Source organism: Streptomyces sp. NBC_00989 (genome assembly GCF_045162655.1).
In the GTDB taxonomy this organism is placed as follows: Bacteria; Actinomycetota; Actinomycetes; order Streptomycetales; family Streptomycetaceae; genus Streptomyces.
On the sequence record NZ_CP108728.1, the window covers coordinates 10,851,802 to 10,908,270 of the forward strand.

Annotated in this window: 56 protein-coding genes and 1 pseudogene (2 of these 57 cut by a window edge); 36 read left to right on the top strand and 21 right to left on the bottom strand. The window is 70.4% G+C overall.

What is annotated here, in order from left to right:
- The 9 genes from hemC to OG714_RS48915 all read right to left on the bottom strand — a co-directional run.
- A protein-coding gene (gene hemC / locus OG714_RS48875; RefSeq protein ID WP_406130948.1) for a hydroxymethylbilane synthase crosses the window boundary here: on the bottom strand, positions 1-183 show its 5' portion. The gene continues 753 nt to the left of window position 1, outside the view; 183 of the gene's 936 nt are visible here — the first part of the coding sequence; it begins with the start codon at positions 181-183; its stop codon lies off the left edge, out of view.
- 61 nt (positions 184-244) lie between these two features.
- The gene (locus OG714_RS48880) at positions 245-1,264 is read right to left on the bottom strand and encodes a questin oxidase family protein (RefSeq protein WP_406130949.1); all 1,020 of its coding nucleotides are present in this window, start codon (positions 1,262-1,264) and stop codon (positions 245-247) included.
- 242 nt (positions 1,265-1,506) lie between these two features.
- A complete protein-coding gene (locus OG714_RS48885) occupies positions 1,507-3,069 on the bottom strand; it encodes an MGH1-like glycoside hydrolase domain-containing protein (protein WP_406130950.1) in 1,563 nt (520 codons plus the stop codon).
- Between the two features lie 77 nt (positions 3,070-3,146).
- Positions 3,147-3,923, bottom strand: a complete 777-nt coding sequence (locus OG714_RS48890; protein WP_406130951.1) for an NPP1 family protein — start codon at positions 3,921-3,923, stop codon at positions 3,147-3,149.
- 137 nt (positions 3,924-4,060) lie between these two features.
- Positions 4,061-5,008, bottom strand: a complete 948-nt coding sequence (locus tag OG714_RS48895; protein ID WP_406132201.1) for an ATP-dependent DNA ligase — start codon at positions 5,006-5,008, stop codon at positions 4,061-4,063.
- Positions 5,009-5,164: 156 nt separating this feature from the next.
- The gene (locus tag OG714_RS48900; RefSeq protein ID WP_406130952.1) at positions 5,165-5,854 is read right to left on the bottom strand and encodes a response regulator; all 690 of its coding nucleotides are present in this window, start codon (positions 5,852-5,854) and stop codon (positions 5,165-5,167) included.
- Positions 5,851-7,314, bottom strand: a complete 1,464-nt coding sequence (locus tag OG714_RS48905) for a sensor histidine kinase (RefSeq protein WP_406130953.1) — start codon at positions 7,312-7,314, stop codon at positions 5,851-5,853. Before OG714_RS48905 ends, OG714_RS48900 begins: the two co-directional genes overlap by 4 nt.
- A 262-nt stretch (positions 7,315-7,576) precedes the next feature.
- A complete protein-coding gene (locus OG714_RS48910) occupies positions 7,577-8,221 on the bottom strand; it encodes a response regulator (protein WP_406130954.1) in 645 nt (214 codons plus the stop codon).
- A gap of 22 nt (positions 8,222-8,243) precedes the next feature.
- On the bottom strand, positions 8,244-9,404 hold the full coding sequence (locus tag OG714_RS48915; RefSeq protein WP_406130955.1) for a histidine kinase: 1,161 nt from the start codon (positions 9,402-9,404) through the stop codon (positions 8,244-8,246).
- Between the two features lie 178 nt (positions 9,405-9,582).
- On the opposite strand from OG714_RS48915, the gene OG714_RS48920 reads away from it, so the two are divergent.
- From OG714_RS48920 to OG714_RS48935, 4 genes and pseudogenes are all read left to right on the top strand, one after another.
- On the top strand, positions 9,583-9,765 hold the full coding sequence (locus OG714_RS48920; protein WP_406130956.1) for a hypothetical protein: 183 nt from the start codon (positions 9,583-9,585) through the stop codon (positions 9,763-9,765).
- A gap of 642 nt (positions 9,766-10,407) precedes the next feature.
- Positions 10,408-11,130 (top strand): response regulator transcription factor, encoded by a 723-nt coding sequence (locus OG714_RS48925; RefSeq protein WP_406130957.1) that lies wholly within the window; start codon positions 10,408-10,410, stop codon positions 11,128-11,130.
- A gap of 290 nt (positions 11,131-11,420) precedes the next feature.
- Positions 11,421-11,603, top strand: a complete 183-nt coding sequence (locus tag OG714_RS48930) for an SDR family oxidoreductase (protein WP_406130958.1) — start codon at positions 11,421-11,423, stop codon at positions 11,601-11,603.
- Positions 11,604-11,765: 162 nt separating this feature from the next.
- A pseudogene (locus tag OG714_RS48935) lies at positions 11,766-13,249 on the top strand (flavin-containing monooxygenase).
- A 25-nt stretch (positions 13,250-13,274) separates the two neighbouring features.
- Here OG714_RS48935 and OG714_RS48940 read toward each other — a convergent pair.
- Positions 13,275-14,183, bottom strand: coding sequence for an EamA family transporter (locus tag OG714_RS48940; protein WP_406130959.1), 909 nt, complete (start codon positions 14,181-14,183; stop codon positions 13,275-13,277).
- A 68-nt stretch (positions 14,184-14,251) separates the two neighbouring features.
- Between OG714_RS48940 and OG714_RS48945 the strand changes: the two genes are divergently transcribed.
- From OG714_RS48945 to OG714_RS48980, 8 genes are all read left to right on the top strand, one after another.
- The gene (locus OG714_RS48945; RefSeq protein ID WP_406130960.1) at positions 14,252-15,106 is read left to right on the top strand and encodes a LysR family transcriptional regulator; all 855 of its coding nucleotides are present in this window, start codon (positions 14,252-14,254) and stop codon (positions 15,104-15,106) included.
- 58 nt (positions 15,107-15,164) lie between these two features.
- The gene (locus OG714_RS48950) at positions 15,165-17,063 is read left to right on the top strand and encodes a tannase/feruloyl esterase family alpha/beta hydrolase (RefSeq protein WP_406130961.1); all 1,899 of its coding nucleotides are present in this window, start codon (positions 15,165-15,167) and stop codon (positions 17,061-17,063) included.
- A 164-nt stretch (positions 17,064-17,227) separates the two neighbouring features.
- Positions 17,228-17,878, top strand: coding sequence for a GntR family transcriptional regulator (locus OG714_RS48955; protein ID WP_406130962.1), 651 nt, complete (start codon positions 17,228-17,230; stop codon positions 17,876-17,878).
- 61 nt (positions 17,879-17,939) lie between these two features.
- Complete coding sequence (locus tag OG714_RS48960) at positions 17,940-18,689, top strand: PIG-L deacetylase family protein (protein WP_019057005.1); 750 nt, start codon at positions 17,940-17,942, stop codon at positions 18,687-18,689.
- Between the two features lie 2 nt (positions 18,690-18,691).
- Complete coding sequence (locus OG714_RS48965; protein ID WP_406130963.1) at positions 18,692-19,396, top strand: 4-carboxy-4-hydroxy-2-oxoadipate aldolase/oxaloacetate decarboxylase; 705 nt, start codon at positions 18,692-18,694, stop codon at positions 19,394-19,396.
- Complete coding sequence (locus OG714_RS48970; protein WP_406130964.1) at positions 19,393-20,541, top strand: 4-oxalomesaconate tautomerase; 1,149 nt, start codon at positions 19,393-19,395, stop codon at positions 20,539-20,541. The genes OG714_RS48965 and OG714_RS48970 overlap by 4 nt, the downstream gene beginning before the upstream one ends.
- Complete coding sequence (locus OG714_RS48975; RefSeq protein WP_406130965.1) at positions 20,522-21,472, top strand: catechol 2,3-dioxygenase; 951 nt, start codon at positions 20,522-20,524, stop codon at positions 21,470-21,472. Before OG714_RS48970 ends, OG714_RS48975 begins: the two co-directional genes overlap by 20 nt.
- A gap of 125 nt (positions 21,473-21,597) precedes the next feature.
- Positions 21,598-22,941, top strand: coding sequence for an MFS transporter (locus OG714_RS48980; protein WP_406130966.1), 1,344 nt, complete (start codon positions 21,598-21,600; stop codon positions 22,939-22,941).
- 138 nt (positions 22,942-23,079) lie between these two features.
- Here OG714_RS48980 and OG714_RS48985 read toward each other — a convergent pair whose 3' ends face one another.
- Positions 23,080-23,490 carry a cupin domain-containing protein gene (locus OG714_RS48985; protein ID WP_406130967.1) on the bottom strand — a complete coding sequence of 137 codons (411 nt, stop codon included), beginning with the start codon at positions 23,488-23,490 and terminating at the stop codon, positions 23,080-23,082.
- Between the two features lie 234 nt (positions 23,491-23,724).
- Here OG714_RS48985 and OG714_RS48990 point away from each other — a divergent pair, with 234 nt between their 5' ends.
- The 12 genes from OG714_RS48990 (at position 23,725) to OG714_RS49045 (ending at position 34,868) form a co-directional block, all read left to right on the top strand.
- Complete coding sequence (locus OG714_RS48990; RefSeq protein ID WP_406132202.1) at positions 23,725-24,297, top strand: carboxymuconolactone decarboxylase family protein; 573 nt, start codon at positions 23,725-23,727, stop codon at positions 24,295-24,297.
- Positions 24,294-25,796 (top strand): sugar ABC transporter ATP-binding protein, encoded by a 1,503-nt coding sequence (locus OG714_RS48995; protein ID WP_406130968.1) that lies wholly within the window; start codon positions 24,294-24,296, stop codon positions 25,794-25,796. The genes OG714_RS48990 and OG714_RS48995 overlap by 4 nt, the downstream gene beginning before the upstream one ends.
- A complete protein-coding gene (locus OG714_RS49000) occupies positions 25,793-26,806 on the top strand; it encodes an ABC transporter permease (RefSeq protein ID WP_406130969.1) in 1,014 nt (337 codons plus the stop codon). The genes OG714_RS48995 and OG714_RS49000 overlap by 4 nt, the downstream gene beginning before the upstream one ends.
- 38 nt (positions 26,807-26,844) lie before the next feature.
- Positions 26,845-27,795: a sugar ABC transporter substrate-binding protein gene (locus OG714_RS49005; RefSeq protein ID WP_406130970.1), complete on the top strand. Its 951-nt coding sequence runs from the start codon at positions 26,845-26,847 to the stop codon at positions 27,793-27,795.
- 181 nt (positions 27,796-27,976) lie between these two features.
- Positions 27,977-28,888, top strand: coding sequence for a LysR family transcriptional regulator (locus tag OG714_RS49010; RefSeq protein ID WP_406132203.1), 912 nt, complete (start codon positions 27,977-27,979; stop codon positions 28,886-28,888).
- 98 nt (positions 28,889-28,986) lie between these two features.
- Positions 28,987-29,907 carry a VOC family protein gene (locus OG714_RS49015; RefSeq protein WP_406130971.1) on the top strand — a complete coding sequence of 307 codons (921 nt, stop codon included), beginning with the start codon at positions 28,987-28,989 and terminating at the stop codon, positions 29,905-29,907.
- 32 nt (positions 29,908-29,939) lie between these two features.
- The gene (locus OG714_RS49020; protein ID WP_406130972.1) at positions 29,940-31,388 is read left to right on the top strand and encodes an NAD-dependent succinate-semialdehyde dehydrogenase; all 1,449 of its coding nucleotides are present in this window, start codon (positions 29,940-29,942) and stop codon (positions 31,386-31,388) included.
- 6 nt (positions 31,389-31,394) lie between these two features.
- Positions 31,395-32,165, top strand: a complete 771-nt coding sequence (locus OG714_RS49025; RefSeq protein WP_406130973.1) for a fumarylacetoacetate hydrolase family protein — start codon at positions 31,395-31,397, stop codon at positions 32,163-32,165.
- Entirely contained in the window at positions 32,162-32,533 is a 372-nt protein-coding gene (locus OG714_RS49030) for a VOC family protein (protein ID WP_043663869.1), read from the top strand. Before OG714_RS49025 ends, OG714_RS49030 begins: the two co-directional genes overlap by 4 nt.
- A gap of 26 nt (positions 32,534-32,559) precedes the next feature.
- Positions 32,560-33,363, top strand: a complete 804-nt coding sequence (locus tag OG714_RS49035; RefSeq protein WP_406130974.1) for an alpha/beta fold hydrolase — start codon at positions 32,560-32,562, stop codon at positions 33,361-33,363.
- Entirely contained in the window at positions 33,360-33,836 is a 477-nt protein-coding gene (locus OG714_RS49040) for a heme-binding protein (protein WP_406130975.1), read from the top strand. Before OG714_RS49035 ends, OG714_RS49040 begins: the two co-directional genes overlap by 4 nt.
- 3 nt (positions 33,837-33,839) lie before the next feature.
- A complete protein-coding gene (locus OG714_RS49045; RefSeq protein ID WP_406130976.1) occupies positions 33,840-34,868 on the top strand; it encodes a methionine synthase II (cobalamin-independent)-like protein in 1,029 nt (342 codons plus the stop codon).
- 54 nt (positions 34,869-34,922) lie between these two features.
- Here OG714_RS49045 and OG714_RS49050 read toward each other — a convergent pair whose 3' ends face one another.
- Positions 34,923-35,210 carry a putative quinol monooxygenase gene (locus tag OG714_RS49050; RefSeq protein WP_406130977.1) on the bottom strand — a complete coding sequence of 96 codons (288 nt, stop codon included), beginning with the start codon at positions 35,208-35,210 and terminating at the stop codon, positions 34,923-34,925.
- Between the two features lie 234 nt (positions 35,211-35,444).
- Here OG714_RS49050 and OG714_RS49055 point away from each other — a divergent pair, with 234 nt between their 5' ends.
- The 5 genes from OG714_RS49055 to OG714_RS49075 all read left to right on the top strand — a co-directional run bounded on the left by OG714_RS49055 (position 35,445) and on the right by OG714_RS49075 (position 41,955).
- The gene (locus tag OG714_RS49055) at positions 35,445-36,893 is read left to right on the top strand and encodes an aldehyde dehydrogenase family protein (RefSeq protein WP_406130978.1); all 1,449 of its coding nucleotides are present in this window, start codon (positions 35,445-35,447) and stop codon (positions 36,891-36,893) included.
- Positions 36,894-36,940: 47 nt separating this feature from the next.
- Entirely contained in the window at positions 36,941-38,149 is a 1,209-nt protein-coding gene (lhgO, locus tag OG714_RS49060; RefSeq protein ID WP_406130979.1) for an L-2-hydroxyglutarate oxidase, read from the top strand.
- Positions 38,150-38,270: 121 nt separating this feature from the next.
- Positions 38,271-39,131, top strand: a complete 861-nt coding sequence (locus OG714_RS49065; RefSeq protein WP_406130980.1) for an amidohydrolase family protein — start codon at positions 38,271-38,273, stop codon at positions 39,129-39,131.
- Positions 39,132-39,144: 13 nt separating this feature from the next.
- A complete protein-coding gene (locus OG714_RS49070) occupies positions 39,145-40,854 on the top strand; it encodes a thiamine pyrophosphate-dependent enzyme (RefSeq protein WP_406130981.1) in 1,710 nt (569 codons plus the stop codon).
- Positions 40,855-40,875: 21 nt separating this feature from the next.
- Positions 40,876-41,955: an Ldh family oxidoreductase gene (locus OG714_RS49075; protein ID WP_406130982.1), complete on the top strand. Its 1,080-nt coding sequence runs from the start codon at positions 40,876-40,878 to the stop codon at positions 41,953-41,955.
- A 66-nt stretch (positions 41,956-42,021) separates the two neighbouring features.
- Here the strand turns inward: OG714_RS49075 and OG714_RS49080 are convergent, their stop codons facing one another.
- The 3 genes from OG714_RS49080 to OG714_RS49090 all read right to left on the bottom strand — a co-directional run bounded on the left by OG714_RS49080 (position 42,022) and on the right by OG714_RS49090 (position 44,615).
- Positions 42,022-42,957: an alpha/beta hydrolase fold domain-containing protein gene (locus OG714_RS49080; protein WP_406130983.1), complete on the bottom strand. Its 936-nt coding sequence runs from the start codon at positions 42,955-42,957 to the stop codon at positions 42,022-42,024.
- 223 nt (positions 42,958-43,180) lie between these two features.
- Entirely contained in the window at positions 43,181-44,185 is a 1,005-nt protein-coding gene (locus OG714_RS49085) for a M56 family metallopeptidase (RefSeq protein ID WP_406130984.1), read from the bottom strand.
- Positions 44,186-44,189: 4 nt separating this feature from the next.
- Positions 44,190-44,615 (bottom strand): BlaI/MecI/CopY family transcriptional regulator, encoded by a 426-nt coding sequence (locus OG714_RS49090; protein ID WP_406132204.1) that lies wholly within the window; start codon positions 44,613-44,615, stop codon positions 44,190-44,192.
- A 212-nt stretch (positions 44,616-44,827) separates the two neighbouring features.
- Between OG714_RS49090 and OG714_RS49095 the strand changes: the two genes are divergently transcribed.
- Positions 44,828-45,349 (top strand): MarR family winged helix-turn-helix transcriptional regulator, encoded by a 522-nt coding sequence (locus OG714_RS49095; protein WP_406130985.1) that lies wholly within the window; start codon positions 44,828-44,830, stop codon positions 45,347-45,349.
- A gap of 13 nt (positions 45,350-45,362) precedes the next feature.
- Here the strand turns inward: OG714_RS49095 and OG714_RS49100 are convergent, their stop codons facing one another.
- Together OG714_RS49100 and OG714_RS49105 are read right to left on the bottom strand one after the other, a co-directional pair.
- Positions 45,363-46,424 carry a dihydrodipicolinate reductase gene (locus OG714_RS49100; protein ID WP_406130986.1) on the bottom strand — a complete coding sequence of 354 codons (1,062 nt, stop codon included), beginning with the start codon at positions 46,422-46,424 and terminating at the stop codon, positions 45,363-45,365.
- 87 nt (positions 46,425-46,511) lie between these two features.
- Positions 46,512-47,177, bottom strand: coding sequence for a TetR/AcrR family transcriptional regulator (locus tag OG714_RS49105; RefSeq protein WP_406130987.1), 666 nt, complete (start codon positions 47,175-47,177; stop codon positions 46,512-46,514).
- 145 nt (positions 47,178-47,322) lie between these two features.
- Between OG714_RS49105 and OG714_RS49110 the strand changes: the two genes are divergently transcribed.
- The 6 genes from OG714_RS49110 to OG714_RS49135 are packed head-to-tail and all read left to right on the top strand — an operon-like array spanning position 47,323 to position 53,419.
- Positions 47,323-48,603: an acyl-CoA dehydrogenase family protein gene (locus OG714_RS49110; RefSeq protein WP_406130988.1), complete on the top strand. Its 1,281-nt coding sequence runs from the start codon at positions 47,323-47,325 to the stop codon at positions 48,601-48,603.
- Positions 48,600-49,622 carry a phosphotransferase family protein gene (locus OG714_RS49115; RefSeq protein ID WP_406130989.1) on the top strand — a complete coding sequence of 341 codons (1,023 nt, stop codon included), beginning with the start codon at positions 48,600-48,602 and terminating at the stop codon, positions 49,620-49,622. The genes OG714_RS49110 and OG714_RS49115 overlap by 4 nt, the downstream gene beginning before the upstream one ends.
- On the top strand, positions 49,619-50,590 hold the full coding sequence (locus OG714_RS49120; RefSeq protein ID WP_406130990.1) for an NADPH:quinone oxidoreductase family protein: 972 nt from the start codon (positions 49,619-49,621) through the stop codon (positions 50,588-50,590). The genes OG714_RS49115 and OG714_RS49120 overlap by 4 nt, the downstream gene beginning before the upstream one ends.
- Positions 50,580-51,431: an acyl-CoA dehydrogenase family protein gene (locus OG714_RS49125; RefSeq protein WP_406130991.1), complete on the top strand. Its 852-nt coding sequence runs from the start codon at positions 50,580-50,582 to the stop codon at positions 51,429-51,431. The genes OG714_RS49120 and OG714_RS49125 overlap by 11 nt, the downstream gene beginning before the upstream one ends.
- On the top strand, positions 51,428-52,576 hold the full coding sequence (locus OG714_RS49130; RefSeq protein ID WP_406130992.1) for an acyl-CoA dehydrogenase family protein: 1,149 nt from the start codon (positions 51,428-51,430) through the stop codon (positions 52,574-52,576). The genes OG714_RS49125 and OG714_RS49130 overlap by 4 nt, the downstream gene beginning before the upstream one ends.
- A gap of 51 nt (positions 52,577-52,627) precedes the next feature.
- Positions 52,628-53,419 carry an enoyl-CoA hydratase gene (locus OG714_RS49135; RefSeq protein ID WP_406130993.1) on the top strand — a complete coding sequence of 264 codons (792 nt, stop codon included), beginning with the start codon at positions 52,628-52,630 and terminating at the stop codon, positions 53,417-53,419.
- 36 nt (positions 53,420-53,455) lie between these two features.
- On the opposite strand, the gene OG714_RS49140 is transcribed toward OG714_RS49135, so the two are convergent.
- From OG714_RS49140 to OG714_RS49155, 4 genes are all read right to left on the bottom strand, one after another.
- Positions 53,456-54,259, bottom strand: coding sequence for an SDR family NAD(P)-dependent oxidoreductase (locus tag OG714_RS49140; protein WP_406130994.1), 804 nt, complete (start codon positions 54,257-54,259; stop codon positions 53,456-53,458).
- 90 nt (positions 54,260-54,349) lie between these two features.
- Positions 54,350-55,177 carry an NAD(P)-dependent oxidoreductase gene (locus OG714_RS49145; protein ID WP_406130995.1) on the bottom strand — a complete coding sequence of 276 codons (828 nt, stop codon included), beginning with the start codon at positions 55,175-55,177 and terminating at the stop codon, positions 54,350-54,352.
- Complete coding sequence (locus tag OG714_RS49150; RefSeq protein WP_406130996.1) at positions 55,174-55,701, bottom strand: nuclear transport factor 2 family protein; 528 nt, start codon at positions 55,699-55,701, stop codon at positions 55,174-55,176. Before OG714_RS49150 ends, OG714_RS49145 begins: the two co-directional genes overlap by 4 nt.
- A gap of 6 nt (positions 55,702-55,707) precedes the next feature.
- On the bottom strand, positions 55,708-56,469 hold the 3' portion of the coding sequence (locus OG714_RS49155) for a zinc-binding dehydrogenase (RefSeq protein WP_406130997.1). It continues 261 nt past the right edge of the window; 762 of the gene's 1,023 nt are visible here — the last part of the coding sequence; its start codon lies off the right edge, out of view — the gene reads right to left on this strand; its stop codon occupies positions 55,708-55,710.

The window sequence follows — 56,469 nt, forward strand, 5'->3', positions numbered from 1 at the left end:
CGCCCCCTTGCCCTCGACCAGGGCCAGATCGCCCATCCACTTGTCACCGGTCGTCTTGACCGGCACGACCTCGGTGCGCACCTGCGGATGAAGGACGGCCAACTCGGCGCGCACACGCTCCACTTGGGCCAGCGCCATGGGCGAGTCGCGGGAGACGATACGGATCAGTTCGGGCACGGACATGCGGACACGATAGACCGTCCGGCATGTCGGTGTTGACCGATGGGTACACCTGGCAACAGGTTCAGGCCCGGCCTCGCACAAGGGGCTCACTGATCTCCACGGCCCGCAGTGCCGCGGCGAGAGCCCGTTCGTCCCCGACATCCAGGGCCGTGTCCGTCAACTTGATCACGTGCTCGTCCCCATGCTCCAGGGCCCGCTCCATCACCTCTTCGGCCGTAAGCCGCACGTGCGGAACGAAGGCGACCGCCTCCTCCGGCGCGTACATCGCGGTGACCGCCGCAGACGCCGTCCACGCCGCGCGCAGGCTCGGCGCCCACAGCTCACGAGGGAGCGCGTCCAGGGCACGCAGCACGGCGTTGGGCGCCGTCGCCGCGTGCACCAGCATGGTCGGTTCGCCGTGACCGTGGGTCGCGTAACGATGCGTGGCCGCGCGCACCAACTCGGTGAGCCGCTCCCGCGCCACGTCCGGATCGCTCACCTCGCCCGCCCAGACGGGCAGTTGACGCACGGTGCCCAGCCGCGCCCGGAACCCGGCCACCCCTCCCGCGATCGGCGGCACGGCGTCGAGGGCACCGGCGGCGGTGGGACCGGCGGGCAACTCCGCGATGCCCGAGACGGGTTGGTGCCGCGCCGCCCAATAGCCGAGCCCGTGCGCGAGTTCGGTACGGCGGGGCTCGTTCTCGTCGAGGCCGAGGGCCCGTACGGCATGCCCGACGCGGATGACCGGGTGGGTGGCGCCCGCGGCGATCCCGGGCAGCAGCCGCGGCCACCACACGGCGAGCACGTCCTGCCAGGGCCGCTCGGCGAGAGTCCGGGAGAAGTAGCCGATCCAGTCGGCGGCCCGGCGTGAATCGCCCAGCGCGGCGGGCCAGTTGGCGTCCGTGACGGGAGCCACCGGATCGGGGAAGTCCTCCAGCTTGTCCCGGTAGAGATCGAGCCAGTGGTGGACGGCCCCCGCCTGTCCGTGCGCGGCGAGCGCCTCGGCGACCATCGGGGCGTGGTTGCTGAGCCAGCCCGCGCGCTCGGGCCCGGTGGAGTGCAGTCGTTCGAATGCTTCTTCCAGCGTTCCGCTCGTGTCCATGCCCAGCACGCTAGGCGCGGAGCCGCGTCCGCAGAACGGACCGGAGGAGGAAGAAGCGCCCACCTCCGGTCCTAGGCCTGAGGACCCAAGCGGTTCGGGCAGCGCCCCGAAGGGGCGCGGGGCTTTGTCGATCTGTGGCTCGGCCGCGTGGGCGCGATCAGCCACGACGGCGCGGCAGCCGAACGACGACCCATCGAGGTCCGGCGGCGGAGCCGCATTTCCCCGCCCGACCAGCGGAGCGCTCAGTCGGCCAGCACGATCGAGATCACCCGATGTCCCTGCCCGTCGGCGGCCACGACCGGTGAGCCGGACGCCCCGTCGACCGTGCACGACTGCACCCGGGTTCCGCCCCCGCTCAGCGTGACGTCGAGCGTCATGCCCCGGTACCGCAGTCCGCGCAGGCTCACCGTGCCCCAGTCCGAGGGCAGGCACGGGCTCAGCCGCAGGGAGCCGTCCGTGAACGTCAGGCCGAACAGGCCGTCGTGGATCAGGCGGAGGAACGCCGTCGCCGACCAGGTCTGGTCGGGCTGCGACACGAAGTGGTCGGCGTGCCCGCTCGCGCCGCCCTGCCAGCCGCCGTCGACCGCGCCGGTCACGGAGTCGTACAGCTCGTAGAAGCCGCCGCTCGTGGTGACCAGGTCGGCGAGGGTGCCGGTGGCGAGGGCGAACGGCTCCGGGCGGCCCGCGTCGGCGGCGGCCTGGCCGAACAGCCCGTGGACCATCGGCCAGACCATCACGTTGTGCCGTCCCGGATGCCCGTCGTCGAAGCGCGGGAAGTGCGGCCAGACGTTGACGACGCCGTACGGCTGCCAGTGCGTGGAGTCGAGGATCTGGACGGCGCGTCGGGAGTCGGCGACGCCGAGGAGGATCGCGAGGGCCAGGCCGGCGCCCTCCTGCGAGGTGTCGACGTGTCCTGCACGGGTGCCCTCGCCGTGCACGAGATAGGCGTAGGTGCCGGCGTCCGCGCGCCACAGATGCTGGTCGATCGCCGTGCGCAGGTGCTCCGCGTCCGAGCGGAACGAGGCGGCCTGTACGGGGTGGCCGAGGGCCTCGGACATGGCGGCGAGGGCGAGTTGGGCGCCGTAGTAGAGGCAGTTGGTCGACAGGCACATCAGCCTGTCGGCGTGCGGGTGGTCGAGGACGAAGGAGGAGTGGACGGACGTCGAGGCGGGCGGGCTGGGGTAGCCGGAGATGCCGTCGTTCATGAAGCCCGGGCCCTCGAAGAGACCGAAGGCGGGGTTGAAGTGCTGGGCGCGACGGGCCGCGAGGGTGTGCGCGGACGTCTCGTGGGCCCGGGTGAGGAAGTCGCGGTCGCCGGTGACCAGGTAGTGGTGGTGCGCGGCCAGGACCCACACGATCTGGTCCCACCACTGGTTGTCCTGCTGGACGACGAACCCGTCCCGCGTGCGGTCGACCACGGACCACAGGGTGTTGCGGCCGACGTCCGGCGCCAGCAGGCTGACCCCGCTCCACGCGTTGACGGCCGCGTCCCGGGTCCAGCGCTGCGGCGCGGGATAGCCGCCGCCGGCCCGGACGACGGTGCCGGGCGGGTAGCTGAGCAGGCCGGCCTTGTCGTACACCGAGCGGTCGGCGCCGATGGTGTTGGCGCCGGACACGGATCTGAGCGCGGACGCGTGGACGGTGCCGAGGCGGCGTTGGACGGCCTGGTCGTCGAAGGCGAGGGTGGGCATGGTGTATCCGTTCCCGGGAGCCGGGCCCTGCGCACCCGCCGGGACGGCCGTCGCTCCGGCGATGCCCAGCGCGATCAGGAGAGCCCGCCGCGAGATCCCGCGTTCAGCTGCCACGTTCCGTCCTCTCGGGCTCCCGGGGTCGAGGTGACTCCGGGAACCCTGAGAACGATGGTGCCCCCTGGACGGTTCGGTCAGGCGGCCGGGTCGAACGTGATTCCGGACGGCTTGGCCGACGTGAGGTGGGCCACGAAGTTCGCGTCCTTGAGACCGAAGTTGGCGCTGCCGAAGTCGTAGGCGCTCAACTTGTCGCGCAGGCCCGCCGGGTAGCCGTTCCAGCCGACGAGCGGCGGGTACTGCCAGGTGTGCTTGGCGTTCTCCGGCGGCTCGTCGTTCGCGTTCCCCAGCCGGAAGTCGTGCGTGCCGATGCCGTCCTTGTGGTAGACGATCTTGGCGTGCGTGCCGTCGAAGCGGACGTCGGACGCCGCGTGCACGGTGAACGAACCGTGGTTGGACGTCGACACGTACTGGATCGTGCCGTTCTGCACCCACACCACGACGTGCTCCCAGTCGTTGCGGTGCCCGCCGATGCTGGAGTTGGCGACGGCCTGGTCCTTCTCGAAGTACAGGCCGTACATGTAGGCGCACCAGCCGTTGTTGCACTTGTAGCGCGAGTAGCTGTTGGTGTTGTCGAGGTCCGAGGCGTCGTGGCACTCGCCGCTGAGCGAACCCGTCGGGTTCAGGCCGCCGTTGATCGTCCCGTCGGGGCCGATCGCGGGCGTCGGGTAGCAGCCGTCCGTGTCGTAGTCGAAGGCGGGCAGATACGTCTGCTCGGCGGCTTCGGCGTTCGCGGGCAGTGCCGTGGGCGGCGCGGCGAAGGCGACGCTGGGGAAGGCGATGACCAGGGCGGCGGCACCGCCGAGGCCGGCGAGCCACCTTCCACGGCGGATTCGGGACTTCTGGGACGACACTGCGTCCTCCTCTTGGGTGCAGCCCAACGGCTCTGGGGGGAAAGGGCTTTCATGGTGCCGACTTTCCATGTACGCGCCAAGGGGGTGGGATGTCACTTCGGTAACGGGCGGCCCAAGACTTGAGCTACGCAACTTCCTTAACGCTCGGGCAGATCCGCCGCCGACTCCTCCGGCGCGAGGTCCGGGCGCAGCCGCAGCCAGGACGGCTGGCGCAGCATCCCGGCCCGGGTACGGGTGCTGTAGCGGACCTCGCCGACCAGCCGGGGCACCACCCAGCGCGCGCCGGCCACCGGCGGTACGGGGTCGAAGGGGCACGTGTCGGTCCCGGCGGCCCGCAGCAGTACGGCGAGTTCGGCGCGCTCGGTCTCGCTCCAGCCGGTGCCGACATTGCCGACGTACCGCAGCCGGCCGGCGGTGCGCTGCCCGACGAGCACCGCACCCGGCAGACCCGTCAGGCGCCCCTTGCCGGGCACCCAGCCGCCGACGAGCACGTCCTCGCCGCGCAGGTTGCGGATCTTGACCCAGGCGCGGGAACGCACCCCGGGTTCGTACACCGAGTCCAGCCGCTTGCAGACCAGGCCCTCCAGTCCGTGCTCGCGGGTGGCCCGCAGTGCCTCGGCGCCATGTCCGGTGAGGGCGGCGGGAGTCGACCAGTACGGGCCGTCGAGACCGAGCCGCTCCAGGGCGGTGCGTCGGTCGGCGTAGGGGAGGGCGAGGAGCGGCCGGCCGAGGTGGGGGATGTCGAACAGCACGAGATGGACGGGTGTTTCGGCGGCTCGGCGCGCAGCCAGCGCCTGTGACCGGGCCAGGCCCATCCGCCCCTGGAGCAACTGGAAGTCGGCGCGGCCCTGTTCGTCCAGGGCGAGTACCTCGCCGTCGAGGATTGCCGGGGTGGTACCCAACTCGCCGCCGAGAGCGAGCAGTTCGGGGTAGGCGGCGGTGATGTCCTGGCCGGAGCGGGCTCGGAGAAGGACGCTGCCGTCGCCGGGGAGGTAGGCGAGTACGCGCTGGCCGTCCTGTTTGGTCTCGTAGGCCCACCGGGCGTCCTGGGCGGTGGGCGGGAGGGGGCCGGGGGTGGCGAGCATGGGCGGGATGTGGGGGAGGGGCGGTGGCGGGGTCACGGCACAGGTGTCGACGGGGTCGGGCGGCGGTACGCGTCTTTCGGTGCGGGTTCGCCTGAACGGGTTCGTCGAACGGCGCCGGTCCCCACGGGCGGTTCCGTCCCTTGAACAGCCGTCGGCTCAGAACTCGGGGACGGGGGTGGGCGGCGCCTGCACGAGCCCCGACTGGTAGGCCATCACGACGAGTTGGGCACGGTCGCGGGCGTCCAGCTTCGTCATGGCGCGGTGCACATGCGTGCGTACGGTCAGCGGGCTGACGTACAGCTTCTCGGCGATCTCGTCGTTGGAATCACCTTCGGCGGCCATGGCCATGATCTCGCGCTCGCGGGCGGTCAGGGCGCCGAGCCGGCCGGGCGTGGTCAGGCGGGCGCCCTGCGCGGGGGTGGCCAGGAAGCGGGTGATCAGGGTTCGGGTGGCGAGCGGGGAGAGGAGCGCCTCGCCGGACGCGACCGTGCGGATGCCGGACAGCAGCGCCTCGGCGGTCACGTCCTTGCCGAGAAAGCCGCTCGCGCCTGCCCGGAGTGCCTGTGCCACGTACTCGTCGACCTCGAAGGTGGTGAGGATGAGGACGCGGGTGTCGGACAGCGCGGGGTCGGCACAGATGGCGGTCGTGGCGGTCAGGCCGTCGGTGCCGGGCATGCGGATGTCCATCAGGACGAGATCGGGGCGGTGTTCACCGGCCAGCACGATCGCCTCGGCACCGTCGGCCGCCTCGGCGACCACCTCCATGTCCTCGCAGCTGTCGATCAGGATCCGGAAGGTGGCCCGCAGAAGGGCCTGGTCGTCGGCGAGCAGCACGCGGATGGTCATGGGGTTCCTTCTTCCGGTTCCGGGGCGCTGGGGTACAGCGGCAGCTCGGTGGAGACTTCGAAGCCGCCGTCGAGGCGGTGCCCGGCGCGCAGGACGCCGCCGACGGAGCGGGCGCGTTCGCGCATGCCGATGAGTCCGAAGCCGGGGGCGGGGGTCGGGGTGGTGATCGGTGTGGCGTTGACGCCGTCGTTGCTCTCGGTACCGTGCTCGGCCTGGCGGGTGTCGTCGACGGAACTGGCGTGCCTGCGCCGCCCGTTCAGGGCGAAGCCATGGGCTGGGGCAGGGGTGGCGACCGGCATCGCACTGGCTCCGTCGCCGCCGTCGGCGCGCCGTCCGGGCTGGAGGGCACCGCCGATGGACCTGGTGCGCTCGCGCATCCCGATCCGCCCGAAGGCCTGGCCCGGGGCCGGTGTGGCGGCAGTTGCCGTGCCCGCTCCGTCGTCCCTCACGGTGACGGTCAGTCGGTCGTAGGAGTAGCGCAGCCGTACCTGCGCCGAACGGGTCGAGGCGTGCTTGCTGACGTTGGTGAGGGCCTCCTGGACGATGCGGTACGCCGTCAGGTCCACGCCGGGTGAGAGTGGACGTGGCTCGCCCTGCGTCGTCACGGTGACCGTGAGTCCGGTGGAGGCGAACGTGCCGGTCAGTTCGGGGAGTTGGGCCAGTCCGGGGCTCGGGGCCAGGGGGGTGCCGGGGTCGTCGGGGCGGCGCAGCAGAGCGACCGTGGCCTTCATCTCGCGCAGTGCGGAGGACGTCGTACCGGCGAGTTCCGTCAGGATCTTCTGCACAGGGCCGGGGTGCGTGCGCGCCAAGTGGGCCGCGGTACCGGCCTGGGCGTGGGCCAGCGCGAGATGGTGGGCGACGACGTCGTGCAACTCCCGGGCGATACGCATCCGTTCCTCGGCCACCCGGTGCCGGGCCACCTCCTCCCGGCTGCGCTCGGCGTACTCGGCCCGCACCTGTACCGCCTCCAGATACGCGTCCCGCAGTCGGACCGCGTTCCCGGCGACGACCGGCAACAGCAGCCACGCGGCCGGGCCGACCGTCTTGAACGGCCAAGGGTGATGCACCGAGTCCACCATCGTGGCCGTGGTCACCACCAGCACCACCGAGGCGAAGAAGTAGCGGCGAGCCGTGCCGCGGGCGGTGAGAACGGCCAGCCGGTACAGGGCCAGCATCAGCGGGCCCAGTATCAGCGGGGTGAGCAAGTGGCCCAGCGCGCTTGCCCCGGCGGCGGCCACCGCCGTGACCGCGACGACCGTACGGGGACGGCTGCGCTGCCAGAACAGGGCCGCACAGGAGACCGCGGCGAGCGCGATCGTGGGGGCCACCGCGTCCGGGCGGGGACCGTTGGGGACGCCCAGTTCGCTGCCGAAGAGGAACACGGCGAACAGCAGGACGGCCGACATGGTGTCGACGGTGCGGATGTGCTCGTCCGCGTAGCGCTGCCAGCTGTGGTTCATGGGTGTCTCCGGTGGGGCTCCTGGGACCATGGCCGGCGGCGCCGGAGGGGGACGAACCGGCCCGGTCGACGAAGGAGAGCAGCCACAGGACGGGGTGCTCCCCATCTGTTCGCGGGGACCGACCCAGCTTCCCGGCCGGACCCCCGCCCCGTCGTCGTACGGCTGCCGACAATCGCGGCTGCTGCCCCCGCAGATCGCCGCTACTGAGAACGCAGTACACGCCGCCGGCCGTGTCATCCCCGGGCACGACCGGCCGCGCGCGTCACACGTTCTGCAGGTACGCCAGCACGGCCAGTACCCGGCGGTGTCCGCTGTCGCTCGGCGGCAGGCTCAGCTTCAGGAACACGTTGCCGATGTGCTTGCTGACCGCGCGTTCCGTGACGACCAGGGTCTTGGCGATCGTCGTGTTGTCGTGGCCCTCCGCCATCAGCTTCAGCACCTCGCGCTCACGCGGGGTCAGCGAGTCCAGCGGTGAATTGCGGCGCCGGGTGAGCAGTTCGGTGACCACCTCGGGGTCCAGTGCCGTACCGCCGGCCGCCACCCGGTCCAGCGCGTCGAGGAACTCGTCCACGCGGCCGATCCGGTCCTTGAGGAGATAGCCGACCCCGCTCGCCCCGACGCCCAACAGCTGGGCGGCGTACGACTCCTCGACGTACTGCGACAGCACCAGCACCGGCAGCCCGGGGATGCGTTCCCGCGCTTCGAGGGCGGCCCGCAGGCCCTCGTCGCGGAAGCCCGGCGGCATCCGCACATCGAGCACGGCCACGTCCGGCCGGTGTTCGAGCAGCGCGGGCAGCACCTCGGGTCCGCTGCCCGCGACGGCCACCACCTCGTGCCCGGCCGACGTCAGCAGCAGGACCAGACCCTCCCTGAGCAGGGCGTTGTCCTCGGCGAGCACCACTCTCACGACAGTTCCGCCTCAACTACGCTCACCAGACGCATGGCAGCTCCACTTCGATCACGGTAGGTCCCCCCACGGGGCTGGTCACAGTCACACCGCCGTCGAGCGCGGCCACCCGGCGCTGCATGCCCAGCAGCCCCGAACCCCCGGCTTCGTCGGCTCCGCCCCGCCCCTCGTCACGCACCCGGACACGCAGTCCGGTGCGGGCGCGGGCGAGATGGACGTCGGCGCGGTCGGCGCCGCTGTACTTGGCCGCGTTGGTCAGCGACTCGGCGATCACGAAGTACGCGGCCGCCTCCACCGCCGCCGGGGCGCGCGGCCCGTCGTGCCCGTCGGTCAGCCCGTCCACGGTCACGGTGACGGAGAGCGCGCTGCTGGCGGCGAGCGCGCGCACCGCGCCGACCAGGCCGCGGTCGGTGAGGATCGGCGGATGGATCGCGCGCACCACGTGCCGCAGATCCGTCAGCGCCTCCTCGGCCAGCGTCTGCGCGTCGTCGAGCATCCTGCGCGCCGCCGCCGGGTCCTGGTCGTAGGCCCGCTTGGCGAGACCGATCCGCATGGAGAGCGAGACCAGCCGCGCCTGGGTCCCGTCGTGCAGGTCGCGTTCGATCCGGCGCAGTTCGGCCCCGTGCGCGGCGATCGCGCCCGCCCGGGTCTGCACCAACTCCTCGACCCGTACGGCCAGTCGGGCCTTCGGTGAGGGCTTCAGCAGGACGGTGGACCAGTACGCGTCGAGATCCGCCAGCCTGGTGATCAACGGCAGGACGACGGCCCGGCGGCGCAGCAGCCCGCACCACAGTCCGTCGACGACCAGACCCAGCGGCCACAACGGCAGCATCAGCACGGGCAGCGTGCCGTAGGCGTAGTAGGCGACCATCCAGCGGAAGTCGGTCAGCGTGCCCGGGTCGCGGACCGCCGTGCGCACCCGCTCCCGCACGGTGCCGGTCAGCGGCTGGTACGCCTCGGGGATCTTCCGGCCCGTCCACGCGCCAGCCTGCTGCCGCTTGGCCCCGGCGATCCGCCGTATCAGCAGCACCGTCTCGGGCAGCATGAACGCGCCGACCACCGCGGCCGTGGCGATCGCGGTGATCAGGAGCACGGTGATGAAGATGTACGACCCGAAGGCCATCGCGGCGGAGACGACCAGCTGGACTGTCGCCCGGGCGGCCTGCCGCACGGTTGCGCGCATGAAGATCAGGTTAGGCGCATCTGTCATGGTCCGGGGGAGCGGACCGCCCGGCACGGGTGTAGCGCGCTCCACCGCGGGTCCGGGAGATCGCTCCCTCGTGGCGTCGGGCGGACGACGGAATCGTTGAGGCAACACGTCAGCCAAGATCCAAGTCTTCTCGATCCGGAGGAAACCACCCATGACGCCCCTGCTCGCGTCGAGACCCGTGCTGTGGTTCCTGTTCCTGTTCAACCTGCTCGTCGCCACGGCCGCGCCCTTCGTCACCGACGGGGCGCAGGCCGTCCTGACCGCCGTGGGCATGGGTGTGGTCTCGCTGGGAGCGGGCGTCAGTCTGTTCCGGACCCGCCGGAAGCAGGCCTGACGACCGCAGGCCTCCGGGCTGCTGGTCGAACGAGACGACGACCTTCTCCGCGCCCTCTGGCGTCAACGCCGACTCGACGGCACGCTCGGCCTCCGCGAACGGGACACGATGGCTGATCAGCCGGGCGAACCTCTCGTGGCGCTCGACGAGTTGGCTGGTGCCCCCGAAGTACGGGTCCTTCAGCGGTACGGAATCCGAACCGTCGCCGCCCCGGTGGACCGCGACCGCGGCGCCGAACGCACCGCGGGCAAGGACTTCGGCCGGCCCTGCTTGTACGGAGGTCTTCATGGAGGGGTCCTGTCGTTCCTGTCGGGTGGGTCCCGTGCCACGGCGTCGCACGACCTGTACGCCGGGCACGGGGAAGAAGCTTTGTCCCGGACCCGGCGCCGATCCGGGGGAGTGGCCGGCGGCCGGGTCCGGGACAGCGCCGACCCCCGTCCCCACGGGTTCGGCGCGGGGGCCGTCCTCCGCTCAAGGCGGCCCCGGTTCTGGTGAGCGAGGGCTCAGTCGTGCTCCTGACTCCTGTCGGCCCACGCTGACGGCGGGCTTCCTTGAGTTAGGCAAGCGTATCTGACTTACTTGAGTCAAGCAATCGAATGTATATTGCTTGAGTCAGGCAAGCAGCACGCTAGGATGGCGCTCATGTCCACGTACGGCAGCATCGGTGAGGCACGATCACCCGCCCGCGGTGGCGGGCAGCATCTGCTCGTCGCCGTGGACGAGCCGGACAACGCCGAACTCCTTTCCACGACGCTGGAGTTGGCGGGATACCACATCAGGACGGCGGGCAACGGCACCGAGGTGGTGTCGCGACTCGCGGAGCAGCGCTTCGAACTGGTCGTCATCGACGCGGAGTTGCCCGAGATGGACGCCCTCGCGCACGGCCGCCGACTCGTCACGCACCGCCCGCCCGTCCTCCTGCTCACCGGCTGGGACGCCCTCGACAAGCTGCTGCCCGAACTGGGCGCGGGGGAGCGGGACTATGTCACCAAGCCCTTCCGGATCGCCGAAGTGCTCGCCCGTATCCAGGTGTTGCTGCGTGGCCGGGGCGGCGGACGGGACGGCGCGCTGCACTACGCCGACCTCGTCCTGGACGACACCACCTGTCAGGCGCGGCGCGGACGACGCACCCTCGATCTCACGCCCGCGGAGTACCGGCTGCTGCGCCACCTCCTCGTCAACGCGCACAAGGTGCTGTCCAAGGAGCAGATCAGCCGCTATGTCTGGGGCGACTTCCGCGGCGACAACGCGATGGAGCAGCTCGTCTCCCGCCTCCGGCGCAAGGTGGACCAGGAGGCCGCCGCGCTCATCCACACCCGCCGGGGCTTCGGCTACTGGCTCGGGCGGGCGGCCGGCGAGGGGTGAGGGTGTGAGCGCCCCGCCGGGGGAGTTCCGAGGGGTTCGCGGAGCAAATAGGTACACCCTGTGAAACGGGGTGCGGGGCGGTGTCACGGTGACGTGGTGCCGCCCTTTTCCCGTTGTGTTCGCGAGTCGGTGGCGTCATGTCCCGGGTGGTCAACTCGCTTGTAATTCACCTGAGTTGACCCTCCCTGACATCTCTGTCCGGTTCATGGCAACAGCGTCGACATGTGATCTGGGCCACGTCAGGTTGTTGTCAGGGAACTGACCGGAACGAGTCAGCCCGCTCTGTTTGCATGTGCTCATCGAGGCCTCGATCCCAGATCGACGACTGCGGAGCGCGCCGCACCGGCACACCCGGCGAGATCGCCGACGCGGTGGCCTTCCTCACCGGCCCGCAGGCCCAGTTCATCACCGGCACCGACCTGCTCGTCGACGGCGGGCAGGCCGCCTGGGTCCGCCGGCACATGCGGCACTGACCGTCCCGCCCCGGACGCCGGCCACCCCACGGACACCGGCGTCCGGCCTGTCGTACCGCATCGCACCCCTCGACGACCGAGACGACCGAGACGACCGAGACGACTGAGAGGACTGAGAGGACTGAGAGGACTGAGAGGACTGAGAGGACTGAGAGGACCAGCATGTCCGTCACCCCCCACACCGGCCTCGACTTGGACCCGGAGACGCTGCGCGCCACGTACCGCGCCGAGCGCGACCGCCGGATCCGCCCGGACGGCAGCGCCCAATACCGGGGCGCCACCGGCGAGTTCGGCTACTACGCGGACGACCCCTACGCCGACACCGACCTCACCCGCGAACCCCTCGACGACCGGGTCGAGGTCGCGATCGTCGTCGTCGGCGGCTTCGGCGGGCTGCTCGCCGCCGCGCGGCTGCGCCAGGCCGGTGTCCAGGACATCCGGGTGATCGAGAAGGGCGGTGATTTCGGCGGCACTTGGTACTGGAACCGCTATCCCGGCATCCACTGCGACATCGAGTCGTACATCTACATGCCGCTGCTGGAGGAGGTCGGCCAGATCCCCGGGTGGAAGTACGCGCCGGGGGAGGAGATCCGCCGGCACGCGCGGGCGATCGGGCGGCACTTCGACCTCTACCGGGACGCCTGCTTCCATACCCAGGTCACCGAACTCACCTGGGACGAGGACGAGTTGTAGTGGCTCGTCGCCACCGACCGGGGCGACCGCATCAAGGCCCGGTACGTGATCGTCGCGCTCGGCACCCTCAGCCGCCCCAAACTGCCCGGCATCCCGGGGATGGAGACCTTCCGGGGCCACACCTTCCACACCAGCCGCTGGGACTACGGCTACACCGGCGGCGACGCGGACGGCGGCCTGACCGGGCTCGCCGACAAGTGCGTCGGACTCATCGGCACCGGCGCGACCGCGATCCAGATCGTGCCCCATCTCGGGCGCGACGCGCGGCAGTTGTACGTGTTCCAGCGCACCCCATCCTCCGTCGACGTACGCGGGAACCGGCGCACCGATCCGGAGTTCGCCCAGACGCTCAGCCCCGGCTGGCAGCGGCGCCGAAGGGACAACTTCCTCGCGCACGTGGCCGGTGGGGGCGCGGCCGAGGACCTGGTCGACGACGGCTGGACCACAAGTGCCGCGCTGCTGCGGACGTTTCTGTCCGGGAGCGGCTCGGCGGCGGACTCGGCGGACACGGCCGAGGCCGCCGACTTCCGGAAGATGAACGAGCTGCGCGCCCGGGTGGACGCGCTCGTCGAGGACCCGGCGACCGCCGAAGCGCTCACGGCTTCCCGAACCTGTTCCAGTTCAACTCGGTCCAGAGCGCCTCCGCCGTGAACATGGTCCACATCCTCGACGAACGCGCCACCCACGTCGCCGGCGTCGTCACCGAGGCCGCAAGCGCCGGGCACGCTACGTCGAGCCCACCGTCGACGCGGAGACGGCGTGGATCGCCACGATCCGCGAAAAGGCGCAGGACACCTACGCGTTCCTCGCCGAGTGCACCCCCGGCTACTTACAACAACGAGGGCAAGCCTTCCGAGCGCAGCGAGTCGTACGGCGGCGGCCCCATCGAGTTCCACGCGCTGCTCAGGGAGTGGCGGGAGGACAGCGACATGGGCGACATCCTCGCCGAGTGACACGGGCGGGCGGGCTTGTGCCGTCTCAGTCCCTGGACGTGAGAATGCTCAGCGCGTTCGCGGCCACGACGGCACCGATGCCCGCCCACTCCGCCCAGCCAAGCCGCTGCCCGAGGCCGATCCACCCGACCACGGCGGCGAGCACGGGGTTGACGCTCATGAACAGTCCGAAGGCCGGAGCCGGCACGCGGCGCAGCGTGAACAGATCGGCCAGATACGGCACCGCCGACGACAGCACCCCGGCCGCCACCGCACACGCGGCCGCCGTGAGGGTCGGCGGGTGCCGGACCGCGACGACGATCCCGACCGGCAGGAACATCAGCGCGGACACCCCGGCCGCCGCAGCCGATCCCTGCGCTCCGGGTATGCGCCTGCCGACGGTCCGGTTGAGCAGGATGTACGACGCCCAGCACAAGGCGGCCAGCAGCCCGAGGCCCATGCCCGGATAGTCGGCCGAGGGGCGCGGCCGCATCAGCGTCACCACGCCCGCCACCGCGATCAGCGCACAACAGGCGTCCACACGGCGCCGGGTCGCGGCCAGCGCGATGGACAGCGGACCCAGGAACTCCAGCGTCACCGCCAGGCCGAGGCCGACCCGGTCGATGGCGGTGTAGAGGGACAGGTTCATCGTCCCGAACACCACGGCCAGCAGCAGCACCGGCCACCACTGCCGCCAGGTGAACTCCCGCAACCGGGGCCTGCCCACCGCGAACAGGACGGCGGCGGCGACGTACTGGCGCACCGCGACGACCCCCACGGGCCCGATGACCGGGAAGGCGAGCGAGCCGATCGCCGCGCCGAGCTGGTTGGAGAGCCCGCTGCCGGCCATGGTGGCGACCCCGACGAGGCCCACGCGGGACGGTTGCGGGGTGACAAGTTCCGCGGCGGGCAGGGGAGTTGAAGTGGCGGTGCGTGCGGGGGCGACTTCAGGCATGGTCCGATCGTGCGCCTCGTCGGCACTTGCGCAAAATGCAACAGCCTGACGATCTATACGATTGAGTCATGGATATGGAGCTGAGGCAGTTGCGGTGTCTCGTCGCGATCGTCGACGAGGGCACCTTCACGGATGCCGCCGCCGCGCTCGGCGTCTCCCAGGCGGCCGTCTCCCGCACCCTCGCCTCGCTCGAACGCGCCCTGGGCGTACGGCTGTTGAGGCGCACCTCGCGGTCGGTGACTCCCACCGGCACCGGGCTGCGGGTGGTCGCACACGCCCGGCGGGTCCTCGCCGAGGTCGACGACCTCGTCCGGGACGCCACCTCCGGCCACGCCCATCTGCGCGTCGGCTACGCCTGGTCGGCGCTCGGCCGGCACACGCTGCCCTTCCAGCGCCGCTGGAGCCGGGCGCACCCGGAGACCGACCTGCACCTGGTCCGCGTCAACTCGGCCACCTCCGGTCTCGGGGAGGGCGCCTGCGAACTCGCCGTGGTCCGCAGGCCGTTGGACGACCGGCGGTTCGAGTCGGCCATCGTCGGGCTGGAGCGACGACTGTGCGCGATGGCCTCCGACGACCCCCTCGCCCGGCGCCGCTCGGTCCGCCTGGCCGACCTCGCGGGGCGCACCCTCCTCGTCGACCGCCGTACCGGCACCACGACCGCCGACCTGTGGCCGCCCGACTCGCGCCCGGCCACCGAGGACACCCACGACGTGGACGACTGGCTCACCGTCATCGCCACCGGCCGCAGCGTCGGCATGACGGCGGAGTCGACCGCCAACCAGTACCCACGGCCCGGAGTCGTCTACCGCCCGGTGCGCGACGGCGAGCCCGTCGCCGTACGGCTCGCCTGGTGGAAGGACGACCCGCATCCCGCCACCCAGGCCGTGCTGGAACTGCTCACCGCGCTCTACCGCGAGGCCTGAGTCACCCTTGTGGCCCACGGCGGTGGCCTCCCGCCTGGGCCGACTCGACGCTGACACCATGAGCCCTGGTCCTGCCCACTCGTCGCAGCGGACGAGGATCGTCATCCTGGTGGCCGTCGTCGCCGCGGCCCTCGTCACCGGCCTCGCGCTGCTGCCCGACACGTTCTCGGCGGACGCCGACGCGAACGTCACAAAGGTGTCCATCGGCCGCGCCGCCACCGGCGACGTGGGCAGGAACCTGCCGGTCACCAGACCGAGGATCTCCTGCGCCGACCTGCTGAAGAAGGACTTCGGCGCCCTCGACGACGCGGCGACGTCCGTGGCCTCGGCGAGCGTGGTGGCCAAGGGCGACGCGAACGCGTACGAGTACTGCGACGTCAAGGGCACCATCGCCCCGCAGATCCAGTTCGAGCTGCGGCTGCCGACGCGGACGTACCGCCAGCGCTACCTCCAGGAGGGCTGCGGCGGCTACTGCGGCATGGTCGGCGTCAGCGCCCAGCCCGCCGCCTCCACCGGCTGCGCCCCCGTCACCGACGGCTCCTTCGCCCTCGGCCAGGACGACCAGGGTCACGTCTCCACCTCCGGCACGGGCGGCGGCTCCGCCGAGGTCTGGGCGACGAACCCGCAGCTCAAGGTGGACTTCGGCTACCGCTCCGAGCACGCCCTCGCCACCGCCGCCAAGGCGATCACCAAGGCGTTCTACGGCGCCGAGCCGACGTACTCCTACTACGACGGCTGCTCGGACGGCGGGCGCGAGACGCTGATGGAGGTGCAGCGCTACCCCGGCGACTTCAGTGCCGCCCTGGTCGGCGCCCCGGCCTTCAACCAGACCGCGCTCAACGCGATGCAGGAGGCCTACCTCGCCACGATCGACTTCCGCGCGGACGGCTCGACGATCCTGCCCGCCTCGAAGCTCGGCATGCTGCACAAGGCCGTCCTCGCGAAGTGCGCCGACCCCAAGCTGAACAACGGCCTCATCCAGGACCCGGCGACCTGCGTCTTCGCCCCGGCGAGTCTCAAGTGCGCCGACAACAAGGACAGTTCGAGCTGCCTCACCACCGAGCAGGCCGACGTCGTGCGGAAGGCGTACGCGGGCGTGACCGCCCCGGACGGCACTCATCTCTACACCGGCGGCCAGCCCTACGGCTCCGAGACCGCCTGGGAGGGGCTGTTCATCCCGAAGGCCGGCCAGGGGCAGAGTTCGGTCCAGCTGTACGGGATCGGGCTCGGGTTCCTGCGCTGGGTCGGGAAGTGGGAGGCCGATCCCACGCTGAAGCTCGACGCGTCGCTGTTCACCGTGGACACCTTCAAGGCCTATCAGCGTGAGGTCTCCGGGATCTACGACGCCACCGACCCCGACCTCACCAAGTTCCAGGAGGCGGGCGGCAAGCTGATCCAGTGGCACGGGCTGACCGACCCCAACATCCCGCCCACCGGCACCCGGGCCTACCGCCAGGCCGTGATCGACACCATGGGGCAGGACAGGGCCGACGACTTCTACCGCCTGTACCTGTTCCCGGGCGTCAACCACTGCGGCGGCGGTGACGGGCCCGACAGCTTCGACCTGCTGAGCCAGCTGATCTCCTGGCGGGAGACCGGCAAGACCCCCGGCGCCGTCATCGCGTCCAGGACCAGCGGCGGCAGCGAGCCCGGGGGACCGGCCGGCGGGCAGCTCGGCGGCGGCGACACCAAAGCCACCAAGGACACCAAGGCTTCTGCGAGTGCGAGCAGCACCGCGGCCACCGTCGAGTACACGCGGCCCGTCCACCCGTACCCGCAACTCGTCGCCTACGACGGTTCGGGCGACAAGAAGGACGCCGCCAACTACCGCGCCTACACCCCCGACAAGCTGCCCGACGACCACTACAAGTGGGCCGGCTCCTTCACCTCCGGCTACCAGGAGTGGTGCGGGATGAAGGACGGCAGGTCGATGAGCTGCACCCGTCACGAGCCGTAGAAGAAGGCGGTTCACTGCCCGTCCATGGCCGGTCCATGGGCGGGCAGTGGCGTGTCTGCGATACATATGGGCAGAAGCATGCCTGCAATACGGCGGACAAAATTGTTGACAATCTTGTTTGGCTAGATTTAGGTTCGACAGGCACTCACTCAGGGAGGGCAACGATGCCGAAAGAAGCCCGTCCGAGCACCGGGGAGCAGGCCAAGCAGCATGCGCTCACGCAGCTGCGGCAGGCGATCCTGCAGGGCGACATGGCACCGGCACAGCGGTTGGTGGAGAACGAACTCGCCGAGCAGTTCGATGTGACGCGGGCCAGCATCCGCGCGGCGCTGATCGACCTGGCGGCCGAGGGACTGGTCGAGCGGATCCGCAACCGGGGTTCCCGGGTGCGGGTGGTGACCGTGGAGGAGGCGGTCGCCATCACGGAGTGCCGCATGGTCCTGGAGGGGCTGTGCGCGGCCAAGGCTGCCGTCGCGGCCAGCGACGAGCAGCTGACCGCACTGACGGACCTGGGCCGGGCCATGACCAAGGCCGTGGCCGACGGCGAGCCGGTCACCTACTCCGAGCTCAACAGTGAACTCCACTACAAGGTGCGGGAGTTCTCCGGCCAGCAGACGGCCGTGACCCTGCTGGAGCGGCTCAACGCCCAACTGGTGCGTCACCGCTTCCAGTTGGCGCTGCGGCCGGGGCGTCCGCAGCAGTCCCTGAGTCAGCATCTGGCGATGATCGAGGCGATCACGGCCAGGGACCCACAGGCGGCCGAGGCGGCCGTCCGCGCCCATCTCACCAGTGTGATCGAGGCGTTGCGCGACTGACGCGCGGCGCAGCGGCACACCTGGGGCGGGCGCACACCTGTCCACCAAGGAGATTCGAGTCATGACGCACGGCAACGCGCCCGCCACCCCACGATCGACACTCGTCGTCACGGCGCACGCCGGGGACTTCGTCTGGCGGGCCGGCGGAGCCATCGCCCTGGCCGCCGCCCGCGGCGAGAAGGTCACCATCGCCTGTCTGACCTTCGGCGAGCGCGGCGAGTCCGCCAAGGCCTGGCGCGAGGGCAAGAAGCTGGACGAGATCAAGGCGATACGCCGGGACGAGGCCGAGCGTGCCGCGGCCACCCTCGGTGCCGAGGTGCGCTTCTTCGACGCGGGCGACTATCCCCTGGTCGCCACCGCCGAGTTGACCGACAAGCTCGTCGAGGTATACCGCGCCACCCAGCCGGACGTCGTGCTCACCCACCCCACCGAGGACCCGTACAACGGCGACCACCCGGCCGCCAACCGGATGGCGCTGGAGGCCCGCGTCCTCGCGCAGGCCATCGGCTATCCCGGCGAGGGCGAGATCATCGGCGCCCCGCCGGTCTTCTACTTCGAGCCCCACCAGCCCGAGATGAGCGGCTTCAAGCCCGAGGTCCTCCTCGACATCACCGAGGTGTGGGACACCAAGCGCAAGGCGATGGAGTGCCTCGGCGCCCAGCAGCACCTGTGGGACTACTACACCGACCTGGCCGTACGCCGAGGCGTCCAGCTCAAGCGCAACGCCGGCCCGAACCTGGGCCTGGCCCACAAGACCATGGCCGAGGCGTACATGCGCCCGTACCCGCAGATCGCGAAGGAGCTGGCATAACGATGGGCGGCGTGATCGTCACCAACCCCCCGAAGGCCGACGCGAAGGACGTCGAGGCGCTCGCCGCCTTCGGTGTGGCCACCCTCAGCGAGGCCATGGGCCGCACCGGTCTGCTCGGACCGTCGATCCGCCCTGTCCAGCAGGGAGTTCGGGTCGCGGGCACCGCGGTCACCGTGCTCAGCTGGCCCGGCGACAACCTCATGATCCACGCGGCCGTCGAGCAGTGCGGCGAGGGCGACATCCTGGTCGTCACCACCACCTCCCCGTGCACGGACGGCCTGTTCGGCGAACTCTTCGCCACGGCACTCCAGAAGCGCGGGGTGCGCGGAGTCGTCCTGAACACGGGCGTCCGCGACACCCAGGAACTGCGCGACATGGGGTTCGCCGCCTGGTCCCGCGCCGTCTCCTCGCAGGGCACCGTCAAGGCCACCGGCGGCTCGGTCAACGTGCCCATCGCCATCGACGGCCAGGCCGTCCGCCCCGGTGACGTGATCGTCGCCGACGACGACGGCGTGGTGGTCGTCCCGCGCGAGAAGGCCCGCGAGACCGCCGAGAGGTCACAGGCCCGCGAGGCCAAGGAGGCCGCCACCCGCGCAGCCTTCCTGGAGGGCCAACTCGGCCTGGACCGCTACGGGTTGCGCGACACCCTCAAGCAACTCGGCGTCGAGTACCGGTCGTACGAGGAGTACACCGGAGCCGGGTCGTGACCGGGCCCGCGGAGGTGCGCTGCATGCTGATGCGGGGCGGCACCTCCAAGGGCGCCTACTTCCTGGCCGAGGACCTCCCCGCCGACCCGGCCGAGCGCGACGACCTGCTGCTGCGCGTCATGGGCAGCCCCGACCCGCGCCAGATCGACGGCCTGGGCGGCGCCCACCCGCTGACCAGCAAGGTGGCCGTGGTCTCCGCCTCGGCCGACCCCGAGGCCGACGTCGACTACCTGTTCCTGCAAGTCGCCGTCGAGCGCCCCGAGGTGACGGATCGTCAGAACTGCGGGAACCTCCTTGCCGGAGTGGGCCCGTTCGCCGTGGAGCGGGGGCTCGTGGCCCCCGGTGACGACGAGACGTCCGTCCGCATCCGCATGCTCAACACCGGGGAACTGGCGATCGCGAGCTTCCCCACTCCGGGCAGGCGTGTCGACTACACCGGCACCGCGGAGATATCCGGCGTGCCCGGCACGGCGGCACCGGTGGTGATCGAATTCCCGCAGGGCGCGAACCCGTTGCTGCCGACGGGCCGTATCCGTGACGTGATCGCCGGCGCCGAGGTGACGTGCGTCGACAACGGCATGCCGGTCGTCCTGATCCCGGCCACCGCGCTGGACGTCACGGGCTACGAGACGCCCACCGACCTGGAGGAGAACGCCACTCTCGCCGCCCGCCTCCGGGAGATCCGCCTGGCCGCCGGAGAGCTGATGGGCCTCGGTGACGTCGAGCACACCACGATCCCCAAGCTCAGCCTGCTCGCACCGCCCACGGACGGCGGCGCGGTGATGACCCGCACCTTCATCCCGGTGCGCTGCCACACCTCCATCGGCGTCCTGGGCGCCGCGAGCGTGGCGGCGGGCCTCCTGGTCCCCGGCGGGGTGGGGGAGGGCATCGCGAACACAACCCCACAAAGTGACCGAATTCGCATCGAGCATCCCAGCGGATTCCTGGACATCGAAACTAGCGTGGGCGCCGGATCCGAGGGTTCCGCTCCCGTGGTCCGCAGAACCGCGGTCGTACGCACCGCGCGCAAGATCTTCGACGGCACGGTCTTCCCCCGGCCAGCCGACATCGCACCGACCGACACCGCCCCGACTCCCGCTCCCGCACGCCCCCTTGGAGGCAACGATGGCTCCGCCGCTCGGTGACATCGCCCATATCGGCCACGCCCAGCTCTTCACCCCGGACCTGGACGCCAGTGTCGCCTTCTTCACCGACTACCTGGGCCTCACCGTCAACGGCCAGGACGGCGACACCGTCTACCTCCGCACCTACGACGACTACGAGCACCACAGCCTGGTCCTCACCGCCCGCGCACGGCCCGGCCTCGGCCGGCTCGCCCTGCGCACCTCCGGCGAGGAGGCCCTCCAGCGCCGTATCGAGGCGATCGAGGAGGCGGGCGGCACCGGCAGGTGGGTCGAGGACGAACCCGGGCTCGGCAAGCTCTACGTCACCACCGACCCGGACGGCCACGAGCACGCCCTGTACTGGGAGAGCGAGTACTACCAGGCCCCCGACGGGCTGAAGCCGGCCCTGAAGAACCAGCCGCAGGCCAAGCCCAACCGGGGCGTCGGCGTACGGCGGCTGGACCACATCAACTTCCTCGCCGCGGACGTGCTGTCCAGCGCCGAGTTCCAGCAACAGGTGCTGGGCGCCCGGCCGACGGAGCAGATCCGGCTCAACAGCGGCCGGATCGCGGCGCGTTGGCTGACGTACACGAACAAGTCGTACGACGTCGTCTACACCGAGGACTGGACCGGTTCGACCGGGCGGCTGCACCACATCGCCTTCGCGACCGACACCCGCGAGGACATCCTGCGCGCGGCCGATCTCGCCATCGACACCGGTGTGTTCATCGAGACGGGCCCGCACAAGCACGCCATCCAGCAGACGTTCTTCCTCTACGTCTACGAGCCCGGCGGCAACCGCATCGAACTGTGCAACCCGCTCACCCGGCTCGTCCTGGCCCCCGACTGGCCGCTGATCACGTGGACCGAGGAGGAGCGGAAGAAGGGGCAGGCCTGGGGCCTGAAGACCATCGAGTCCTTCCACACGCACGGGACTCCGCCGGTCGCCTGAGCGACGCGCGGGGCCCACCGGAGCCACCCTCACGCGATTGTCGATGAGATTGTTGACAAAAACGTTGACTATCCAGGGGGTGGCTCCTTAGCGTCTAGCGCACCAAGCACGAGAGGTAACCAACGATGTCTTCCTCCCCCTCCTCATCCCCGTCGCCGGCCGTGTCCGCGCGCGCCGGCAGACTGGCCCTCCTGGTCATCGGTCTGTGCTGGCTGGCCGTGCTCTTCGACGGCCTCGACATGTTCATCTACGGCTCGGTGCTGCCGCACCTGCTGGAGACGAAGACCTTCGGTCTCACCGCGGACCAGGCCGGCGACCTCGGCAGCTACGCCACCTTCGGCATGCTGGTGGGCGCCCTCACCGCGGGCACGGTCGCGGACCGGATCGGCCGCAAGCAGCTGATGATCGGCTGCGTGACGCTCTTCTCGCTCGCCTCCGGCATCTGCGCGATGTCGGGCAGCGTCGAGGTCTTCGGCCTCGGCCGCACGCTCGCCGGCGTCGGCCTGGGTGGTCTGCTGCCCACCGCGATCAGCATGGTCTCCGACTACGCCCCGCGCGGCCGGACCGCCCTCACCATCGGCATGCTGATGACCGCCCACCACGCCGGCGGCATCCTCTCCGCCTACGTGGCCAAGTGGCTGGTGGAGCCGGTCGGCTGGCGCGCCGCCTTCTGGGTCTGCGTCCTCCCGCTGCTCTTCGTCCCGGTGCTGCTGAAGTTCCTGCCCGAGTCGCTGAGCTTCCTCGTCGCCAAGGGCCGCACCGACGAGGCCCACGCCCTCGCCGAGCGCTTCGAGGTCCAACTGCCCGCCGCGGCGGGCAAGAAGACCGCGGCCGACCGCTGGGACGCCCTGCTCACCCTCTTCCGCGGCGGCGAACGGCTCCAGACCCTGCTCTACTGGCTGGCCTCCTTCGGCGGCCTGCTCCTCGTCTACGGCGTCGCCACCTGGCTGCCCACCCTGATGCGCGCCGAGGGCTACGAGCTGGCCAACGCTCTCACCTTTGTCGTGGTGTTCAACCTCGGCGGCATCGTGGGCATGCTCGTCGCCGGACGCGCCGCCGACCGCTTCGGCGCCCCGCGCATCTCGGCGATCTGGTTCGCGCTCACCGCCGTGGGCGTCTTCCTGCTCGGTGTCCACATGAACCAGGCCGTGACGATGCTGGTGGTCTTCCTCACCGGCGTCTTCCTCAACAGCGCCCAGACGATGATCTACGCGACCGTCTCGATCCGTTCCACCCCGGACAACCGTGCCACCGCGGTCGGCTGGACCTCCGGCATGGGCCGCTTCGGCGCCGTCTTCGGCCCGTGGCTCGGCGGCCAGCTGCTCGCCTCGGGCAACGGCGACTGGGGCTTCACGTCCTTCGCCATCGCCGGTCTGTCGTCCATGGTGTTCATCGGTATCGCGGCGCTGCGCAGCTCGAAGCAGACCGAACGGACCGGCGCGGAGCAGGAGTTGGTCGGCACCCACTGACCGGCGAGAGCGCACATGGACAGGACCGGACGCCGGCCACCGCGGGGGACGCGGGGGCCGGCGTCGGTCCGTCCGGACACGAAGAAGCGCCTGCCGCCCAAGTGGGCGCAGGCGCTGACCGGTTGACGAGCCTGTCGCTCAGTCCTTGCCCATCTGGTCCTCCGCCGACAGGTGTTCCACCGTCTTGCCCGTTTCGGTGAACGTCCGGGTGACGTACCCCGACGAGTACACCCACAGGATGCGCAGCGGGGTGTCGCCGATGTTCCGGAACAGGTGGGGGATCGGCGAGGGCACGTACGTGGTGTCGTACCGCTCCAGCTTGGTCACCTCACCGTCGACCACCACCTCCGCCCGGCCCTCCAGGATCGTCACGTGCTCGTCGCAGTTGTGCGAGTGCAACGGCGCACCGGAGCCCACCGGATACACGCTCATCCCGCTGGTGATCCGGTTCTCCCCGCCCGCCGACGGCGTCGTGACGAGAGGTGTCGTGACGACGGCACCGCCCCGGTCGAGCACGGGCACGGACGCGACCTTGATGATCGTGGTCATCCGGAGTTCCTTTCCGCTTACACGCTTCTGCGTCGCATGACGTTAGGCGCCTCGCGCGTGAATGGGTGCCCTCTGGCGTGCAGCTTTACCTTGCATTTCCAGAGGGGTGAGGTTCCCGGACCCGGCTGTAGCGTCGGCACGCATCGCACGGATTCACGAACCGTGCACGTAACGCGCCGGAAAGAAAAGGCAGGTACAGGCCCCATGAGGCTCCCCGTTCTCACCGAAGAGGAAATGGACCCGCGCCAGCGGGAACTGGCCGCCCGCATCGCCGGCCGGCGCGGCGCGGTCCGCGGACCCTTCCGGGTCTGGCTGCACAGCCCGGAGATGTGCGAACGGGCCGAATCCCTCGGCGCCTTCGCCCGCTTCGACTCCAGCCTCCCCAAGCACCTGAGCGAACTCACCCTGCTGATGGCCGCCCGCAACTGGGACGCCCAGTACTCCTGGAACGCCCATGTGCACCAGGCGATCGAGGCAGGCATTCCGGAGGCCGCCGTCAAGGCGATCGCCGAGAAGCGCGAGGCCGTCTTCGACAACGAGGCGGACCAGGCCTTCTACCGGTTCTGCCGCGAGATCCTCGACGAACACTTCGTCACCGACGAGACCTTCGCCGCCGCACTGGCGCACTTCGGCTCCAAGGGCCTGGTCGACACCATCGGCGCACTCGGCAACTTCACCATGCTCGGCATGTGCCTGAACACCTTCCAGGTGGACCTCCAGGCCGACAAGGAACCCCCGTTCCCGGACATCCGCGGCTACGGCCGCGTCGCCCCGGACGGCTCCGACGGCACCGAGCCACGCCCGTGACAACCCCGGGGGGAGACGCGGTACTTCGCGTCCGGGGGGTCACCAAGAGCTTCGGTGGCGCGGCCGCCCTCAAGGGCGTGGACCTCGACCTGTACCCGGGCGAGGTCCACGCGCTGATGGGCATGAACGGGGCCGGCAAGTCGACGCTGGTACAGGTCCTTTCCGGGGTCCATCAGTCCGACGCCGGCACCGTCGAGGTCAACGGGCAGGCACAGCACGGACTTACGGTGCGCAAGGCGCGCCGGCTCGGCATCGCGTCGGTGCCCCAGCGCCGGGAGCTGGCGATGGGACTCACCGTCGCCGAGAACGTGATGCTGGGCGACCTGCCGACCCGCGGCGGCGCCGTGCGCTGGAAGGCGGTCAACTCCGAGGCCCGCAAGGCACTTGAAGCCCTCGGTATCGACATCGACGTGACACGGACCGCGGGTTCGCTCACCGTCGCCGAGCAGACCATGGTCGAGGTGGCCCGCGAGGTCCGCCGCGGCGGCCGCATCCTCGTCCTCGACGAACCGACCGCCTGTCTGAGCGCCGAAGCGGCCCACCAGATAAGGGAGTTGGTCCGCACCCTGCGCGACGAGGGCGTGGCCGTCGTCTACATCTCGCACTACATCGACGAGGTGCTGGCCGTCGCCGACCGGGTCACCGTCCTGCGCGACGGAGCGGTCGTACGCAGCGCGCCGGCCGCCGAGTTCGACGCCGCCGGCCTCGTGCGCAGCATGGTCGGCCGCGACGTCGTGTCGCAGCGGTCCCAACGGCCCGCCCCCAAGGACGAGATCGGCCTCACGGTGCGCGGTCTCACCGACGGGCGAGCCGTACGGGACTTCACCGTGGACGTGCACAAGGGCGAGATCGTCGCCGTGCTCGGACCCGCCGGGGATGCGCAGTCACGCCTCTTCGACCTGCTCTCCGGGCGCCGTCGCCCCGACACCGGCCACCTCGCCGTGGACGGAACTCCGGTGCCCTTCGGGCGAGTTCACGCGTCCCTCTCCAGTGGCCTTCGCTGTGTCACCGGCGACCGCCGTGCCCTCGGCCTCGTCCCGGAGCTGTCCCTGGACGAGAACCTGATGCTGGCCCGCGACCGCTTCGCCCGCCGCCGTACGCACCGACGGGCCCAACTCGCCCGCCGGGCCGCCCCGTTGCGCCGCGGCTACGGCGTGGTCGCACTCGCCGGGAACCCGCCGGTGGGCGCGCTGTCCGGGGGCAACCAGCAGAAGGTGCTGCTCGCCAAGTGGCTTCAGACCGACCCGGTCGCCTGCTTCCTGGAGGACCCCACCAACGGGGTCGACATCGCCGCCATGGCCGACATCCACGCCCTCGTCGACGACCTAGCCTCGCGCGGTGTCGCCGTACTGCTCGCCTCCTCGTCCGCCGAGGAGGTCATGCGCCTCGCCGACCGGGTCGTCGTCGTCAGCGCCGGCCGGACGGTCGCCGAGCACGACATCGACGCCATCACCCACGACGAACTCGTCGCCACCGCTCTCGGAGGTCAACCGCAGTGAGCGTCAAGACACTTCCCGACGCCCCCGGCGTCTCGGACCCGGCCGGGAAGGCGCGCCCCCGCTTCTCGCCGGCCGCCCTGCGCGGCGCCCCGCACACCGGCCTGACAGCCGTCCTGATCATCGTGATCGTGGCCACCTCGCTGCGGACCGACTCGTTCGCCACCGACACGAACGTCATCAACATCCTGCGCCAGGTGAGCGTCGTCGCCGTGATCGCGGCCGGTCTCACGCTGCTGATGACCGCGGGCGGCATGGACTTCTCGATGGGCAGCAACGTCGCGGTGACGACCGCGGTCGGGGCGCAGTTGCTGGCCCACGGCCACTCCACCCCGTTCACCGTCGTCGTCTCGCTGGTGCTGGCCACACTGATCGGCCTGGTCAACGGCGTGGTCGTGACGTTCACCGACGTGGCGCCGTTCGTCGCGACCCTGGCCACGGCGACCCTGCTCGACGGCGTCGCCCTCCTCGTGCTCGACAGCGTCAGCGTCTCCATCGGCACCAAGATGTTCGCCCTCGGCAACAACAAGATCCTCGGGGTGCCCTACCTGCTGGTCGTGGCGATCCTCGTACTGGTGGCGACGGCCCTGGTCATGCGGTTCACCGTGTTCGGCCGCGACGCCTTCGCCATCGGCGGCAACGAGCACGTGGCCCGGCTCAGCGGCATCAACGTCACCGCCCGCAAGCTCTCGCTCTACGCCCTCACCGGCGCCCTGTCCGGCCTGGCGGGCCTGATGCTGCTGTCCCGGCTCAGCGGCAGCAGCCCCGGCACCGGCGGACTCTCGCTCCAGCTCCAGGCCGTCGCCGCCGTCGTCATCGGCGGCACCGCCCTGGCCGGCGGCTACGGCACGGTCGTCGGCACCGCGCTCGGCGTGGTCCTCCTCGGCGTCGTCGCCAACGCGCTGAACCTGCTCCAGGTCTCCAGCAACTACCAGTCGGTCTCCGTCGGCGGCGTACTGCTCATCGCGGCCATCGCCAACGAGATGCACAAGGCACGTTCCGCACGCCATTGACCGGCTCCACCCACTCCCTCCTTGAATGGCGGTTCACCATGAGAATTTCGGTCCGTTCCCGCAGAGCCATGTTCGCCGCGTTCGCCGGCACCACTCTCGTACTGAGCGGTTGCGGCACCAGTGACGACAGCGGGAGTTCCGGCGATGTCACCCTCGGGTTCGTCAACGGCGGTGACACCGAGTTCCACAGCTGTCTCCAGAAAGCGGTCGAGCAGGAGGCGAAGACGGAGAACGCCAAGGTCTTCACCGCCAACTCGCACCAGAATTCCACCACCGAGCTGTCCAACATCGAGGACATGACCTCGCGCAACGTGAGCGCGCTGATCGTGCAGACGGTCAACGTGGACGCGCTGAAGGGCGACATCGCCAAGGCGAAGGCCGCGAACATCCCGATCTATCTGACCTCCGTGGCCACCAGCGACGTCGACGACATCCTCGGCGCGGCCGTCGTCGACCTGGGGAAGCTCGGTGCCCTGGACGCGGGCTGGATCGCGCAGGACGCGGGTGGCAAGAGCGTCCAGGTCGGCGTCATCGCGGGCGCGCCCGGCGCGGCCTCCGACCTGATGGTGGGCGGTTTCACCAAGGCGCTGCCCAGCACCGCGAAGGTGGTCGCGAACCAGCCCGGCATGTTCAACCCCGTGAAGGCACAGGACGTCGCCGAGAACATGATCCAGGCCCACCCCGACCTTCAGTACGCGTTCGTCGCCTCCGAGGACATGGCGCTGGCCGCCCGCAAGGCGTTCGACGCGGCCGGCAGGAAGGACGTGAAGATCGTGACCGCCAACGGCACGGACGAGGGCCTGGCCGCCGTCAAGGACGGCCGCCTCTCCGCCACCGTGGCCAACTCGGCCATGGCGATCGGACAGACCGCGGTCAAGAACGCGGTCGGTCTGCTGGCCGAGAAAAAGGTTGACAAAATTGCCAACATTCCTCTTTTGTTGGTGACCAAGGACAACCTGAGCAAGGCCCCCCAGTACTGCCCGAAGTAGACGGAGTCCGGTGCCGGGTGCGACACCTGTCTCATTGTTGACCGAGCCGCCTGTCCGCCACATCGCCGGAATGTCCCAGTGGAGCCGCTACCAGGACATCCCGGCCAAGGCCGGACCCATCAGTACGACCGGCACCGCCGCCGGGGCCCACCCCCGGCATGCGTGGGCCTCCGGAGGAATCATGGATCGACTGCTCCTCATGCACAGCTTCGTCACCGTCGCGCAGGCCGGGAGCTTCAGCGGCGCGGCGAAGAAGCTGGGCTCGTCGGGCTCGCTGGTGTCGCGGCACGTCGCCGAACTGGAGCGGCAGGTGGGCGTCCGCCTCGTCAACCGCACCGCCCGCTCGGTCAGCCTCACCGAACCGGGGCTCAAGTACGCCGAGTTCGCGGCCCGCATCCTCGACGAGATCGAAGCCGAGGACGCTGTCATCTCGCACCTCCACGACCGCGCCGAGGGCACCCTGAGCATCATCTGCCCCAAGTGGATAGGCAGCCTGGACCTCGGAGACGCGATCGCCGCCTTCTCCGCCGCCCACCCCAAGATCCACGTCCGCTTCGAGCTCGGCGGCATGTCGGACCGTACGTACGACTTCCTGGACAGCGGCTTCGACGTCGCCTTCCACACCCGCGACCTGCGCGACTCCAGCGTCCGCCTGAAGAAGATCGCCTCGCTGCCCTTCGTCCTGTGCGCCTCCGAGAAGTACCTGGAGCGTGGCGGCCCGCTCACCGAGCCCAACGGCCTGGCCCACCACGACTGCCTCGTCCACGTCAACGACCCGGTCTGGCGCATCGGCCACGGCCACGCCTCCACCCTGCACAAGATCCGCAACATCGCCTTCTCGTCCAACTCGTACATCGCCCTCCAGAAGGCCGCCGTCCACGGCCGGGGCATCGCCCTGCTGCCCCAGCGCCCGGCCTACGACGACCTGATGACCGGCGCCCTCCAGGTCCTGCTCCCCGAGCTCGTGGTCCCCGACCGCCCCCTGTTCGCGATCTACGGCCCCGGCCAGGCCACCCCGCGCAAGGTCAGCGTGTTCCTGGACTTCCTCGCCGAATGGTTCGCACAGAATCCCATTCCGGCCATCCGCTCGTAGCCGCAAGAAACGATTGCGAATTCAGACGAGCCCGGACCATTGAGGCCTTCACGCCCCGAAATCTAGGCTCGCCGGGCGACCCGCGAAACGAGGCATCCATGGGAATCCAGAGAATCGAATCCGTCACCTACGGGATCGACGACGTAGACGAATGTGTCCGTTTCTTCGGCGACTTCGGGCTGTTCCTGCTGGAGCGGACCGAGGAGCACGCGGTGTTCGAGACCCTCACCGGACAGACCCTCCACCTGGACACCGCGCCCGGCCCGCTGCTGCCGCCGCCGGTGGAGGCAGGGCCGACCATCCGCGAGGTGGTCTGGGGCGTCGACACCCCGGAGGAACTGGCCCGGCTGGTCGCCGCCGCGGGCCGCGACCGCGAGGTCCACGAGAGCGCCGACGGCGTCCACCACACCGTGGACGAGAGCGGCTTCGGCGTCGGACTCACCCTGGCCCGCCCGAAGGACGCGGACGTCACCCCGCGCCCCGCCAACGCGCTGGGCAACGTCGACCGCTGGAACACCGGGCTGGAACCCCTCACCCGGGCCTTCCCGCTGCGCATGTGCCATGTCGCGCTGAACATCCTCAAGGAGGGGCGCGAGGACGCCGTCGCGTTCTACACGGAGCGGCTCGGCTTCCGGCCCACCGACATCGTCGAACCGATGGGCGTGTTCATGCAGGCACCGGGCGACGACGACCAGCACACCATGCTGCTGTGCCACCGCCCCGACCGCGCCGGCGTCAACCACATCGCCTACGAGGTCCCCGGCTTCGACGACGTCATCGAGGGCGGCAACTTCATGATCGAGCGCGGCTGGCGGGAGGCCCGCAAGCTCGGCCGCCACACCGTCGGCTCGAACGTCTTCCGCTTCCTGCACGCCCCGTGCGGCGGCCGCGTCGAGTACGCGGCGGACATGGACCGCGTCGACGACACCTACGAGACCCGCGTCCACGAGACCACCCCGCCCCACCACATCTGGGCGCTGCGCTCCAACCGCGACCAGCAGGACGCCCCCGCCAACTGACTCTCCACCCCAGCCTGAGAGGGCACCCACTCATGACCTCCGACCACGGCTACCCCGCCGTCCGCATGTACATCGCGGGCGAGTGGTGCCAGGGCGGCACCGGACGGACCGCCCCGATCGTGAACCCGGCCACCGAGAAGGTGATCGGAGACGTACCCCTCGCCACCACCGCAGACCTCGACCGCGCCCTCGACGCGGCCACCGAGGGCTTCCGCACCTGGCGCGCCACCCCGATCGCCAAGCGCTCCGCGATCCTGCACGCCGCCGCCGACCTGATCACCGAACGCGCCCCCGACATCGGCCGGATCATGGCCCAGGAACAGGGCAAGCCCCTCCGTGAGGGCACCACCGAGGCCCTGCGCACCGCCGACACCCTGCGCTGGCACATCGAGGACGCCCGCCGCGCCTACGGCCGGATCATCCCGTCCGCACCCGGCACCGTCCTCACCGTCCGCCGCGAACCGGTCGGCCCCGTCGCCGCGTTCGTGCCCTGGAACTTCCCCGTCGGCGGCCCCAACCGCAAGCTCTCCTCGGCCCTGTCCGCCGGCTGCTCGATGGTCATCAAGGCCTCCGAGGAGACCCCGGGCACGGCCGCCGCACTCGTGGCCTGCTACGCCGACGCCGGACTCCCGGCCGGTGTCCTCAACCTCGTCTTCGGCGAACCGGCCGAGGTCTCCGCCCACTTGATCCCCTCGCCGCAGATCCGCCTGGTCGCCTTCACCGGCTCGGTCCCGGTCGGCAAGCTCCTCGCGGCCCAGGCCGGCGAGGTCATGAAGCCCACCCTGATGGAACTCGGCGGCCACGCCCCGGTCGTCGTCTGCGCCGACGCCGACCCGGTGAAGTCCGCTCGCAAGGCGGCGCAGGCGAAGTTCTTCAACGCCGGCCAGGTGTGCACCTCGCCGAGCCGCTTCTTCGTCCACGAGAGCATCGTCGAGGCATTCACCGCCGAGTTCGTGAAGGCCGCCCAGGAAGTCACCGTAGGAGACGGCCTCGACGCCGACACCACCATGGGCCCGCTCGCCAACGAGCGCCGGCTGCAAGCGATGGAGACCCTGGTCGCCGACGCCGTGGAACGCGGCGCCAAGGTGCTCACCGGCGGTCAACGCCTCGCGCGCGACGGCTACTTCTACGCCCCGACCGTGCTCGTCGACGTACCGGCGGACGCGCAGCTGATGCACGAGGAACCCTTCGGACCACTCGCCCCGATCGTGCCCTTCACCGACCTGGACGAGACCCTGGCCACCGCCAACTCCCTTCCCTACGGCCTCGCCGCCTACGGCTTCACCGAGTCCGCCGCCACCGCCGAGAAGCTCTCGGACACGCTGGAGGCCGGCATCCTCTCCATCAACCACTGCGGCGGCTCCGTCGCCGAGGCCCCCTCCGGCGGGGTCAAGGAGAGCGGTTACGGCAGGGAAGGCGGCCCCGAAGCCCTCGACGCCTACCTGATCACCAAGCGCGTCTCCCACCTGCTGGCGGGCTGAACCGCCATGAGGTACACCCGCGTTGGGGTCGGCGGCCGGGCGGTGTGGGGCCGCGTGGGGGAGGAGAACATCGAGCTGCTGTCCGAGTCCCCCCTCGACGGCGCCCCTTCGGTCCTCGGCACGGTACCGGTCGCCGACGCCCACTGGCTGCCCGTCGTGGTCCCGCCCGTCTTCTACGCCGTCGGCATGAACTACCCGCGCCACATCGCGCACGCCCGCGCCGAGACGCCCACCCGCCCCGAGGTCGGCTACCGGGCCAACAACGCGCTCACCGGCCACCGTTCACCCATCGTCAAGCCGGCCGAGGTCGAGGGCCGTTTCGAGGCCGAGCCGGAACTCGTCGCGGTCATAGGCCGCACCCTGAAGCACGCCTCCTACGACGAGGCGCGCAAGTCGGTCTTCGGCTGGACGATCGGCAACGACGTCAGCGCCCGCACCTGGCAGCACCAGGACCGCTCGTTCTGGCGCAGCAAGAACAGCGACACGTTCAAGCCGATGGGCCCCTGGATGGAGACCGACGTCGACGCCCTGGCGCAGACCACGACACTCCGCGTGAACGGGGAGGTCCGCGCCTCGTTCGCCACCGGCGACATGGTCTTCGACCCCTTTGACCACATCGTCGAACTCACCAAGCACATCACCATGCACCCGGGGGACGTGCTGTGGATGGGCGCCGAGTCCACCTGTCAACTCGAACCAGGGGACACCGTGGACATCGAGATCAGCGGCATCGGCGTCCTGTCCAACCCCGTACACAGCGAAGGGAATCCGTCATGAGCAGCGCACCCCGCTACATCCACCACGTCAACTTCCCCACCACCGACCCCGACCGGACCGCCGAGTGGTACACGAAGGTCTTCGGGATGAAGCGCATCATGCCCAAGTCCAACTCCCGTGTGGTGCTGATGACCCGCGGCAACTTCGACCTCCACTTCACGCCGGTCGAGGAGATGGAGCGCATGGCGCCCTATCACTTCGCCGTCGAGGTCGACGACTGGGACGAGTTCCTCGCGCACATCACGGACCTGGGCATCCGGCACACCCGGCCGATCGAACGGCCCGAGAACCAGTCGAAGTTCTGCTACATCCACGACCCCGACCACACCATGATCGAGCTCGTCTTCCACGGCCGCCGCCCCAACTGACCTCGCACGTACAGGAGTTCATCCCCATGCCCATCGCCGACTCCGACGGCACCTCCATCTACTACGAGCGCCACGGCAACGGTCCGGCGATCCTGTTCGTGCACGGCAGCGGCGGCCACCACGCCGCCTGGTGGCAGCAAGTCGCCGCGCTGCGCGAGGAGTTCACGGTCGTCACCGTGGACCTGCGCGGCTTCGGCAAGTCCGACGCACCCGCCGCTCCGAACTCGTCCAGGCCCGAGTTCGACGGCCAGGACTTCCCCGGTGACGTCGTCGCCGTACTGGACCAGGAGGACCTGACCGACGCCATGTTGGTCGGCCAGTCCATCGGTTCCGTCGCCGCCCTGCGCGCCGGACTGCTGCGGCCCGAGCGCGTCGGCTCCGTCGTCCTCGGCCACTCGCTGGGCGGCATCAGCCACCCCGAGCTGAAGGAGTTGGCCGCCGCCGACCGAGCCGAGGCCGTCAAACTGCCGGTCATCGACCGCCTGTTGACGAAAGGCTTCCAGCAGGAGCGGGCCGATCTCACCTTCCTCTTCCAGCAGATGGGCACGTTCAACGTCGCCAGGATGCAGGACCTGCGCAACCTCGACACCGACGGCCCGTCCCTCGACGACATCCAGAACTCCGGCGTCAAGGTCGCCTTCCTCGCCGGCGAGAAGGACGCGGTGCTCAGCGTGAAGACCGTGACCCGCGCCCACGAACTGCTGCCCGGCTCACACCTGGAGATCGTCCCGGACGCCCCGCACTCCATGTACTGGGAGACGCCCGCGAAGTACAACGCCGCCGTCGCCCACCTGCGCCGCACCCTCACCGCACCGAAGGAAGCAGCATGAGCAGCCTCACCCTGGACGCCGCCGAGGAGATCATCGACGCCGCCCACAAGCGCGCCCAGTCGATCGGGAAGGCGGTCAGCGTCGCGGTCGTGGACGCGGGCGGTTTCCCCATCGCCATCCGCCGCCCGGACGGCGCCCGCCCGCTCACCCCGGACATCGCCCGCGCCAAGGCGTACACGGCCGCCATCATGCAGCGCCCCGGCAAGATGCTGAAGAAGTGGCAGGAGAGCCAGCCCGTCTTCTTCGCCCAGCTCTCCCAACTCCCCGGCGCCGCCATGCCGATCATGGCCACCGAAGGCAGCCTCACCATCAAGAAGGACGGCGAGATCATCGGCGGCCTCGGCATAGCCGGCGGCACCGCCGACGAGGACCAGCAGATCGCCGAGGAGGTCCTCGCCTCCCTCGGCTACGAACTGGAGTTCGCCGCCTGGGGTGTCGCGGGCAAGCCGGCCTCGTCCGGAAAGGACGCATAACTCATGGCGGACACGTTCAACTACCGCATCGACCACCAGGGCAGCCTGGTCCGCCCCGCCGAGCTGACCGCCGCACGCGCAGCGGGCGACCCCGAGGCACTGAAGGTGGCGGAGCTTCAGGCCGTCAAGGACGCGGTCGTCTTCCAGCGCAAGCTGCGCTCCACCGTCGTCACCGACGGCGACCTCCCCCGAGAGGACTTCCGCGGCGCGGTCCTTGACGGAGTGTCAGGATTCCGGCGTACGGACGAGACGGACGCCGGCGGCCTCACCCGCTGGGTCGCGGAGTCCCTCCCCAAGGCCAACGGTCCACTGCTCGCGGACTGGGTCACGCGGCTCACCGAGTTGACGGTGATCGCCCCGAAGGCCTCGCTGCCCTCGCCCGCGTACCTCGCCGCCACCACCTACCAGCCCGGCCACGGCCCGTCCTCCGCGCGTGAGTTGGGGGAGGCGCTCGCGGAGATCGTCCTCGCCGAGATAGAGCTGCTGGTCTCCAGGGGCGTACGTCTGATCCAGCTCAACAACCCTCTCCTGCTCGGCCAGTTGGCCACCGACCCGGCCGACCCCGGCGCGCTCTCCTTCGAGGACGCCCTCGCCGTCGACGCCCTGGCGGTACGACTGGACGAGCGCCCCGAGGGCGTACGGATCGGTGTCGCCCCCGGCCCGGTCGCCCCGGCCGCGATCGACTGGGCCCGCGCCGAGCGGCTCTACGGCGCGATCGCCGCCGACCGCTGGATCCTGCCGTTCGACCAGGGCACTCCGGCCGAACTCGCCCTGGTCAAGGCGCTTCCGGAGGACCGGGACTTCTGCCTGGGCGTCGTCGACGCGACCGTGCCCGCACTGGAGGACATCGACGCGGTGATGGCCAGGCTCGACGCAGTGGGGGAGTTCAAGGACCTGGAGGACGGAGCCGTATCGCCGTCCCGGGGCTTCGCCGATGTGGCGAGCCGGCCGCTGCTGAGCGCCGAGCAACAGCGCCGGAAGATCGAACTGGTGGAGACGGTGGCACGGTACGTCTGGGGCAACGAGTTCTGACGCACGGGCCGGGAAGCGCGAGAGACGCGCTTCCCGGCGGGGGCTCAGGAAACCTCAGAGCACCTCGGCGAACGTCACCCCGCGATCGGTCAGCAGCGGCCAGATCGTCTCCACGATCAGCTCGTTGAAGTGCTCGGCCACCTTGTGCGCGTCGAAACCGGCCCGGTCGGCGTACTGCTCGTACAGCACGAAACTCCCCGGCACATCCGCCTCGGCGTGCACCTCGTACGCCAGGTTCGCCGGCTCGGCACGGGTGAGCTCGCGAACCTTCAGCAACGCGGCGCGCACCGTGGCCTCGTCGGCGGGCTCGCAGAAGTAGCGGGCGATGACTGCGTAGGCCATGTCTGATTCTCCTCAGCGGAAACTCGGCTCCCGGCGGCCGGAAACGTGCCGTCCGGTCCGGCGATTCCAGCACGGATCAACCCTCCGCCGACCTGCGCGCGGCGCAAGCAATGCCTGCCTGCGAGGGGCTGGTGGCACCGCCCCCACATGGTGTGTTGTCGCATCCGGCCCATTGCGGCCGCTGACTGTGCAGACCGCGGACCCGCACCGCGGCGGACGAAGGAAGTGATCTTCATGCGAAGCCTGGAAACCCTCTCCAGTGGAGAGTGGGTGACGACCGGCGAGTGGATCGAGGTGCACAACCCCGCCGACGTCCGCACCCCCCTCGCGCGCATCCCCGCCCTCGCCGCCAAGGACGTCACCCGCGCCTACGACCACGCCGAACGCGGCTTCGCCGTATGGAAGCGCACCAGCCCCTTCGAACGGGCCCGCGTCTTCACCGAGGCGGCCAGGCTGATCCGCGAACGCGTCGACGCGATCGCCGCCGACGTCACCGCCGAGAACGGCAAGACCGGTGCCGAGGCCCGCGGCGAGACCCTCAAGGCCGCCGACTTCCTCGACTACTACGCGGGCCTGGCCCGCCAGGGCTACGGCACCCTCCTGCACGACGCCCGCCCCGACACCCGGGTGCACACGCAGCGCGAGCCGATCGGCGTGATCCTCGTGATCAGCCCCTGGAACGACCCGCTGATCACGCCGGCCCGCAAGCTCGCCCCGCTGCTCGCCACCGGCAACGCGGCCGTGTTCAAGCCGGCCACCGAGACACCGTTGTCGGGCCTGCACTTCGCCCGCGCCCTGCACGACGCCGGCCTGCCCGCCGGTGTTCTCAACGTGGTCACGGGCCGCACCGCCGAGATCGAGGAGGCGCTCCTCGACGACCCACGCATCGTCGGCATCACCTTCACCGGCTCCAACGAGGTGGGCAACCGCATCCGCCGTCGCCTCGCCGACCGCAACGTCCGCTTCCAGGGCGAACTCGGCGGCAAGAACGCCTCGGTGGTTCTGGCGGACGCCGACCTGCCGTTCGCCGCGAAGACCGTCGTAGCCGCCTCCTTCGGCCAGGCCGGACAGCGCTGCACCGCCACCAGCCGTGTCGTCGTGGAGCGGCCGGTGTACGACGAGTTCACCCGGCTCCTGGTCGCCGAGGTCGAGGCGCTGAAGGTCGGCCCGGGCAGCGACCCGGCGACCACCCTGTGCCCGCTCTCCAGCCCCAGGCAGCGCGACAGCGTCCTCGCCCACCTCGCGGGGGCCGTGGAACAGGGTGCCACCGTCCTCACCGGCGGCAGCGCGGACACCGACGGCGACCACGCGCACGGCTGCTTCGTCCAGCCGACCGTCCTCGCCGACGTCACCGCCGAGACGGCGATCTGGCGCGAGGAGGTTTTTGGACCGGTCCTCGCCGTGCGCGCCGTGGACGACTTCACGCAGGCCGTCGACGCGGTCAACGACTCCGAATTCGGTCTCGCCGCCGCCGTGTTCACCCGCGACCTCGCCTCCGCGTACCGCTTCGCGGACGAGGCCGAGTGCGGGCAGATCGCGGTCAACGCCACCACCCCCGGCTGGGACGTCCACCTGCCTTTCGGCGGCTTCCACGACTCCGGCACCGGCTACAAGGAGCAGGGCGACGAGGTCCTGCGTTTCTCGACCCGGGTCAAGACCGTAGCCATCCACTTCGGCGTCTGACCAAATCGGTACGACAGAGATTCGGTACGACAGAGAGGAGGATGCCGATGGCTGACGAGACGATCGGCATCGTCGGCGCCGGCATCGTGGGCCTGGCCACCGCCCGCGAGATCGCCCTGCGCCGCCCCGGCACCCGGGTCGTGGTCCTGGAGAAGGAACACGAGGTCGCCGTCCACCAGACCGGCCACAACTCCGGTGTCGTACACGCCGGCATCTACTACGCGCCGGGCAGCCTCAAGGCCGACCTGTGCGTACGCGGCGTATCGATCCTGCGCGAGTACTGCCAGGACCGCGGGCTGCCGTACGACGAGATCGGCAAGCTCGTAGTGGCCGTACGCCAGGACGAGTTGGGCCGGATGGAGAGCCTCTACGAGCGGGCCAGGAACAACCACGTGCCCGAACTCCGCAAGATCTCCGAGGAGGAGATCAAGGAGCTGGAGCCGCATGCGGGCGGCATCGCGGCCCTGCACTCGCCGCGCACAGCGATCACCGACTACCCGGCGATCGCCCGGGAGTTCGCCAAGGACATCGAGGCTTCCGGCGGCGAGGTGAAGCTCGGTTTCCCGGTCACGTCCATCACCAACGTGCCCGGCGGCATGGAGGTCGCCTCGGGCCAAGTGCGCGTCCGTGTCGACCGGTTGATCCTCTGCACGGGCCTCCACTCCGACGCCGTGGCGAAGCTGGCGCAGGACAAGAGGGAACCGAAGATCATCCCGTTCCGGGGCGAGTACATGCTCCTCAAGCCGGACCGCACCCACCTGGTGCGCGGGCTCATCTACCCGGTGCCGGACCCCCGTTACCCCTTCCTCGGCGTGCACTTCACCCCGCGAGTCGACGGCAGCGTCGAGGTCGGCCCGAACGCCGTCCTGGCCCTGGCCCGGGAGGGCTACAGGCTCGGCCGCTTCTCCCTGAAGGACCTCGCCGGACTCGCCGCGTACTCCGGCACCTGGAAGATGGCCGCCCAGCACTGGCGGACCGGCATCAAGGAGTACCGCGGCTCCCTGTCCGCGACGGCCTTCATGAAGGACGCGAAGCTCTACGTCCCCGGTGTCGGCGTCTCCGACGTCGTACGCGGCGGGGCGGGCGTCCGCGCCCAGGCACTGGACCGCGACGGCACTCTCGTGGACGACTTCCGCATCCATCAGGTGGGCCGGATCACCGCTGTCCGCAACGCGCCCTCGCCGGCCGCCACAGCCTCCATGGCGATCGCCGAGCACATCGTCGGCGCCGTGTTCAGCGCCCCGTCCGCACACTGAGAATGCCCTGCGTACAGCGGTGTTTCGCGCAACTACTGCTTGCACTCCCAGGACTCGGCAAGGCCCTGTCGCCCGCCTAGCGTTCCTTCCGTAAAGACCTTCGAGAGAAAGAGCTCACGACATGTTCGTTGTCGACACGCAGATCCACATCTGGAAGGAAGAGACCCCGGACCGCCCCTGGGTCCCGGGCGCGCGGGAGCGCATCCGCCTCAACGGACACCGCGAGGACCCCTTCTCCTACGAAGAGGCCCTGGAGCTCATGGACGAGGCCGGCGTCAACCGGGCCCTGATCCTGCCGCCGTCCTGGGAGGGCGACCGTATCGACTACGCCCTGGAGGCCTGCGAGGCGCACCCGGACCGCTTCGGGATCATGGCGCGCATCCCGCAGAACAAGCCCGAAGAGGGCAAGGCGATGCTGGCGGACTTCGCGCAGAACCCGCATGTGAAGGGCACGCGCCTCACCTTCCACCGGCCGCAGGACCGCAACTGGATGATCGACGGCACCAACGACTGGTACTGGCCGATCGCCGAGGAGCTGCGCGTCCCGACGATGGTCCACGCGCCCATCTGGAAGCGGGAGTTGGGCGAGATCGCCGCCAAGCACCCCGAGCTGAAGATCATCATCGACCATATGGGCATCATGGCCCGCTGCGTCGACGACGCGATCGGCTACTGGGTCTCGGAGACCGCCGACCTGGCCGCCCACCCGAACATCTACGTGAAGCTCTCGGCGCTCCCGGGCTACTCCACGCAGCCGTTCCCGAACAACAACATCCAGAAGTACGTCCGCGAGATGGTCGACAAGATGGGCCCGCAGCGCTGCTTCTACGGCACCGACATCACCCGGCTGCTCGGCCACGGCATCACCTACACCGACACGATCGAGCAGTTCACCAAGCACTGGGACTTCACGCCCGAGGAGCTTGAATGGATCATGGGCCGCGGTATCTCCGAGGTCCTGAACTGGCCGATCGAGGCCTGAGGAAACACGAGAGATGACCGACTCCACCAACACCCCTGGCGCCGACGGCGGCGATGCTCTCGTTACCGCCTTCAACGCCGTCGGCGCCGACTACATCTTCTGTTCGTCGGGCTCCGAGTGGGCCCCCGTCTGGGAGTCACTGGCCCGCCGCCACCGCGACGGACTGCCCTGCCCGCAGTACCTGGACCTGACCCACGAGACCGTCGCCGTCGGCATGGCCACCGGCTACGGACTCGTCAAGCGCCGGCCGCAGGGCGTACTGCTGCACGCGGCCCCCGGTCTGCTCCAGGGTTCGATGGCCGTGCACGGGGCGCTGCTCGCGGGCGTCCCGATGGTGGTCAGCTCCTCCGAGTCGACCACGTACGGCGACGGCCCCGGCCAGGACCCGGGCGGCCAGTGGTACCGCAACCTGTCCATCGTCGGCGGCCCGCACCAGATCGCCCAGCCCTTCACCAAGTGGTCCAACGAGGCCGCCAGCGTCCACACCCTTCCTACGATGGTGACGCGGGCGGCGGAACTGGCGTGGCGCGCTCCGGCGGGACCGGCGTACCTCAACGTCCCGCTGGAGATCCTGCTGGAGGAGTGGGACGGTCGCGAGGCCAAGCCCGTCGTCGCGCCGGGCTCCACCCACAGCTCGCCCGAAGAGGTCGACCCCGTCGCCCAGTTGATCCGCGAGGCGACGAACCCCGTCATCGTCACGGAGACGGCGGGCCGTGAGGCGGGCGGTTTCGAGGCGCTCGTCGCGTTCGCCGAGGCGTGGAACATCCCGGTCGTCGAGCCCGACTCGGCGGTCTGCGGCAACTTCCCGCGCACCCACCCGCTGCACGCCGGCAGCGACATCGGCCCGTGGATGGACGAGGCGGACCTGATCCTCCTCGTCAACTGCCGTGCGCCCTTCTACCCGCCGTCGCGGCGCCCCTCCAAGGCGACGGTCGTCGTCATCGATGAGGTGCCGCAGCGTCCGCACGTCGTCTACCAAGTCCTGTTCGCCGACACGTACTTGGAAGGCAACGTCGCCAACACGCTGCGCCAGCTGGCCAAGCGGGCGAAGGACCTGGACGAGACGGCCGTGGCCCGGCGAAGGGCCGCCCAGGAGACTCGCTTCGCGGCCGAGCGGACGGCGATCACTCAGGCCGAGACGAAGGCCGAGGGCGCCGAGGGCATCGATCCGGTGCTCGTCGCCGCCACGCTGCGCAAGCTGCTCGACGGCAGGGACGGGATCGTCGTCGACGAGACCATCACCCACAGCCGCGTCGTCAAGCGCCACCTCCAAACCGCCGACCCCGACTCGTACTTCTACGTCCAGGGCGGCCTGGGACAGGGCATCGCGGTCGCCCTCGGCGTCAAACTCGCCGCCCAGGAACGCCCGGTGGTGCTCACCATCGGCGACGGCGCGTTCACGTACAACCCGGTGATCCCGTCGTACGACGCGTCCAACGCCTACGAACTCCCGCTGCTGATCGTGGTGTTCAACAACCGCGTCTACAAGTCGATGAACATGAACCACCGCAGGTTCTACCCCGAGGGCGCCGCCGCCGACACCGGTGAGTGGCTCGGCACCGATCTGCACCGGCTGCCCCGACTCGCCGCGTTCGCCGAGCCGTTCGGGATGCACACCGAGACGGTCGACGTACCCGAGGCTCTCGCGCCCGCGCTGGAGCGTGCGCTCAAGGCCGTGGCGGAGGGCACCACCGCCGTCGTCGACGTCCTCGTCACCCGCTGAACCAGGAAGGCACCCGCCACCATGTCCGACACCGCAACGCCCAAGCCGGGCAAGGTCCTTGTCGCCGCCGACGACCTGCGCACCTTCTCCGCCGCACTCCTGGAGAAGGGCGGCCTGAACGCCGAGCAGGCGCGCACCACCGCCGACGTGTTCGTGTGGGCCGCGCTGCGCGGCGTCGACTCGCACGGCATCGCCCGCGTCCCCGCCTACCTGGAGCTGCTGGCCAAGGGCGTGGCCAACGCCGACGCCGACATCACGATCGAGTCCAGCGCCCCGGCCGCGGCAGTCCTGGACGCCGACCGCGCTCCCGGTCCGGTGGCCCTCAGCGCCGCCGCCGACGAGGCGGTAACCCGGGCCAGGGTCAGTGGAGTTGCCGCCGTCGGGGTCCGCCGCACCGTCCACACCGGTGCCATCGGCTACTACGTGTCGAGGATCGCCGAGCAGGGACTCGTCGGCATCGGTTACGTCGCCGGGATGCCCAACATGGGCTACACCGGCGTCAAGGGCGCCGCCGTGGCGACCAGCCCGCTCGCCATCGCCGTACCGGCCGCGTCGCATGCCCCGCTGTTGCTCGACATGGCCACCGCGACCATCGCCCTGGGGAAGATCCGTCAGGCGAAGGCCGCCGGTACCCCGCTGCCCGAGGGCGCGGCGGCCACCGCGGACGGCACCCCGACCACCGACCCCGAACTTGCCGTCATGCCACTGCCGTTGGGCGGGGCGAAGGGTTCCGGCATGTCCCTCGCGTTCGAGCTGCTCACCAGTGTGCTGGTCGGTGCGCCGATCTTCGCCGCGTTCCACTCGGACGACCCCCAGGGCCGCAAGCACCGCCAGAACGCCCTGCTCATCGCCCTCGACCCGGCGGCCTTCGGCGACCCGGCCGCCTTCCCCGAGGCGGTCGACGCAACGCTGGCCACCCTCAAGCAACTGCCGCCCGCGGACGGCGCGGAGGGCGTCTACTACCCCGGCGAGCGCAGCGCGACGGTCGCCGAGAGCCGTGGTGCGAAGGGCATCCCCGTCGCGCCCAAGGTCTGGCGTGAACTGACCGAGGCGGCCGGGAAGTTCGGCCTCACCCTGCCGGATCCGGTGCCCTCGGCGTGACCCGGCGGCACTTCGCCGACCGTCCGAGAGGGATGGTCGGCGAAGTGCGTTGTCGGGGAGGGGAATTCAGGCGGTGCCGACGGCTTCCCGTACCTGACGGGCGATCAGGGCATAGGAGTTCAGGGCCTGTTCGTCGTCCTTGCCGTCGTAGCCGTGGTCGGCACCGGCGACGTCCACGTGCCCGACCAGGGCCCCTGCTGTCCGCAGCCGGTCGGCGTAGGCGACGCCCTCCGCCTTGAGCAGGTCGTACTCGGCCGTGACGACCAGGGCCGGGGCGATGCCCTTCAGGTCCGCGGTGTCCGACGGATGCGCGGGCGACACCAGCCGGTCGGCACGCACCTTCGGATCCGGGACGTACGACGTGTCGAAGACCTCCGCCATCCAGGGCCGCAACACGGGCTTGGCGATGGCCGAGTGCTTGTCCTTGGCGCTGGTCGCCAGGTCCAGCGGCGGATAGTGCAGCACCTGGAGGGCGATCGAGGGCCCGCCCTCCTCCAGCGCCTGCCGGGCCACCGCCGCCGCGAGTCCGCCTCCGGCACTCTGCCCGCCCACCGTGAGCCGATCTCCGTCCCAGCCCTGCTTGGCTCCGTGCTCCGCGATCCACCGGACCACCTCGAAGGCCTGCCGGGGCGGCGCGGGGAACGGGTGCTGCGGCGCGACGACGTAGTCGACGTTGACCACCACGACGCCTGCCTCCGCGGCGAGGAAACGGCACAGCGGGTCGTCCAGTTCGGTCAGCGGCACGACATAGCCGCCGCCGTGGAAGTTCACGTGCACCGGCGGAGGCGGCCCCTCGCCGGCCGGCAGGTACACCGTGGCCCGCGCCGGGGCGATGCTCGTCGGGATCGTCAACTCCCGTGTCCGGCGCGGAAATTCAGGAAGCCGCTGATGCGAGGAGGCGGCGGAACCACGCCCGCTCGGGCGCCGGTCGGCCATCACGGACAGACGCTGCAGGGACTTGGCGGCGAAGGCGGCCACCGCCGGCCGGGCCAGAACAGACATGCCGCTCCATTCGTGGAGTGAGCGCGACAGGGATCTCGGTCCGATCGCCGAGGATGGATCAACAGGATTCCTGGCGATGAGTAGGGCGACGATAACACGGGTGCATTGCGGGTCGATGGTGCGATCGGCGCTGTTCAGGGGTGGCGGGGGAGCGGCGAGAGGGGTGATTGGCGCAGAGGCGGCCGTCCAGCGCCGACGACGCTGTGACGGCGCCCCCCGGTGGTCAGCGGTGTGGGGTGGACCGGTCCAGTTGTCCGTGTTCACAGGGCGCCTCGCGCTGCGGGCCCGTCGGTGCCGAAACGGCCCGCGCGTGCGTCGTCACGCACACCGCACGCTGTGCGGTCTCGATCATGTCCTCGCTGTCGGTCGCGGCGTCGGCCAGGCTCGCGCAGCACACGACGAGCAGGGCGGCGCCCGCGACGAACGGCAGGGCCCGGCGCGGGGGAGGAGGCGCGAGCAGCGCCCGCACCCGCTGCGGCACCGCTCCGCCGGTCGCGGCCAGCGCCGGGCGGGAACGGTTCGCCGAGGTGGCGAGCGCGGCCCGGCCCACGGCATGCGCGACGACCGTACGATCGCCGACGCGCACCGCGGCCTCCTCGTCGGCCCAGCGCTCCAGGACGAAGCCGCCCGCGTGGGACAGTGGTCGTAGCAGCGGATTCACGGCGGCGGAGAGCCGCCAGAGGGTCTGGAAGAGATGGTGCCGGCCGCGCAGATGCGCCCGCTCGTGCGCGAGCAGCGCCTCACGCTCACCGTTGCTCAGGCAGCGCAGCATCCCTCGCGACACCACGATCCGCCCGGGCGACCCCGGAAGCGCGAACGCCTCCGGCGACTCCATGTCCAGAACGGCCAACTCCGTGTCGCCGGGCAGTAGTCGGCACTCGCGGCGGGCCCAGCGCAGATGCCGTAGCTGACGTACGGCGGCGACGGCGAGGCCCGTGACGGACGCGAGGAGGGCGAGTGCGGCGGCGCCGGCGACCGTGAGGTAGACCGGGTCGGAGGCACGCACGGCCGCGACCGACCACCGGCCCTCCTCGGCGACCTCGGGGATCTGCACCAGCCCCGCGAAGGCCAGCAACGCGAGCGAACCCAGCCAGCCCAGCGACGCCACCAGCGCGGCCGAGGCCAGCGACCAGGCGGCCGGGCGCGGCGCCAGTCGGCGGGCGGCGCGGGGCGCGAACACCGCGAGGATCATGGCGATCAGGAGGGGAACGTACACGCTGATCAGCACCGGCTCACGGTCCTTCGTCTGCGCGGCCGGTGTGGCGCGGCCGGTCGTGACCGGAGAGCAGCCGCTGCAACAACTGCTCGTCCTGCGCGGAGAGTTCGGAGACGAAGCGGGTGAGCACCGCCTCGCGGTCGGAGCCGTGCTCCAGCAATGAGCGCATCCGCTCCGCGGTGTGGGTCGCCTCGTCCCGGGCGGGCGCGTACGCGTAGCCGCGGCCCGCGCGGTGCCGGACGAGCATCCCCTTGTCGTGCAGGCGCGACAGGATCGTCAGTACGGTCGTGTACGCGAGGCCACCCGGCAGCCGGTCCCTGACCTGGCGCGCGGTCTGAGGTTCGCCGGCCCCGTAGAGGGCGGCGAGAACCCCGCTCTCCAGCTCGCCGCGCGCCCGCCTGCCGGACCTCGGCCCGGGCTCGTCGTTCTTCCGGTCCTGCACTGTTCGCCCCACTGCCCTTCCCTGCTCGACGTCACAGCCTACCCGCGGATCTACTACGGCCTGTAGGAAGTGCGAAGGGGGTCTTGTGGCGGAGTCGGGAGTGGGGGCGGCCGAGCCGCTGAACGCCCGGGAAGTACTCTCTGCGCAGTAGGCCCGCGAAACGAACGCAGTAACTTACTTGAGTTACGCAACAATATGGTAAAGTGGGGCCCATGCCCACACCACCGATCCCCGAAGCCCCCGCCTCCCCGGAGGTGACCGAGATCGAGCGAGCCCTCACTCGGATCACCTACCTGAGCACGCGCGCCCGCCAGCACGACCGGCTGATGGCCCTCGCAGGTGTACCGCTGGACCGCGCGGCGGTGGCGTTGCTGCGGCAGGTCGCCGACTCCGACCCGCTGCGCCCGGGTGAGCTGGCCCATCGCCTCGGAGTCGAGGCCTCGCACGTGACGCGGACGGTGCAGCAGCTCCAGAAGTCCGGCTACGTCACCCGCGTGCCCGACCCCGACGACCGCCGGGCCCAGCGGATCGAGCTGACCGAGGCCGGCCGGAAGGCCGTCGGCAGTGTCCGGGACGCCGGTGCGCGCGGCATGCAGATGGCCCTCTCGGAGTGGTCGACGGACGAACTCCAGCAACTGGCAACGCTGTTCCACCGTATGGTCGACGACTTCCTGAAGCACGCGATCGACGAGGACGGCGAGCCCGCGGTCGTGGTGCCGGCCGGCACCGTCTGAGTCCGCGGCGACGTCACCCGAGGTCGGCGACGATCTGCGGGAGGTCGGCCGTGGAGCGGATTCCGGGGGCTGCCGCGCAGACGAACGGCACGGCGTTCACCGCACGGTTCGCGGTGTAGGACGGGGACATCGCGGCCATCCGGTCGAGGGGCACGGGGAACCGCAGGTCGACGTCGAGCGGCGCGTCCCCCTCGACCGAGACGTGCCAGCCGGTCGCTCGGAGATCCCAGGCGGGGTCGAGATCGGTGGTGCAGTACCAGTTGGCGCGGAACCGCAGCAGGGGTCGGCCCTTCCGCAGCCCGGACACGGTGATCCGCTGCGCGGCCACCGTGCCTACGGGCAGCGTGCCCGCCGCGATGCGGGTGGTGCGCCGGGCAGTTGCGACCTCCCCCACCGCCTCGACCGAGTCGAGCGGTGCCGAGAGCGCCTCGGCGAGCAGCCGCAACGACGGGCCGAAACTGTCACGCAGTCCGGCCAGGCGTTGTCCGCCGAATTCGGCAGGGGGCCGGCCGAAGCCCATCACCTCGAACAGCAGCCCGGGGGAGTCCCGTTGGGAGAGATCCGCGAACTCGTCGATCGTCAGCGCGTCGAGCCGTCGCTGGATGGACGTGAGCGCGAGCGGCAGGGCCTCCGTGATGAATCCGGGACTGCTGCCCGTGCTGTGGACCGAGGTCCCGCCCCGCTCGCACGCGTCCTCGATCCGCTTCCGCGTGACCGGGTCCAGGCTGGGCGCATGATGGAACTCGCCGCGTGTGGACACGACGTTCACGCCTGACGAGAGCAGCGCACACACCTCGTCGAAGTCGCAGGTGCGCGGGGTGTAAAGGACACAGTCGGCACCGAGCGCGAGGATCTCGTCGATGTCGTGCGTGGCGACGACTCCGGTGCTGTCGGGCCCGCCTCCGCTCAACTCACCCGCGTCCAGGCCCGACTTGGCCGGCGTGTGGACATACACCCCGGCCAAGGTCAGGTGCGGATGCTCCAGTACGGCACGCATCGTGCGGGCGCCGATGTTCCCGGTGGCCCACTGCACGACCCGGTAACGCCGCGCTCCGTGCCGTAGCGGCTCGGTCATCGCCCACCTCCCGTTGCGGTGGGCGAGAACCGTACTCTCTGCTGTGGAGAGCGTCAATTACGCCGTCGGATGCCCGTCAGGCGTCCGTCAGCTGCGCACGGGGACGCCCGAGAGGCCGCCGAGGCAGAACTGCCAGACCTCCTCGGCGTTGACCGCCGCCGCGTGACTGCCGGCCGGAACACCGTTGCCCTGCGCGACGAACATGACCGTCTGCATCAGGATCGAGGCCTGACGACGGGGCTTCCCGGCGGGGATGACACCGGCGTCCTCGGCCTGCTCGACCAACTCCGAGAACACCTGGTGCAGGGGGAGATGAGCGGTCGCCACCTGCGCGGGGTGCTTCACGAGGAGTTGCAGTGCGAAGTCGCTGAACAACGGGCGCTCCACACCGGGGTTGGACAAGGACTGCTCGAAGAGCATCGTCACGGCGAGCCGCAGCGCCTGGAGCGGATCCGACTGGGCGCCGGCCGCTTCGCGGATCTCCGCCGCCGACTTGGACAGCGCGTCCTCGAATAGGGCGAGCAGCAGCTCGTGTTTGCCGTCGAAGTGCTGGTAGAAGCTGCGCAGTGACTGTTTGGAGCGGTCCACGACCTCCTGGACAGTGAAGTCCGTCGTCCGCTTCTCCGCGATGAGTTCCTGCGCCGCGTCCAGGAAGCGCTGCACACGCTGTTCGGCGCGGAGCTTTGCGGCACGGGTGGAACGCTCAACGGCGCGCTGGCGCCAGGCTGGTTGTTCTTCGGGGACAGCTGTCACCCGAAGAACGATACTCCACTTCAGCGGTAACACTCCGGCTTCCCCTACCGAAGGACGCACGGCAAGTTTCGAGACCCTTACTTGCGTGAGATGAGAATGATATTCTCACCGCCATCCGTCCGGGTTGGCAGGAGGTTCGTCTGACATGGCATGGGACTTTTCCACCGAGCCGGAGTTCGAGGAGAAACTGGAGTGGATCCGACGGTTCCGCTCCGAACGCGTGGAGCCGCTGGACCTGCTCCACCCGGACCGGGCGTACCACCCGCTCGACGACGAACTCGGCCCCATGGTCCGGGCGTTGAAGCAGCAGGTCCGTGACGAGGGCCTGTGGGCACCGCACCTCGGACCCGAGCTGGGCGGGCGCGGCTTCGGCCAGGTCAAGCTGGCGCTCATCAACGAGATCCTGGGCCAGTCGAGTTGGGCCCCCGTCATCTTCGGCACGGCCGCGCCCGACACCGGGAACGCCGAGATCATCGCCCGCTACGGCACCGACGAGCAGAAGGAGCGCTACCTCCGGCCACTGCTCGAGGGCGAGTGCTTCTCCTGCTTCTCCATGACCGAACCCCAGGCCGGCGCCGACCCCACGATGTTCACCACCCGCGCCGAACGCGACGGCGACGACTGGATCATCACCGGCCGCAAGTTCTTCTCCTCCAACGCCCGCACCTCGAAGTTCGTCATCGTCATGGCCGTGACGAACCCCGACGTCAGCCCGTACAAGGGCATGTCGATGTTCCTCGTGCCCAGCGACACCCCCGGCGTCCGCATCGAGCGCCACCTCGGCATCATGGGCGAGGCCACCGACGAGGGCATGCACGCACTCATCGCCTACGACGGCGTCCGCGTCCCCGCCGACGCGCTGCTCGGCGGCGAGGGCCAGGCCTTCGCGATCGCCCAGACCCGGCTCGGCGGTGGCCGCGTCCACCACGCGATGCGGGTCGTGGGCCAGAGCCAGAAGGCGCTCGACATGATGGCCGAGCGGGCCCTGTCCCGCGAGACCCAGGGCGAGCGGCTCGCGGACAAACAGCTCGTGCGCGCCGACCTCGCCGACTCCTACGCCCAACTCGCCCAGTTCCGGCTCTTCGTGCTCTACACCGCCTGGCAGATCGACAAGTACCAGGACTACAAGCGGGTCCGTAAGGACATCGCCGCCATCAAGTTCCTCACCCCGAAGGTGCTGCACGACGTCGTGTACCGCTCGATGCATCTGCACGGAGCGCTCGGTGTGTCGAACGAAATGCCGTTCGCGGACATGTGGAACGGCGCTGCCGTCATGGCGGTCGTCGACGGCCCCACCGAGGTCCACAAGATCACGGTCGCCCGTGACGTCCTGCGCGGTTACGAAGCGGCCCCCGGCCTGTGGCCCACCCAGCACCTGCCCACCCGCCGCGAATGGGCCCGGAAGCAGTTGGAGGACCTGCTGTGACACTCGCCGACACGGAATCGCTCGCCCGCTGGCTGGACGACCAGGGCATCGCCCCTGGCCAACCGGTCGAGACGTCGTACATCTCCGGAGGCACCTCCAACGACATCTACGGCATCCGGCGCGGCGAGGTGAGCATGGTGCTGCGCAAACCGCCGGAGAAGGTTCCGCCGGGGCGCAACGAGACCATGCTCCGCGAATACCGCGTTCTCAAGGCCCTCAACGGCACGGACGTCCCGCACCCCGAGGCGATCGCCGTCTGCGACGACACGAGTGTGCTCGGATCCTGCTTCTACTTGATGGCGCATGTCGACGGCTGGTCGCCGATGAACTCCGACGGCTGGCCCGAACCGTTCCTGAGTGACCTGTCACTTCGCCCCGGCCTCGCGTACCAACTCGTCGAGGGCATCGCCAAGTTGGGCAACGTGGACTGGCGGGCCCAGGGACTGGAGGGCTTCGGCCGCCCCGACGGTTTCCACGACCGGCAGGTCGACCGCTGGCTCGCCCACCTCGCCAAGTTCAAGTTCCGCGAGATACCCGGCCTGGAGAACGCCGCTGCCTGGCTGCGGGAACACCGTCCCGCTCACTGGGAACCCGGCATCATCCACGGCGACTACCAGTTCGCCAACGTCATGTTCCAGCACGGTGCGCCCGCCAGGCTCGCGGCCCTCGTCGACTTCGAAATGGCCACCGTCGGCGACCCGTTGCTCGACCTCGGCTGGGTCATCATGGGCTGGCCGGACGCCGACGAGGACCGGACCCAGAAGGGGTACGTCGACTACACCGGCATGCCCGACCGCGCCGACCTGCTGGAGCACTACGCCAAGGTCAGCGGGCGCGACGTCAGCGAGATCGACTACTACGTGATCCTCGCCCGGTTCAAGATGGCCGTCGTCCTCGAAGGCGGCTACGCCCGGCACACGAAGGGCGAGGGCGGCAACCCGAAGATGGCCCACTACGGCGACGTCGTCCTGCAGATGGCCGCCCAGGCGGCCGAACTCGCCGCGACGACCCGGCTATGAGAGCCGCCCGCTGCAACGCCGTCGGCGGCCCGGTGGTCGTCGAGGACATCCCCGAACCAGCCTTCCCCCGACCGGAGTTCACCGAGGACGAGGTCGGCATCCCGGTCGACGTGCACTACGCGGCCGTCAACTTCGCCGACGTCCTCGTCATCGACGGCGCCTACCAGGTGAAGGCGGAGCCGCCCTTCACTCCCGGAAGCGAGTTCGCCGGCGTGGTCGCAGCGTCCGCGAACGGGTTCGAGAAGGGCGAGCGGGTCTTCGGCTCGATGTTCGTCGGCGCCTTCGCCGAACGCGTCACCGCCCGCCCCGCCGGACTGAGCCGTATCCCCGAGGGAATCCCCACCGAGCGCGCGGCGGCCTTCGGGGTCAGCCACGCCACCGCCTTCGACGCCCTCCGCCTGGTCGCCGACGTACGACCCGGCGAACGGGTGGCCGTCCTCGGCGCGGCCGGCGGGGTCGGCCTCGCGACCGTCGAACTCGCCGCGCTGCTCGGCGCGGAGGTCGTCGCCGTCGCCTCGACGGAGGAGAAACGAGCGGTGTGCGCGGAGCAGGGCGCGCGACTGACCCTGCCGTACGACGATCTGAAGCGGAGCCTGCGCGACGCGGGTGGCGCCGATGTCGTGATCGACCCGGTGGGCGGGCCGTACGCGGAGGAGGCGTTGCGGGCCATGCGCTGGGGCGGGCGGTTCGTGAGCGTGGGGTTCGCGAGCGGGGAGATCCCGCGTATCCCGCTCAACCTCCCGATGCTCAAAGGTGTCAGCCTGCACGGCTTCGACCTCGGCGGCTGGGCGCGGCACCGGCGGGACGAGCTGGTCGCCGCCCGCACCGAACTCCACGGACTGTTCGCCGCCGGGAGGATCCGGCCCCGCGTCCACGCCGTGTATCCGCTCGCCGACGTCGCCGAGGCCCTCAGCCTGGGGTGCCGCGCCATCGGCAAGGTCCTTCTGGAGGTCGCGCATGGAGTTTGAGTTCGACGACGAACAGCGGCTGCTCCAGCGAGTGGTCCGCGAAACGGTCACCAAGTCACGGTCGCTCACCGAGAAGCAACTCTGGGACACCTACCTGGAGTTGGGCTGGCTCGAAGCCCCTCCGGTGGAACTGGCCATCGTCCTTGAGGAGTTGGGGTACGCCGCCGACCCGACACCCTTCCTCGCCACGGCCACCTGGTTCGCGCCGCTGGCCGGACGGCTGCCGCACGGCTCTGGCACCGGTGTCTTCGACGGGGAGGGGAAGTTCGTCCTCGACGCCGACCGCGCCGACGAGATCGCCCTTCTCACCTCCGAGGGCGTGGTCGTACGGGACGGAAAGGACCTGGCGGCCGAGCGGCTGTCCGTGTTCGACCCGACCCTGCACATCGCCCGGGTGGACGTCCCGGACCTGGTCGCCGGAGTACCCGACCTGACCCTGATGGGCCTGGCGGTGAGCACGGTCGGCAGTTGCCGGCGCATCCTCGACCTGGTCGTCGCCCATGTGAAGGAACGGCACCAATTCGGCGTCCCCATCGGCTCGTTCCAGGCCGTCAAGCACAAGGCCGCCGACATGTACGTCGCCATCGAACGCGCCAAGGTGCTCGCCTACTTCTCCGCGCTCACCATCGCCGAGGACGACCCGCGCCGCGGCCGGGCCGCCGCGATGGCGAAAGCCGCCGCCGGAGACTGCCAACGAGTGTGCTTCCAGAACGGGTTCCAGCTCTTCGGAGCCATGGGCTACACGTGGGAGAACGAACTGCAGATCCATCTCAAGCGGGCCAAGGCCGGGGACCTGCTCCTCGGCACGGCATCCGAGCACAGGAAGGCGCTGCTGGTATGAGGCTGGCCCCCGACCCCCAGGTCGAGAAGTTCCGCGCCGATTTCAGCGACTTCCTCGACACCCACCTGCCCACCCCCGAAGAGGCCACCGTCCGCTCCAAGTCCAGCGCCGACATACCCGATTGGGCCCGGCGCTGGCAGCGCAAGCTCTTCGACGCGGGCTGGCTGCTGCCCGCCCAGCCGCCCGAGTACGGCGGCCGCAACGCCACGCTTCCCCAAGTGGTCGCCCACCTGGAGGAGTTGTCCCGGCGGCGGATCTACCACAGCTTCAACCCACAGGGCCTCAACATCATCGCGGCCTCACTGCTGACCTTCGGCACCGAGGAACAGAAACGCGACTGGGCCGTACCCCTGCTGCGCGCCGAGATCACCGCGTCGCTCGGCATGAGCGAACCCGGCGCCGGCTCCGACCTGGCCGGGCTGCGCACCCGCGCGGCCCTCGAGGGCGACCACTTCGTCGTCAACGGGCAGAAGGTGTGGACCTCGGGCGCGCACGACGCCGACGTCCTGCTCACCTTCGTCCGCACCGACCCCGACGCCCCCAAGCACAAGGGGATCAGCGTCCTGCTCATCCCCACCGACTCCGAGGGCCTGGTCCGGCGGCCGTTCGGGTCGATCGCCGCGCCCGACGACCTCGACTTCAACGAGGTGTTCTTCACCGACGTCCATGTCCCCAAGGAGAACCTCGTCGGCCCCCTCAACGAGGGCTGGCGCGTGGCCAACGGCTCGCTCGGGCATGAACGGACCCTGCTGTGGGTGCACTACGCCGAGCGGATGGACGCCCTGATCCATGACGCGGCCTGCGACGAGGAGTGGCACGCCACTCTCCAAATGGACGTCCAGGCACTGCGGTTGCTCGGCTACCGGCTCCTCGGACCCGACCGGAACCCGGTGGAGATCTCGGTGCTCAAGCTGCTCGGCTCCGAGGCCGCGCAGAGCGCCGAACTGCACGCCCTCGAACAGCACGGGGCCGAGTCGCTGTTGCATCCGGTGCGGACAGGGCCGTACACCCATATGAACTTGGAGACGTTCAACGCCAGTTGGTTCGAGCGGTACGCGCGCAGCTTCGGCGGGACGATCGCCGGCGGCACCTCCGAGATCCAGCGCAACATCATCGCCGAGCGCATCCTCGGCCTGCCTCGCTAGAGCCGTCAGCCCAGAGAGCCGACATCCCAGAGCCGACAGAGGGAAAGACGCATGGACGAGATCCTGTACGAGGTCGACGGACAGGTGGGGATCATCACCCTCAACCGGCCCGAGGTCGCCAACGCCCAGAACAGCGCGCTCCTCGACGCCCTCGACGCGGCCTGGAGCCAGGCCGCGGCCGACGAGGACGTGAAGGTCATTCTCCTGAAGGCCAACGGCAAGCACTTCTCGTCGGGACACGACCTGAAGGACCGCTGGCCGGCGCCGAAGGAGATCACCCTGGAGTGGATCTACAGCGCCGAGACCCGCCGGTACCTGGAGTACACCCTGCGCTGGCGCAACGTACCCAAGCCGACGATCGCCGCCGTGCAGGGCAAGTGCATCGCGGGCGGACTGATGCTCTGCTGGCCCTGCGACCTGATCGTGGCCGCCGAGAACGCCGAATTCTCCGACCCCGTCGTCCACATGGGCATCGGGGGGGTCGAATACCACGGCCACACCTGGGAGTTGGGCCCGCGCAAGGCGAAGGAGATCCTCTTCACCGGACGCGCCGTCACCGCCGAGGAGGCGGAGAAGGTCGGCATGGTGAACAAGGTCGTCCCGCTCGACCGACTGGGTACCGAGGCCCTGGAGTTGGCCCACCAGATCGCCCGGATGCCGTCCTTCGGCCTCCGCCAGGCGAAGCGGGCCGTCAACCAGAGCCTCGACGTCCAGGGTTTCTACGCCGCCATCCAGTCCGTGTTCGACATCCACGAGACGGGACACGGGAACGCGCTGAGCGTGAGCGGATATCCCATTCTCACGCAGCTCGACGCCATGAAGGAACGCATCAAGGGCCAGTAGACCGTCGGACCGATGAGCCGGGCCGGACCGGGACTGTTACTGCTCCTTGTGCGCGGTCGCGCCCCGGCTCATCGCCAGGACCGCGTCGCGGCGGCTCAACGACCCGAACGGTGAACCGCCGGTCGGTGCGGGGCTGCCGCAGATCCAGGTCGGACCCTCGGAGAGATGGTCGAGCGCTTCGGCGGCCACGTCGCCCGGATCGGCCAAGTCGCCGCCGTAGGAGCCTCCTTGGGCGCCCTCGGTCCGGCGCAGGGACGGGGTGTCGGTCCTGCCGAGCACCAGCCCCAGGACGTCCACCCCGCTGCCCCGCCACTCCGCCCACAGGCTCTCCGCGAGGATGAGGTCGAACGCCTTCGACGCGCCGTAGGCGGCGAGCGTGGCGCCACCCGCCCACGCGGCGCCCGAGGTCACCAGGACCACGGCTCCGCGCTTGCGCGCCACCATCGGGCCACCGAAGCGGTACGCCGCTTCGAGTACGGCCGTGCAGTTGCGCCGCACCAGCCCGAGATGGATGTCGAGGTCCTTGTCGAGGAACGGCACGCTGCGGTCGTCGCTGCCCGCGTTGTACACGAACAGACCGACCTCCAGACCGGCGGTCGCATCCTCCAGCTCCGCCAGGGCAGTTGAGGAGCTGAGGTCGAGCGCGACCGTGCGGACCTCGACGCCGTAGCGTGCGCGGATCTCCCCGGCGGACGCCTCCAGCACGGGCAGGCGCCGGGCCACCAGCACGACGTTCATCCCCTGGGCGGCCAGCCGGTGGGCGAACGCGGCACCCACCCCGTCCGACCCGCCGGCGATGACACCCCACGGCCCGTACTTGCTCGTGAGAGATTCAGCCACTTCGCACTCCCCATCCAGGTGATCGGCATTCGGGTCATCGAGAAAAAGACGTCAACAGGGCCGCCCGGACGCGGAGTTCACGTGCCCGCGTCATGACGACGGTCGGTGGAGAACCTTCTTCTCCACCGCGTCCGACGACAGCACCGTGCCGATGATCCCGAGGTCGGCGCCGGTGCTGCGCGCGACCTCGCGCACCACGCCGACGTCCTTGCTCATCAGGTCCGCCAGCCGCACCGCGACCGAGTCGACCGACCCGCCACTGGCGACGACACCGAGCGCCCGGCTGGCCCCGCTGCCGTGCTGCAGAGCCGCGAGAATCACCTTCTCGTCGATCCCCAGCGCCCCCGCCACGCGCACCGCGTCGACCGCGAGGCCGACCTGCGCGACGAACAGGGCGTTGTTGACGAGCTTGACCCGCTGACCGTTGCCGGCCGGTCCCACGAACATCACCGGCGAGGCGTACGTCTCCAACAGCGGGCGCATCTCCTCCAGTCGGTCTTCGTCCCCGCCGACCCACAGGGTGAGGCGACCCGCGGCGATGTCGTGCGGGCCGCCCGAGAGCGCGGCGTCCAGCACCCGGACACCGCGCTCCGCGCCCGCCTCGGCGAGCAGATGGGCGGTCCCGGGGGCAGAGGTGGTGTGCTGGACGAGCGTCGCCCCCGCCGCCATGGCCGCGATGGCACCGTGAGGGCCGAGACACACCTCCCGCACCTGCGCGTCCGTCAGTACGACGACGAACACCGCGTCGGCGTCACGCACGGTCGCCTCGACCGTATCGGCCCAACTCGGGCCGTCCGCACTGGCGTTGGCGCGCTTCTCCGGGTGGCGCGAGTGGACGGTGACGTCATGCCCCGCGGCAACCAGGCGCTCGACGATCGGCTGCCCCATACGGCCCGACCCGATGAACCCGATCCTCAACTCTCCTCCAGGGAGAGCGAGTCGGAAGTCGGCGCCAGCATCGCGCGCGGCCCCTCGGTGCCGTCGAGGTTGGCGTTGACCCGCGCGGCGATGCGCCAGCCCTCCGAAGTGCGCACCCAGCGCCAGGTGTTCGCGGAGACCTGGAAAACCCAGAACCGGCCGGCGTCGGCGTCCCAGCGCAGGTGCAGCGCGTGACTCCGGCCGGTGGCGTGGTCGCCGTCGACGACGACATGAGGCGCGGTCAGCACGTGACCGCACCCGTTGTGGATCACGCTCTGGTGGTTGGGTCCGTGGACCATGCCGACGATGCCGTCACGGCCCTCCATCCGCAGATGAGGGACCGCGTCGAAGACGCCGTCCTCGGTCCACAGTCCCGCCGCGGCCTCTCCCGAACCACTGTCGACCGCGGGTCCGTACTGGGCGACGAGCTGGGTGATCTCGACCTGGTCCGCCAAGGCACGGATCTTCGCCGCCAACGTCTCGACGGTGGCGCGCAGTTGGGCAAGTTCGCCGGTCTCGCTCATGGGTGATCAGCTCCCTGGTACGACGATGATGCGGGCCGGTCCGTCGGCGTCCCGTGCGGCGTCGAGCGCGGCCGGCACCCCGTCGAGCCCGACGGCGTGGCCGAGCATCGGCCCGACATCGAGGCCGCCGGAGCAGACCGCCCGGAACGCCTCGTCCCAGTGGTCCATCGACGGGCCGCCCCCGAACTGGATGTTGATGCCCTTCCGCTTCGCGGTCAGGGTGTGCAGATGGTCGCCCTCCGGCGGGCCGCCGACGGAGAAGATCCTGGTACCGCGCTCGCACCCCTTGATGATCGAGTCGAGAACGCCCGGGACGCCGACGCACTCGAACACGACACAACTCGCCCGGTTACCGGCCGCGTTGCGCCACGCCTCGTACGGGGAGACCTCGGCCGGGTCCACGACCACGTCGGCGCCCATGGCCAGCGCGGTCGCGCGACGTGACGCCACGAGATCGGCCGCGACGATCGGGCCGACGCCGAGGTTCCTGAGCCGGCCGATCGCCGACAGGGCGATGGCGCCGCAGTCGATGACCAACGGCGCCTCACTCATCGTGAGTTGGGCGCGGGACGCCGTCGACCAGCCCACCGAGATGGCGTCGGCGACACACACGATCTCGCTCGGCAGATCCGACACCACGACCCGGGTGATGGCCTCGGTCAGCAGGAACAACTCGCCGAACCCGCCGGGTGCTTCGGGGCTCTGGCCGATGATCCTGCGACCGGCCGGGGTGGCCAGGACGGGCAGCGAACTCACCCGCGTCCCGAC

Coding starts and splice junctions, on each gene's coding strand:
- OG714_RS48880 (WP_406130949.1), bottom strand. CDS start 1,264: ATGGACACGAGCGGAACGCTGGAAGAAGCATTCGAACGACTGCACTCC.
- OG714_RS48895 (WP_406132201.1), bottom strand. CDS start 5,008: ATGCTCGCCACCCCCGGCCCCCTCCCGCCCACCGCCCAGGACGCCCGG.
- OG714_RS48900 (WP_406130952.1), bottom strand. CDS start 5,854: ATGACCATCCGCGTGCTGCTCGCCGACGACCAGGCCCTTCTGCGGGCC.
- OG714_RS48905 (WP_406130953.1), bottom strand. CDS start 7,314: ATGAACCACAGCTGGCAGCGCTACGCGGACGAGCACATCCGCACCGTC.
- OG714_RS48915 (WP_406130955.1), bottom strand. CDS start 9,404: ATGCGCGCAACCGTGCGGCAGGCCGCCCGGGCGACAGTCCAGCTGGTC.
- OG714_RS48920 (WP_406130956.1), top strand. CDS start 9,583: ATGACGCCCCTGCTCGCGTCGAGACCCGTGCTGTGGTTCCTGTTCCTG.
- OG714_RS48925 (WP_406130957.1), top strand. CDS start 10,408: ATGTCCACGTACGGCAGCATCGGTGAGGCACGATCACCCGCCCGCGGT.
- OG714_RS48930 (WP_406130958.1), top strand. CDS start 11,421: ATGTGCTCATCGAGGCCTCGATCCCAGATCGACGACTGCGGAGCGCGC.
- OG714_RS48940 (WP_406130959.1), bottom strand. CDS start 14,183: ATGCCTGAAGTCGCCCCCGCACGCACCGCCACTTCAACTCCCCTGCCC.
- OG714_RS48945 (WP_406130960.1), top strand. CDS start 14,252: ATGGATATGGAGCTGAGGCAGTTGCGGTGTCTCGTCGCGATCGTCGAC.
- OG714_RS48950 (WP_406130961.1), top strand. CDS start 15,165: ATGAGCCCTGGTCCTGCCCACTCGTCGCAGCGGACGAGGATCGTCATC.
- OG714_RS48955 (WP_406130962.1), top strand. CDS start 17,228: ATGCCGAAAGAAGCCCGTCCGAGCACCGGGGAGCAGGCCAAGCAGCAT.
- OG714_RS48960 (WP_019057005.1), top strand. CDS start 17,940: ATGACGCACGGCAACGCGCCCGCCACCCCACGATCGACACTCGTCGTC.
- OG714_RS48965 (WP_406130963.1), top strand. CDS start 18,692: ATGGGCGGCGTGATCGTCACCAACCCCCCGAAGGCCGACGCGAAGGAC.
- OG714_RS48975 (WP_406130965.1), top strand. CDS start 20,522: ATGGCTCCGCCGCTCGGTGACATCGCCCATATCGGCCACGCCCAGCTC.
- OG714_RS48980 (WP_406130966.1), top strand. CDS start 21,598: ATGTCTTCCTCCCCCTCCTCATCCCCGTCGCCGGCCGTGTCCGCGCGC.
- OG714_RS48985 (WP_406130967.1), bottom strand. CDS start 23,490: ATGACCACGATCATCAAGGTCGCGTCCGTGCCCGTGCTCGACCGGGGC.
- OG714_RS48990 (WP_406132202.1), top strand. CDS start 23,725: ATGGACCCGCGCCAGCGGGAACTGGCCGCCCGCATCGCCGGCCGGCGC.
- OG714_RS49005 (WP_406130970.1), top strand. CDS start 26,845: ATGAGAATTTCGGTCCGTTCCCGCAGAGCCATGTTCGCCGCGTTCGCC.
- OG714_RS49010 (WP_406132203.1), top strand. CDS start 27,977: ATGGATCGACTGCTCCTCATGCACAGCTTCGTCACCGTCGCGCAGGCC.
- OG714_RS49015 (WP_406130971.1), top strand. CDS start 28,987: ATGGGAATCCAGAGAATCGAATCCGTCACCTACGGGATCGACGACGTA.
- OG714_RS49020 (WP_406130972.1), top strand. CDS start 29,940: ATGACCTCCGACCACGGCTACCCCGCCGTCCGCATGTACATCGCGGGC.
- OG714_RS49025 (WP_406130973.1), top strand. CDS start 31,395: ATGAGGTACACCCGCGTTGGGGTCGGCGGCCGGGCGGTGTGGGGCCGC.
- OG714_RS49030 (WP_043663869.1), top strand. CDS start 32,162: ATGAGCAGCGCACCCCGCTACATCCACCACGTCAACTTCCCCACCACC.
- OG714_RS49035 (WP_406130974.1), top strand. CDS start 32,560: ATGCCCATCGCCGACTCCGACGGCACCTCCATCTACTACGAGCGCCAC.
- OG714_RS49040 (WP_406130975.1), top strand. CDS start 33,360: ATGAGCAGCCTCACCCTGGACGCCGCCGAGGAGATCATCGACGCCGCC.
- OG714_RS49045 (WP_406130976.1), top strand. CDS start 33,840: ATGGCGGACACGTTCAACTACCGCATCGACCACCAGGGCAGCCTGGTC.
- OG714_RS49050 (WP_406130977.1), bottom strand. CDS start 35,210: ATGGCCTACGCAGTCATCGCCCGCTACTTCTGCGAGCCCGCCGACGAG.
- OG714_RS49055 (WP_406130978.1), top strand. CDS start 35,445: ATGCGAAGCCTGGAAACCCTCTCCAGTGGAGAGTGGGTGACGACCGGC.
- lhgO (WP_406130979.1), top strand. CDS start 36,941: ATGGCTGACGAGACGATCGGCATCGTCGGCGCCGGCATCGTGGGCCTG.
- OG714_RS49065 (WP_406130980.1), top strand. CDS start 38,271: ATGTTCGTTGTCGACACGCAGATCCACATCTGGAAGGAAGAGACCCCG.
- OG714_RS49070 (WP_406130981.1), top strand. CDS start 39,145: ATGACCGACTCCACCAACACCCCTGGCGCCGACGGCGGCGATGCTCTC.
- OG714_RS49075 (WP_406130982.1), top strand. CDS start 40,876: ATGTCCGACACCGCAACGCCCAAGCCGGGCAAGGTCCTTGTCGCCGCC.
- OG714_RS49080 (WP_406130983.1), bottom strand. CDS start 42,957: ATGTCTGTTCTGGCCCGGCCGGCGGTGGCCGCCTTCGCCGCCAAGTCC.
- OG714_RS49095 (WP_406130985.1), top strand. CDS start 44,828: ATGCCCACACCACCGATCCCCGAAGCCCCCGCCTCCCCGGAGGTGACC.
- OG714_RS49100 (WP_406130986.1), bottom strand. CDS start 46,424: ATGACCGAGCCGCTACGGCACGGAGCGCGGCGTTACCGGGTCGTGCAG.
- OG714_RS49110 (WP_406130988.1), top strand. CDS start 47,323: ATGGCATGGGACTTTTCCACCGAGCCGGAGTTCGAGGAGAAACTGGAG.
- OG714_RS49120 (WP_406130990.1), top strand. CDS start 49,619: ATGAGAGCCGCCCGCTGCAACGCCGTCGGCGGCCCGGTGGTCGTCGAG.
- OG714_RS49125 (WP_406130991.1), top strand. CDS start 50,580: ATGGAGTTTGAGTTCGACGACGAACAGCGGCTGCTCCAGCGAGTGGTC.
- OG714_RS49130 (WP_406130992.1), top strand. CDS start 51,428: ATGAGGCTGGCCCCCGACCCCCAGGTCGAGAAGTTCCGCGCCGATTTC.
- OG714_RS49135 (WP_406130993.1), top strand. CDS start 52,628: ATGGACGAGATCCTGTACGAGGTCGACGGACAGGTGGGGATCATCACC.
- OG714_RS49150 (WP_406130996.1), bottom strand. CDS start 55,701: ATGAGCGAGACCGGCGAACTTGCCCAACTGCGCGCCACCGTCGAGACG.